Raw genomic sequence first — 57,671 nt, 5'->3', positions numbered from 1 at the left:
TGTTGGGTGCCACCAAAGACACTGGCCGACATGCTGATGCGTTGATTCAACTCGGCGGAGCGAATTTCATTCTTGGCCGCAACCAAAATAACGGACGCGTCCAAGGCCTTGGCCATTTCAATGTTCAGACGCGTCAGGTAATTCTCGTTAGGTAAGGGCACGAGACCCTCTACGATCACCAGGTCAGCATCCTGTGCCGAGGTTTGATAGATCTGGATGATCTCTTCCATCAACTGATCTTTGTTGCCGATGGCCAACTGCTGTTGTGCATAAGACAGCGCCAAAGGCTGAGCGGCTTGCAAACCTAATGTTTGTTGAATCAGGTGCGTGGAGCGTTCTATCCCGTCATCACCATAGATCTGTGCGATGGGCTTACAAAACGCAACGCGCACCCCCAGGCGATCCATGGCGCGAATCAAGCCCAAACATACGGACGTTAACCCTGTACCAGCACCCGTAGGCGCAAGAAAAAAAGCATTTTGCATACGGTACCCTTCGTCGGTCGTTATCGCGCTGCTAAGCGGCTCAGTGATCCCATGATGCCTGAACCAAACGCTGTGTGTCTTGTGCTATTAACCATTCTTCTCGGGTCGGAATCACCATAACGGCAGGTTCGCGGGTGGTACTCACTAATCCCATTTGATCACGGCCATGCGACAGGTTGGCGGTCACGTCAAGGTTTAGCCCCAACCACGACAAATGATGCACGACTTGCGTACGGATGTTTGCCGCATTTTCACCAATTCCGCCGGTGAACACGAGGGCATCAAGACCGCCCGTGGCAACAGTAAGGCTGGCAATGGCCTTCGCCAGCCGGTAACAAAACACATCAATGGCTAATTGAGCGCGGGCTCGTTGTGGTTCGGTGATCTCCGCTGATGTACTCTCTGCCGCTTCCATCAGGGTTCGCATGTCGTTTGACAGCCCGCTGATGCCCAACAAGCCGCTTTCCTTATTCAGTACATGCGTAATTTCACCAAGGGATAGGCCCGTGCGTTGTGCGAGGAAGTCATGCAGGCTGGGGTCAATATCCCCACATCGGGTGCCCATGACCAGCCCCTCCAGCGGGGTCATGCCCATGGTGGTATCGAGGCTTTGCCCATTTTTTACGGCGCATGCCGAGCATCCGTTACCTAAGTGTGCTGTTATGAGTCGATGACTCTCGGGGTCTAAATCGAGCCGCGCCACGGCTTCGGCACTGACGTAGCGGTGCGACGTGCCATGAAACCCATAGCGGCGGACCCCATGGTCTTTATAGTAGGCGTAAGGCAGTGCATAGGTGTAGGCTGCCGGTGGCAACGACTGATGAAACGCGGTGTCGAACACGGCAACTTGTGGTAAATCGGGAAATAAACGTTGTACAGCACGGATGCCTTCCGCATTGGCCGGATTGTGCAGCGGGGCCAAATGCGCCAATTGCTCAATGGTGTTCATGATGGTGTCGTTGATGCGCACCGACGCGCTGAAGGCTTCACCGCCATGTACCACCCGGTGCCCAACAGCATGCAGTTGGTTGGTATTCAGTCCTGCGTTGGTCATGGCGGCAATCAATTGACCGAAGGCTGCGGTATGATCGGCGCCGGCGATGTCGAGCGTTTGTTTGCCAGATTCGGGAGTGCGCCAGGTCAGTTGCGCTTGTGGCGTCAAGAGTCGTTCGGCAAGGGCCGTGAACACTTCTTGGTTTTGCTGTAGATCGAATACCGAACTTTTGAGCGACGAGCTGCCGGAATTAAGCACGAGGATTAAAGATGCCGTCATGATGCCGTCCTGGTTAAACTTCGTTGGTGCATGGTTGCATCGACGTGGTGTGTGCGACGCGTGTGCGGTAAGTGTAGCATTTCATGTAGGAAGAAGAATGTTGGGGAAAAGAATGACGTATCGATATCGCCGCTTTCTCGGTTGGAGCGTACTGCTGGTTTTAAGCAGCCTACAGGTGCAAGCGGAAGGGCCAGATTGGTACGGGGCTTTACAGCCCGGAGGATATCTCTGGGTAGTTACGCCTGACGACAGCACCTTGCGCGTAAACGGCGACTACGAGGAAGTAACACCACCACGAACCTTGGTGGCTTTCGGGCGCGATGAGTCGGGGCAGGTAACCTTGGAGCTAACCACGCCGGAAAAAGGCTACCAATTATGGGACCTCATGTTAGACCAACGAAACTACCGAGAACAGCGCGTCAACGGTGTGCCACCGAACACGGTATCCCCTAGCCCGGAAGAACAGGCCCGCATCGCCCGAGACAGTGAAGCTTTGCGCATGGCGCGCGCCAGCGTAACCCAGCGCGATATTGGTGCAAGTATGCCGTTTGCCTGGCCTTTGTACGGTCGGATGACGGGCGTCTATGGTAGTCGCCGCTGGTACAACGGCGAACCGGGCAGTATTCACTGGGGCATCGATATCGCCCGACCCACCGGCACGCCTGTATTTGCGCCTGCGGATGGCCGCATTACCTTGGCAGACGACCTGTTTTTATCCGGTAAAACCATTCTGCTAGACCACGGCCAGCAATTGACGTCATCGTTTTTGCATTTGTCTGAGTTGACAGTGCAAGAAGGTGATCGTATTCGGCAAGGCGATATGATCGGCAGGGTAGGCACGACAGGTCGCTCTACCGGGCCCCATTTGGACTGGCGAATGGACTGGCGAGGGGTACGCATTGATCCCGCTCTGTGGGTGCCCGACATGGAAGATGTGTGTACCTTTGAGGGGGATGGTGATGAGCTGGTGATAGTCCTGCATGGCTTGGGGCGCACCCCGTTTTCCATGAATGACATGGCGGATGCGTTGGTCGACGCTGGCTACAGTGTGTGCAACCAGGGGTATCCATCACGCGATGCCACGGTACAGATGTTGTCTTCTTATGTTGCGAGTGCGGTGCAAAAGGCACGCGCCGAAGGTAAGCAGACCGTACATTTTGTCACGCACAGCATGGGCGGTATTTTAGTGCGTTATTATCTCACGCACAGTAGCCATGAGTTGGATGGACGCGTGGTGATGTTGGCACCCCCGAACCAAGGCAGCGAAATTGTGGATACGCTGGAGCAATGGCCGGGTATTTTTGAGCAAATTCTCGGGCCAGCCGCCCGACAATTGAGTACCGATGCTGACAGCCTACCCAATCAACTGCCGCCACTGGACAAAGAAATCGGGGTGTTGGCCGGTGATCGCAGCTCTGATCCATGGTTCGATGGCCTTTTTCGGGACGATGCACACGATGGCAAAGTCAGCGTCGAAAGCACGCGTTTACTGCGCATGACCGACCACCGAGTAGTGCCAGCCGGGCATACCTTTATCATGAACAACAACCGGGTGCAGGAAGAAGTATTGTCCTTCCTGCGTTATGGCCATTTTTTAACGGACGAAATGGCCAGCGACTAAACCCTGCCCATGAATTTTTTCGAGTCCGTATTGACCTTAACGATGTCACCTTGGGCCACGTACTCCGGCACCTGAATCACTACACCACCGGCCAACGTAGCTGGTTTGGTGCGTGCGGTCGCGCTAGCCCCTTTCAGTGTCGGGGTTGTTTCAATGATTTCTTTTTCCACCGATTGCGGCAACTGAATGGCCACCAATTTATCGGTGACCAGCAGGCCGACCAAGCCTTCCATGCCGTCGTGCAACCACTCGGCGGTGTCACCCAATTCGGTTTCTGACAAGGTATGTTGGGCGTAGTCTTCATTGTCCATAAAGGTGTAGAAATCACCGTCTTTGTACACGAACTGCATATTGCGATGTTGGGTATCTACGTCGGGAAGAATGTCGTCGCCTTTGTAGGTGTGTTCCCACTTTTGCCCGGTAATCAGGTGATTAAAAATGACTTTATACAGGGTTGAGGCGCCACGCGCCGACGGCGCTTTGATATCGATGCTACGTACCTGATACTGCCCACCGTTCACCGCAACGACAAATCCTACTTTCAGTTCCGACGCTCTTGCCATACACCAAATTCCACAGGTTGAGATGGCGCGCAATATAGCGCAACGGTAGAAAAAAGCCATACTGCTTGCACCTTTATTCCAGCTCCGTACAATCAGCGCCCCGGTTGAATTTTTGTACAGGCACAGCACCATGACTCAGCAAGGTAAAGTCGGATTCGTTTCTCTCGGCTGCCCGAAAAACACGGTTGATTCAGAACGGATCATCACCCAATTGCGCAGCGAAGGATACGACCTAGTACCGAGCTACCACGATGCCGATGTGGTGATCGTGAACACCTGCGGGTTTATCGACAGTGCCGTGCAAGAGTCACTGGATGCGATTGGCGATGCCTTGAAAGAAAACGGCAAGGTGCTAGTCACCGGATGTTTGGGCGCGCGCGAAGATGAAATTCGCCAGGTTCACCCGAATGTTATGGCGGTTACCGGCCCACATGCTTATGAAACCGTGGTTAACCAAGTGCACGAGGTTATTCCACCCAAGCACGACCCCTTCACCAGCTTGGTGCCGCCTGCCGGTTATAAACTCACGCCGCGCCACTATTCGTATTTAAAAATTTCCGAAGGCTGCAACCACCGTTGCACCTTTTGTATTATTCCTTCCATGCGCGGTGATCTGGTCAGCCGTCCGATCGGTGATGTGCTCAATGAAGCTAAGCGACTGGTCGAAGCCGGGACCCAGGAATTGCTGGTGATATCGCAAGACACCTCGGCCTACGGCGTGGATGTAAAATACCGGACCGGTTTCTGGGACGGCCAGCCGGTCAAAGCACGCATGACCGAAATGTGCCGCGAATTGGGCAAATTGGGTGCCTGGGTGCGCCTGCATTATGTTTACCCCTACCCGCATGTGGATGAAATTATTCCCCTGATGGCCGATGGTTTGGTGTTGCCTTACCTCGACATTCCTTTTCAGCACGCCAGCCCGCGTATTTTGAAATTGATGAAGCGTCCGGCGCACAGCGAAAAAGTGTTAGAGCGCATCAAACGCTGGCGTGAACAAGTGCCCGAGTTGACCTTACGTTCAACCTTCATTGTCGGCTTCCCCGGTGAAACCGAAGAAGACTTCCAGATGCTGCTCGACTTCCTCGAAGAAGCACAGCTTGATCGGGTAGGCTGTTTCCAATATTCCCCCGTGACCGGCGCTACCGCCAATGAACTGCCTGACCCGGTGCCAGAGCACATTAAGCAAGAACGCTATGACCGTTTCATGCAGGTGCAACAACGTATCAGTGCGGCCCGCTTACAGTTGAAAGTGGGTAAAGAAATGGACGTGATCATCGACGAGGTGGTGGAAGAGGGCGCGGTAGGCCGCACGATGGGGGATGCCCCGGAGATCGACGGCCAAGTGTTCTTAGACAATCAAACCCACCTGAAGGTGGGAGAGATTGTGCGGGTGGTGATAGAGGAGGCGGATGAGTATGATCTATGGGCCCATCCCGTCTAAAAGCTACTCTTTCTCAATCTAGCGTTGTTAAAGAAGCCCTCAATTCACGCTCATTTACTGGGTGTAAACTCGGCTCATTTCAGTCTTCTTTGCCTAGCTAGATTTTCGCCTTAGTAGCTTTTAAAAATACGTCAATGCTTGTCGTTATCCAGGTTCCGCCACGGCTCACCCTTGGTGGCGGGACTGCGCTTCACCTGCAAATGCATTGCCGCTTTCGCCATCATATGCCCACTGACGGGCGCGGTAATAAACAAGAACATTGAAATCATCAGTTCGTGAATGCTCAGGGTGCCTTTGGTGACGCTGAAGTAAATCACCGAGCCAATTAATGTACCACCCACCCCAAGCGTTAACCCCATGGTCGGGGCATGCACGCGTGTATAGAAGTCGGGGAAACGTGCCAAACCAATGGAACCGGCGAGCGCAAACAGGGCCCCACCGATCAGAAAAAACGCAATAATAGCTTCAATCCACAAGGGCATGGAAAGTCTCCTTATTCAATGAGGTTGCCGCGCAGTATGTACTTACATACCGCAACGGTGCCGACAAAGCCCATCATGGCGATCAACAGGGCGGCTTCAAAAAACATCGTGGTGTTCAGCCACATACCAAACACGATGATCAGTGCAATGGCGTTCACGTACAGCGTGTCCAGCGTCAGGATACGATCGGGTAGGTCTGGGCCCTTCACCATGCGATACAGCGTCAGCAATGCAGAAATACTGTACAACACCAAGGTCACCATAATGGCAAACTGCAACATTAGAATATCTCCTTCAGCGGTGCTTCATAGCGCCCTTTAATATCGGCAATGGCCGCAGCGATATCGGGCACATGCAGGCCATGGACAAGAATTTTATCGCGGGCTGGCGAAACGTCGGCGGATACCGTACCCGGCGTTAACGTAATGGTGTTGGCCAAAACCGTAATGGCAATCGGGTTGGCGATGTCCAGCGGCACCTCAAAAAAAGCTGGCTGTAAGTTACGTACGGGCCCAAGCGTGAGGCGCAGCACCGCAATGTTGGACATCGTAATATCCCACAGCACCAAGAAGGCATAACGGATCAGCGGCACCCAGCCACGTATTTGAACCGGAAAGGCCCACAACCGTTGGGTCAACCACGGTAAAAACCACCCTAAGAACAGCCCCATCAATAGACTGCCCACAGACGGAGACTCGGCCAGAATCTGCCAAACCACCACCAACACCAAGCTCACCAGCGGGTGGGGTAGCCACTGCCGTGGTGGGAGCGGCTGTTGTCCATCTTCACGAATAGGCATATTAGAAACCTCCGCGCTGAGTCGAACCCAAGACTGCACGTACGTAGCTATCCACATCCATGACTTGGGCTGCGGTTGCGCTGACGTACTGGATAACAGGTTCACCGAATATCGATAAAGCCGGGCTGATCATCAATAGAACGCCCGCCACCAATAACTTCATTTTGTCGGCTTTTCGGCCACTATTGGGTTGTTCCGTGACACGCCAAAAAATGGTACTGCCCGCCCGCGAGAGTGAAATCAGCGCGACCAACCCGGCCGCGAGTAAAATCAACCACATCAGCGGGGCGAAACTTTGTCCAGCCGAACCTTGTAAGATCAGCGCCTTGCCGATAAAGCCGGAGAGCGGCGGTAACCCTGCCACACTGGCCGCTGAAAAGAAAAAGATGACGCCTAACAAACGGGGTTGCGCGACCACCGGAGCAGGTGACAAATCATCCAGCACCGCACCGCGTTGCCCGGCAATGATGTCGGCCAATAAGAACAAGGCAGCGGTAATGAACGTCGAGTGAATTAAGTAGAACAAACCACCGATCAATGTCGGTTCATGGTTGGACGCGACTACAATCAATAAGGTGCCGACGGACACAATCACCAAATAAGACACCACACGCTTCAAGGTGCGTGCACCAATGACCCCAATCGCACCAAATACCATGGTCAGTGCCGCAATCGGCCACAGCCACGCATCAATGCTACCGGCCACGGCGCCTGCGCCATCACCGAACAGAAGACCATGTACACGTAAGATGCTGTAGACACCCACTTTCGTCATAATGGCAAACAAGGATGCCACCGAAGGACTGGCCGAGCTGTAGGCATTGGGCAGCCAGAAATACAACGGCAGCATGGCGGCTTTCAGGCCAAACACAATCAGCAAAATCAGCCCGCCAGCGCGCGCCAACGGTAAGTCTGCCGCCGGTACATCACGCATCGCCAGTACCATATCGGCCATGTTCAGCGTACCTAAAACGCCATACAGGGTGCCGACGCCGATCAAAAACAAGGCAGACCCAGTGAGGTTTAAGATGACATAGTGCAAGGTGGCGCGCGTGCGGGCCGGGCCTGCGCCGTGCATCAACAAACCATATGACGAGATCAATAAAATCTCGAAAAATACGAACAGGTTGAAAATGTCGCCGGTTAAGAACGCCCCCTGAATGCCCATCAATTGAAAATGGAACAGCGGGTGAAAATTTCGGCCGGGCTTGTCATCGCCACGAATACCATAAAGCAGCGCCAGCATCGCCAGTACAGCGGTCATCATCAGCATCATGGCGGCTAAACGGTCCAACACCAGCACGATACCAAAGGGCGGTACCCAATTGCCGACGGCGTAGACTTGATAATCGCCAGTCGCTGCTTGCTGCAGCAGTACCCACATCATCGGCACGGCCAGTACCGCCGAGGTCACACTCACAATTCGCTTGGCATCACGACTGGCGCGGGCCATGAAAATGAGCAGAACGCCGGTCAGTAGTGGCCATATCACCGGGAGCGTTATCCAGTGTTGCATCATCGTCCTGGCTCCTGCTCTTCGTTGCCATCCACATGGTCATTGCCCATCTCGCCACGTGCACGCAGTGCCAACACCGTCACAAACGATGTCATAGCGAAGCCGATCACAATGGCCGTCAGTACCAGGGCTTGTGGAATGGGGTCCGTATAGGAGGCTTCTGCTTCAATGATGGCGGGAGCACCGGTGCGTAAACGGCCCATCGCGACCAAGAACAGGTTCACCGCATAAGACAGCATCATCAACCCGACGACCACCGGGAAGGTTCTGGCCCGCAGCAGCAGGTAAATTCCACAGCCGGTGAGTACGGCCACGACAAGTGCATAAAGAAGTTCCATGTCAGAGCTCCGAATCGTCACTGGAGAAAGGAGTAAGTTTGCCCAGGTTGGCGAGAATCAGCAGCGTTGCGCCAATCACCGCCAAATAAACACCCAAGTCAAACGCCATGGCGGACGCCAGTTCAATGTGGCCTATGAATGGGATATCGACATAGTCATGCCACGACGTGAGCAATGGCTTGCCGAAGACCCAGGCTCCCATGGCGGTGATGGCAGCGACCAACACACCCGAGGCCACCACAGGGTGGTAATTACCGGACATACGGCGGTTGGTCCACGCCAAACCATTGGTCAGATACTGCAACAGCAGCGCAATCGCGGTGATCAAGCCAGCAATAAAACCGCCGCCGGGCAGGTTGTGTCCGCGTAAGAAAATGTACACTGACACCATTAATGCCAGCGGCAATAACGGCATGTTCAATACGGTCAGTAACAGCGGGTGACGGTCCAGCGCAAAATGGCGCTGTGCTGTCATGGTCGGGTTGAACAGTTTCATGCCATCCAATAGACCGAAGATACCAATAGCCGCAATCGCCAACACCGTAATTTCACCGAAGGTATCAAAACCCCGGAAGTCCACCAGAATCACATTCACCACGTTGGCACCACCGCCACCGGGTACACTTTGCTGCAAATAGTATTCGCCAATACTCTCGCCGGGGCGGGTGAGAATGGCAAAGGTAATCACCCCAATCACCAACGCGCCCAACACCGCGATAAAACCATCACGCCAAATGCGGCGGTAGGAGGAATCAAACGGGCTCTTTTCGGGCAGCAAGAACAGAATCAGCATTAATAACACCAAGCTCACGACTTCTACCGACAGTTGTGTGAGTGCCAGATCGGGCGCTGAGAAGCGTGCAAACGCTAAAGCTACCCCCAAACCAACCACGCTAATAAACAGCAAGGCCGCTAAACGCTGGTGATGCCAAATGGTGGTGCAGAGCGCCGTGACGATCATCGCAATGGCGATTACCACCGATGGTATATCCAAGGGCTGCAGACTAAGCGAGCCTTGCCATTGTTCCAATGACCACAGGGCAGAACCCGCAGCAACGATGGTTAAGCTGATCAGCATAGCGAGATAGCTTTGCGGACGCCCGCTTTCCAGTAACTTGGTGATCTTACGGGCCGGCACTATGTAGCCGTTGTGCAAGATATACTCAAACACCAAGGGCGCACTGAGAGGGGGTAACTTATCCCACAAAGCGAACAACCGATGACGCAAGGTGTACACCACAATACCTAAGGCCATGGCGGTCACGGACATGATCAACGGCAAGTTGATACCGTGCCACAGCGACAGGGAATAATAGGGTAGCGGTGCTTGCGTAGCGGCACCCGCTGCTGCGTTCAAAATACTGCCGATGAACACCACAGGGAAAATGCCCACGGCTAAGCACAGGAACACCAGGAACAACACCGGCGCGCGCATAAAAAACGGCGCTTCATGCGGTTTTTTCGGCAGGTTTTCGGCTTTCGGGCCAAAGAACACACTGTGAATAAAGCGCACCGAATAGGCGACGGAGAAGATTTTCGCGAACACTGCGATCACCGGAATTAACCAGCTCCATCCGCCCAGCACACTTTGCTCTAGCGATTCTGCCAGGAACATCTCGGTACTTAAGAATCCGTTTAACAACGGGACCCCAGCCATCGCAGCGGTGGCGATTAACCCCAGCGCCGCCGTATAGGGCATATAGTGTCGCAGCCCCGATAGCAAGCGGATATCCCGCGTGCCGGTTTCATGATCCACAATGCCCGCCGCCATAAATAATGACGCCTTAAAGGTCGCGTGGTTCATCAAGTGAAATAACGCCGCCAATACGGCCAGGTGCGTATCCAAGCCAAACAGCAGCGTAATCAGGCCCAGGTGGCTGATGGTGGAGTAGGCCAGCAAGCCTTTTAAATCGTGCTTGAACAACGCGACCACCGCGCCCAATGTTAAGGTGGCCAAACCGGTGAGCGAGACAATGACAAACCACATCTCTGTACCGGATAGGGCGGGGTACAAACGTGCCAGCAAGAAAACACCCGCTTTCACCATGGTAGCCGAATGCAAATAGGCCGATACCGGCGTAGGGGCCGACATCGCGTGGGGTAACCAGAAGTGGAACGGAAATTGGGCCGATTTGGTGAACACACCCAGCAGCACCAGCAGAATGATGTAGGGATAATACGCATGGGCCCGAATTTGGTCGCCCGCCGCGAGCACATCGGTCAAATCAAACGAACCCACCACATGGCCGATCAACATCACACCGGCCAACAGCGCCAATCCGCCACCACCGGTGACCGTCAACGCCATACGCGCGCCGCGCCGCGCATCCGAGCGGTGGCCCCAAAAGCCAATCAGCAAGAACGAACTTAAACTGGTGAGCTCCCAAAACAGCACCAACAACAGCAGGTTATTGGCCGTGACCACACCCATCATGGCGCCCATGAACAGCAGTAAAATACCAAAGAACCGACCCATAGGGTCCTTCTCCGACAAATAGTACCGCCCATACAAAATCACCAATAAACCGATGGCTAAAATCAGCAGCGCGAACAGGAAAGACAAACCATCCAAACGGAAACTGATGTTCAAGCCCAGAGAAGGCAACCAGTTCCAATAGATGGTCTGCACTTCTCCCGCAAACACCGAAGGCGCTTCCCGGAACAGCAACACCAACGCAATGGCTGGCGCGACAGCGGTCGCCCATGCCGACGCATTGCGGCCGTAGCGAATGAACAGGGCGGGTAGAACCACCCCGATAAAGGGTAAAAAAACGATCAGAGCGAGCGTCATCGAACCTACATCCCTAATGCACGTTTCTGTTCGCCTGCCTCATGAAACAGGCGTGAAAGCGCCGGATTATAGACACAAAATTCACCAGATGCTGCACCAAAAATAAAAAAAGTTTAGGTATATATAAGAAGGAAGACTTTTGTGTCGTGTTTTTGAAATTTTGACAGTATTTCATTCGCCAGATCGTAGGGTTATTATGAAGACTAGATTAACTGCGGAGTTAGCATGTATTCGATTGATTGTCATACAGAGCAGGCAGTCCGCCGCTTCCTTGAATTGATCAGCAACCGATTCGAACTGGCTGGCGCAATTGTCTTTGGGAGCAGGGCACGCGGAACGCATCGATCAGACAGTGATGCAGACGTTGCTGTTCTATTGCGTGGCCCACATCAGCGTTTCTTGACCGCCAAACTGAATATGGCAGACATCGCTTTCGACGTATTGCTTGAAACAGATATTCTGATATCTCCGCTTCCTGTTTGGTTGGATGAGTGGGAGCATCCAGAAAACTATTCGAATCCAGACTTGTTGCGCACTATTGCCCGAGAGGGAGTCCGGTTGTGACTAATCGACAATTGACACCTGAAGCGCTTATGTTGAAAGCAGACACAGCCTGTTCGTCAGCACGCGCATTGCTTGAATTGGGTGATGTTGATGGTGCGGCCAACCGAGCTTATTACGCTATATTTGATGCGTCCCGTGCTGCTTTACTTGCGTCAGGTGCGCCCGTTGGGGCAGATATAGGCCGCACCCATAGTGGCTTGATTGGAGCTTTTGGGATCTTTCTGTTCAAGAATGGTCCGGTATCAAAAGAGGTTTGACGGCTTTAGAACCGTGCGCATGAAATCCGTTTAGTGGCAGACTACAACGGAGACTCTGTTGAACGTTCAGACGCAAAGCAAATGTTAGAGCAGGCTGAGCTTTTTGTATCTGCAATGCGAGCGGAATTCATGTCCTAAGTACTGCTGTGATCCGCACATATTGTAATCCGCGCTCTACAATCCGAATATCTTGAACCATATACTCGTCCACAGCTCCGTTCCAAAAGGCCGAATTATGAATCTAGGCACCGCCTACCACCTGAAAGTCACCCTCAAGCATACTGAACCCTTGGTTTGGCGACTGATTGCGGTAGACAGCCAAACCACGTTGGAGCGTTTGCATCATATTCTGCAAATTTCGTTGGGTTGGACAAATTCACATCTGCATTTGTTTGAGTCGTCTCAGGAGCGTCGCTTTGGCTGTTTGGCGCACGATGAAGATAACATGCTGGCGCTGGAAGATGAGCGGGCGTTCACCGTTGGTCAGTTGCTCTACGTTGAGAAGCAAACCCTGAAGTACGAATATGACTTTGGCGACGGTTGGGTGCATGAGGTTCGATTGGAGCGCATTTTGCCCGATGCCGACCTTTCTGTGTTACCGAGATGTCTAGAGGCGCATGCTCAGTGTCCGCCGGAAGATGTGGGTGGGTTAGACGGCTTCGAAGAATTCAAAGAAGCGATGGCTGACCCGGAACACGAAGAGCATGAAGATGTTATGTTGTGGAATGGTGGCCATTTTGATCCATTGGACGTAAGCCTGGAAGAAATCAACGACGATTTAGCCAACATTGAGGACATCATCGCGGAATGTGACAGGGATGATGATTTTCCCGATTTTGGCATGCCGGATTTTCAGGGCTTTAACCCACAGCAAATGCATGCGTTGTTGTACAGTACGTTTGATTGTCCGGAGGTCGTTCAATGGGCTGATTCAGCAGCGGAGGCAGAAAATAGCCCGGTTGTTCGCTTACTGTCGGTGCTGTTTGAGTCATTGAATGAAAAGGAAGTTACGCTGACCAAAAAGGGTAATTTGCCGGGCGCGATGGTGAAAGCTATGTTGGCTGCCGTGGTTGACTGCAATTTAGATATCTATCACTGGCGGCCGAATCAATCAGTGCGCGGTGAGGACGATGCCAGTGCGGTACACTTTACTCGGATTGTCGCCGAGGTTTCCGGATTGCTGCGGGTAGCAAAAGGTAAGCTCAATATCACGGCAAAGGCCCGCAAGCTGTTGAAGAGCAAAGGTTGGGGAGGTGTCCATGCGTTGATGTTGGAGGCGTTTTTCCAGCAATTCAATTGGGCCTATATTAGTGGGGGTTCGCCGATGATGGGGCTACGTACGACAGCCCCGTTCACCTTTTGGTTGCTGCATCGTCATGGCGAGCAATGGTTGAGCGATGGTCATTATGCCCGGATGCATCTGTCGGCTTTCCCGCAGTTGATGCAGGAGTCTGAGGTTGACTATTGCTCACCGGAGGACGATGTTATAAACGTTTATTGTCACCGGGTTGGCCTTGTTTTGCAGTTGTTGGGGCTTATTGACGTGCAGGAGGTTAGGCAGCCGGGTGCACCGGCCTATCCCATATCATTGCATTGGCGTGCATCGCCGTTGTTTGGGCGCGTTTTGCAGTGGCAGGTTTATTGATGGGGGGAGTCTGTGGATTGCGGCATCGAGCTCCTCAAACAGGATGACAACCCGAGTCCCGCTTTCTTTTACTCAGTGTTAAAGCTTGAGCAACTCTAGTTGTAGTTTGTATTTCTGTTTTTCATAGGGCTTACGGCGCATTCGGTTGCGGTAGGTGCTTTCCTGCCAGTCGGGTTGCTGTTCATCGTCGGAGTCTTTCATCGTGTCACCTTCTGCTGTGAACCTGTTTCTCATGGTACATGGTTTCTTATGAGGCAACACATGAACAAACGATAACCCAGCCAAGGCGGTAGATTTTCAGTGCCATGGCCGGGTTGATGCAAAATAACCCTACAGACTATTGGTCATGCAGTTTTCTGATGTGGCTAAGGCTTTTTAGTGTTTCTAGGCATGCCTGCGCAACCTCCGCTCCTTTGGCCAAAAAGTGATTGGCAAAGAACTGGAGGTGATCTTCATGTTCATGAAAGTTGTGGGGGGTAAGTACGGCCGAAAACACCGGAATATCGGTGGTGAGCTGTACCTTCATTAAACCGTCAATAACGGAAGACGCCACGTATTCGTGTCGGTAAATACCGCTGTTGACCACAAAGGCGCAGGCAATCACGGCTTTAAACCTTCCACTTTTGGCAAGCATTTTGGCGTGAAGGGGTATTTCAAACGCGCCGGGAACCTCAAAAAACTCAACATCATTCCCGTGCACACCGTTCTGATCAAAATGGCTTTTGATCGACTGAATGGCGTTGTGCACGATGGGTTTATGCCAACTCGCAGAAATAACCGCAATTTTTTGCGGTTCAACGGTGGAAGGCATTGGGTGGAGCGAAGCTTCAGTGTGCTGATTCATAGTTTTCTCTTTGAAGAAGTGACTGAATCAGAGCGAATGCACAAAAAACCCTTCACCTGGGGTGAAAGGTTATTGATGCACGGTCTCTTTCATCCGGACTATTACCGTCGGCTCTGGAATTCGACCAGATCTGCTGACCCCAAGCCAGGGCTTGGGCGCTCGTGGGCTTCTGCATAAGCAGCTACCACCGGTGGGGAATTGCACCCCGCCCTGAGAACGTTGCCGGAAAATCCGGCAAGCGCATTCTAAGTATTGAGGTGGGGTATCACAAGAACAAACATTACGGCGGCCGGGTTCCGCAGGTGTTATGGGATAATTTGCGGATCAAAACACTATCTCAGCAGTGAATGTCTAACATATTCAATAACATTCGGCATGCCATCAAGTACAGCTAGGGCATCTCCGAAGTCGTGATGCATTGACATTGGGGTTGGTACTGCCAAACAACGGATGCCAGCAGCATGTGCCGCTTTTAAGCCATGTTGCGTGTCTTCAATAGCTACACATTCTGATGCTTGCACACCAAGCTTTTTCATGGCGAGGAGGTAACAGTCAGGAGCGGGCTTACTCAAACTAACATCATCTCCTGAAACAACAGCAGAAAAGACGCTACCGAGATCATTCGCCCTGAGAGTTGCATCAACCCCTTCGAAGCCTGCGCCAGTAACGATGCCGAGTGTTAGTCCGCGTTCGCGAAAATCCATGATGGCATCAAGTGCGCCATTCATCAGTGGAAAGGAATTTCCACGCAAAAACTCTCTAGTAGCTGCATTCTTTTCTTCAGCGATTGCTTCGGGCGTAACATCGATCTGAAACCGACGTACAACATCAATCGCGTTAGCATTAGTTGGCACGCCTGCATAGTGCTCTTTATATTGCTGCTCAGTAAGTGAGATTCCATACCGTGATAATACTGTCACCCACAAATCAAAATGAATTGGTTCGGAATTGACCAATGTTCCATCGTGGTCAAAGAGTATTGCTCGAAGTGGCATGTTGCGGGTTTCCTTGAATTGGGGTCATTAAGCTAAAAATCATAATGTATTTTATTCGCTGCACAAATTCATTTTATTGACTAATAATTCAGCGCATTCTTAGGTCACACCTCGCGGTATTCGTAGCGGTGTGCAATACGTTCGCCATCCCAAATCAGGGTGTAATGGCCGCCTTGGGTGGCGGGGCCTAGAGCATCCGGGCGCAAGACGGCCAGTATCTCGGACTCAGAAAGATTGAAGGCATGTCTCAGGCTGCTTTTTGTTTCAAATGCGGCTGGAGGAGCATCTAAAGAGCTTCAGCGGCCGCTTTTTGCAGCATGTGGTACAGCTCGTCTTTTAGGTGAACGCGGCGCTGTTTGGCGTCTTCTTCCTCTACCGTTTTTACCGGGGTGACTTCGTTTTCCATGTTTTCAATCTGCCGCGTCAGTTCATGGTATTCATCAAAAAGCTTTCGGAAGTGGGCATTGTTCAGTTTTAAAGCGTGTATTTCATCTTTGAATTCGGGCAGGTCATTTCCGAGGGTGTGGTGTTCAACAGCCATGGTGTCTTCCTTTTTTCTACAGGATTAAGTTAGCAATTAAATTAAAGCTAATGCGCTCATGGTAGACCCATCCTAGACAGGCGGATATGACATAGATCAGGGTTTGATGTGCGAGGGCCGTTATACATGCTGGGTTGAATCTTGTTGATCGCAAACAAAAAGAAGCAGCCCTGAGGCTGCTTCTTTAAATTTGGAGCGGGATCAATTCGCCGGGAGCGAATTAACATGGCCACTAGGCCCCCGTAGGGTGGGTTCCATGGATGGAACCCATACATCGAGACGTAGGCTCGTTGACCGCAAACTACTGGCAACTGCTCCTGCGTTGCCAGCATACCGTCCATCCATGGACATAAAAAAAGCAGCCCTGAGGCTGCTTTTCATAATTTGGAGCGGGAAACGAGACTCGAACTCGCGACCCCGACCTTGGCAAGGTCGTGCTCTACCAACTGAGCTATTCCCGCAATGGCGTCCCCTAGGGGACTCGAACCCCTGTTACCGCCGTGAAAGGGCGGTGTCCTAGGCCACTAGACGAAGGGGACGCAAACCTTCGTGTGTAACTCCGTTTGGAGTGGCGCGTATATTACCAATCCTTTTTTTGAATGCAACACCTTTTTATTAAAAATCAACGAATTAGGGCAACTTACTGATGGGCTGGACGGTTCTTTCCAACCAGTATCGAGCTATAGGCCGTTCTATCATGGGCAACACATAGAGTGGAATTTGGCCTAAGGCAAAAAATGCCAGTACGTTAATGGATACCTGATCAGCCAGGGTGAGATAGAGTAAGCCTAAATTGGCTTGGCCGGATACCAAACCAATCGCTAGGGCAGTGGCGGGCTCTTCTCGAAAAAACAACAAACTGCTAAGTGCGTTCAAACCAAAAATGGTGAGAGTACTTACCAACAGCACACTGAGCGCAATCAACGGTTGTTGCATAGACCAAGCAAGAATGCCGTCCATCATGCCAATGATGAATATCGAGATAAAAATCACCGAAAGCCCATCAATTATGCTGGCATTGCGATCAATGCGAGCTTGCCCTAATGCTTTCTTTAGCACGGTCGCGCCTGCAAGAGCTATCGCGACGACGATGCCAAGGCGCTGCATTAAGTCAATGAAGGATAGGTCGATATTGATGTTCAATAAATATAAGGCAATAGGAGGGATGGTTAAGGGGCACAGAAGCAGTGTGACGAGAGTGGTGATTAAGGTGATCCGAGCATCCAATTTCATAAGCAACGCCAATGCGCCACAGGCAGTGACAGGGGGCGCGGCGGCGGCTAAGACAGCGCCATGCAATAAGTGCTCTGGTAAGTTGGCTGCGCGTCCCACTAGCCAAACCAGTATCGGAGCGGTAATCAACATCCAAACACTGACCCAAAACAAGAGTTGCCAACGTTTCAGTGCAGCCAATTGACCTTGCCATGCTACCCGAGCAATAGACAGCATAAGAGGAAAGACAACGGCGGGTAAAAGCAAGCTTTGGGCAACAGCAGCAAGTGCAGGAAACAAAATCCCGATGACCAAGCCCATAGGCATAACCCAAGTAGCGTGTCTGCCGAGCCAATGAAAGATGATCATCAAAATACTCCAGCGATACGCCAACGTTATGTGTTTATGGTATCAAGGTGCGGAGGATGTAGCAATTTACATGAAGGATGTTCTTCCGAGGCTATGGGCTGTGAGTTACTATCATTAGCCTCTTATGATGGTAAGGGCTGTCCTTATGTGGCCGCTGATTAATGCGTTAGGTCCGGTGTTTTTGGTTATTCTGCTTGGCGTTGCGCTGCGTCGTTTGGCGTTTCCCACCTTTGACTTCTGGCCGCAGTTGGAGCGTTTGGTCTACTTCGTGTTGTTCCCGGCGATGTTGGTGAGCGAGTTGGCTACCGCAGATTTTTCTGGCTTGTCGGTTACGCGCGTGCTGTTGGCGGTGGTGGGTATGCTGGCGGTAATGACCCTGGTTACCTTGGCATTAAAGCCGGTGGTCAGTAAGAACGGTGCCCAGTTTACGTCGGTCTTCCAAGGCGGCATGCGTTTTAACTCGTTCATTGTATTGGCGGTGGCGTCCGAACTGTTTGGTAGCTCGGGTTTGGCGTTGGCGGCGGTGATCATGGCGTTGATGATTCCGCTGTTGAATGTGTTGTGTGTTGCAGTGTTTGCGTTTTTTGCCGGTGATGAGCGTGCGAGCATTGGCTCTACCATCAAGGCGATTGGAAAGAATCCGCTGATTCTTGGGTGTGTGATCGGTATTACGTTGAATGTGACAGGTATTGGCCTGCCAGGCTGGAGTCGCCTCACCGCTGAAATTTTGGCTCGCTCGGCGTTACCGTTAGGCCTGTTGGCAGTCGGGGTAGCGTTGAATTTGGACGCCTTGCGGGCGGGTAAAATGCCGTTGGTTTACGCCAGTCTGTTGAAGTTTTTAGCCATGCCTGCGGTGGCCATTGGGTTCAGTTTATTGTTGGGTTTGAGTTTTCAGGAACAAAGTGTCTTGTTGCTGTTTGCGGCCATGCCTACGGCAACATCGGCTTATATTTTGGCGCGCCAACTGGGAGGCGACGCGCCGCTGATGGCTGCAATTATCACCGCGCAAACCTTGTTGGCGATGGTGGTTCTGCCCGTGGTGTTGTATTTCAATCAGGTGTTTTTTGGTTGATTCGGGCTAGGTAGCGCTCTTTAACCGGAGCAGACAGTCGCTCGGGATGTCGCGGCGTTACGCTGGCAAACCAGGTGTGAAACTGCGCAAAGTCTGCTTCTTGATTGTCGGTTGGCATAAACACCGCAGGATAGGTCACTTCTTTTTTCACGTAATCGGCGGTGGCCACCACAACGGGTACCTTGGCCTCTTTGGCGATGCGATAAAAGCCGGTTTTCCAAGCGGCGGCATTACTGCGCGTGCCTTCCGGGGTTACTACCAAGACCAGTTTGTCGCGCTGACGAAACTGTTCAACCGCCTGTTCGACCACGCTGCCGGCTTGACCCCGGTTGATGGGGATGGCGCCAAATCGACGCAATAATGCACCCATCGGCCAGAAAAACAACGAGTCTTTGATCATGATGGTGGCCGGTATGCCGATGGCGGAAGCGCCCATCAAACCGATGATGCCATCCCAATTCGATGTGTGCGGGCCACCGATGGCGACCGCTTTTTTCACATCAGGAAAAGGCGCAATGTTCCAACCAAGCCACCGAAGAAGTAGGCGACAAGTAGACTGTGTTAACGAGGTTGACGGGTGATTGTAGTGCGCCTGTTTATTGTTGTTCATGGCGGTCTCTCTGTTGATCCAAAACGGCATTATAGAAGCAAGCATACATCAGCATGGACGTGTTTAGATGGCAGTAGCGTAAGAATCGTAGGAAAACATGGGCTATTGAGGCTTTGAATAGGTCGACGTCTTGCCATCAACATAGTACCAGCGACCGTGTTCGCGTACAAAGCGCGAATGTTCTTCTAAGCAGTGGGTTGTGTTCCCTTCTTGAAAGTGCGCTTTGAAATGCACTGTCCCATCGTTGCCTTCCATGGTGGCGGTAAGTACATCCAACTTCAGCCATTGGGGATTGTCCGTCAGCGTTAGGTCTGCTGGTCGTGTGCTGGTGTGCCAGGTGGCTTGTAAATACTTTGTCAGACCCAGCGCATTGGCACTGTAACGTGAGCGCATAAGTGCCTCGGGGGTGGGTGCGGCGGTGCCCTTGTGGAACGGGCGGCAACAGCGTCGATAGGTATGGGTGCTACCGCAGGGGCATATTTGGATGTCCGTCATCGTCTTCAACAGCGCAGAAGTTGTGCCGCAGTATAACGCAGACTAATGCGCAAAAAAACGGCGCCCAAATACTTGGGCGCCGTAAGGGGATGCACTTGCATCAAGGAGTGGAGCGAAATCTAAATCTGTACGGTTCTGTCAATCAACCGAACTGGTTCATCGTGTTGTCCTTACCACCGGCCTTCAGCGCGGCTTCACCGGCGAAGAACTCTTTGTGGTCGTCCCCGATGTTCGAGCCCGCCATGTCTTGGTGTTTCACGGTAGCGATGCCTTGGCGTAGTTCTTCACGTTGTACACCCTTCACATAGGCCAGCATACCTTCGTCGCCGAAGTAGCCTTTAGCCAAGTTGTCGGTAGACAAGGCCGCTGTGTGGTACGTTGGCAAGGTGATCAGGTGGTGGAAGATACCCGCTTCACGCGCGGCATCACGCTGGAAGTTGGCGGTCCACTCGTCGGCGGTCTTACCCAACTCGGTGTCGTCGTATTTCACGTTCATCAGGTCGGCACGTTCGTAGGTAGACACGTCCTTACCTTCGGCTTGCATGGCATCAAACACCTGCTGGCGGAAGTTCAGTGTCCAGTTGAACGATGGGCTGTTGTTGTAAACCAGCTTGGCATCCGGAACGACTTCTTTAATGCGGTTCACCATGCCAGCGATCTGGCCAACGTGCGGTTTTTCTGTTTCGATCCACAGCAGGTCGGCACCGTTTTGCAGGCTGGCGATGCAGTCCATCACTACGCGGTCTTCACCTGAACCGGCTTTGAACTGGAACAGGCCAGAGGCCAAACGCTTAGGCTTGATCAGCTTGCCGTTTTGCTTGATCACCACGTCGCCGTTGTTGATGTCGGCAGCGCTAGAGATTTCTTCGCCATCGATGAAGCTGTTGTATTGGTCGCCCAAGTCGCCTGGCTCGTTGGTTACCGCGATTTGCTTGGTCAGGCCAGCACCTAAAGAGTCGGTACGGGCTACGATCACGCCGTCGTCCACACCCAGTTCCAAGAAAGCCAAACGTACTGCGTTGATCTTCGCCAAAAAGTCAGCGTGTGGCACAGTCACTTTGCCGTCTTGGTGGCCACACTGTTTCTCGTCCGATACCTGGTTCTCGATCTGAATACAGCACGCACCGGCTTCGATCATTTTCTTCGACAGCAGATAGGTCGCTTCCGCGTTACCGAATCCGGCGTCGATGTCCGCGATGATCGGCACAACATGCGTTTCATGGTTGTCGATTTGTTGCTCAATACTGCGTGCTTTCACTTGATCACCAGCGGCGTGGGCTTCTTCCAACTGACGGAACAGGTGATTCAGCTCCCATGCATCGGCTTGACGCAAGAAGGTGTAGAGTTCTTCAATCAAGGCTGGCACCGACGTTTTTTCATGCATGGACTGGTCTGGCAGTGGGCCAAACTCGGAACGTAAAGCCGCAACCATCCAGCCAGACAGGTACAGGTAACTGCGCTTGGTGGTTTTGAAGTGCTTTTTGATGGAAATCATTTTCTGTTGGCCGATGAAACCGTGCCAGCAACCTAAAGACTGGGTGTACTTTGAGGTGTCTTTGTCATAAGCCGCCATGTCTTCACGCATGATTTTGGCGGTGTACTTGGCAATGTCCAAACCGTTGTTGAACCGATTTTGAACACGCATACGCGCGGCATGCGCTGGGTTAATGGCGTTCCACGTTGGGTTCTTGCTCAATACGCTGGCAACAGCATCTATTTCGTTACGGTATGTCATGGTCGAGTACCTTTTTTATAAGCCGCGCTTGTTGGCGTCGGTGATTGATCAGTTCGGTATTCGTCGGTTTTGCTATGGTCATTGCGTTCCGTCGATGGAACATAATCTAGAGGTTGATCGTCCATTCAAGAAATTTATACGTTGGATTTTCGCCATTCATGGGGTGAATAAAGCGGAAAATCAGTCGGTTGCGAGGTGTAATCGTGTTTTATCGGAAATGCGCAGCACGAAAAATTTGATCGTTCGCAATTTTCTAATATTAAAGGCAGAATACGCCCTGGCGTGCGCTGTTTGCTGCTGTTATGAGGCGTTTCATGTTCAAACCGGTTCTTCCTAGTGAAATCACCCTGTCTTACCTGCCGTTTGTAAAGACTGCTTTGGTTGATTTTGGACGTACGGCCCGAGAGCCGGGGCTGTTGCAATCGGTTTTGTGGTTTTTGTTGGTGCTGAGTCTGTTCACGTTTGTGCCTGGGCTCCTGAATATGTCGGCACCCAGTGTGTCTGTGAACGCTTATTTGCCGTTGCATACGGCGCTGGAGTTTGCGGCCATTTCCATTGCAATCATTATCTTTACGGTGGGTTGGGCGCATACGCAGGTTGAACCGACTTTTCGCATGGTGGTTTTGGCCGCGGCGTTTTTCGCGGTCGCTTGGTTGGATTTTTCGCATACCCTGTCATACCCCGGCATGCCGGACTATTTCACGGCCAATTCACTTGAAAAAGCGATAAATTTCTGGCTCGCGGCCCGCTTTGTGCTGGCCATTGCCCTGTTGTTGATTGTACTTCCGGTCAGTGAGCGCGCGATGATGCGCCGTGTATTTTATGCGGCTACCGCTGTTGTTGTGCTGTATATCACCGGTATGCATCTGTGGTTTCTGGCTTTTGCGGAGTCTGTGCCACGCACCTTTATTCCCGGCACCGGGCTTACCGCGTTTAAAATCGGCGCAGAATACACTGTGATCGGGCTGCATTTACTGACGGCCTTGTTGGTGGTGTTGCGCTATCGCCTATTGCAGGGCTTTCAACCTGCGTTGTTACTGGGTGCCGTGGTGCAACTGTCGTTGAGTGAGTTCTTCTTTACGCTTTATGGTAACCCTTACGACCTGTATAACTTGGCCGGGCATATTCTGAAAGTAACCGGTTACGGTTTTCTGTTCCGAAGCTTCTTTTTTGAGGCGGTCACCGAGCCGTATCGTCGATTGTTACAAGCCCGCCGTACCTTGCTGGATACACTGGCCGACCAGCATTTGTCGGCTATTGCCTTTCATACTCGCGAGGCCATCATGATTACCGATGCGCAACGCAAGATCATTCGGGTGAACCCCGCGTTTACCGACATTACCGGTTATGCTGAATCGGACGTAATAGGCCAGAACCCTAAGATACTGAGCTCCGGGAGGCACGATGACGAATTTTATCGAGCCATGTGGCAGTGCATTAAAGAGCAGGGTACGTGGTCGGGTGATATCTGGAATAAACGCAAGTCGGGTGAAATATACGCTGAACATGCGGTCATTAATGCCGTATATGACCCCAGTGGCAATATTTCGCACTACATCGCCAGTTTCAGTGATGTGACGGAGCAGCTCAATGCCCAGGAACAAGCGCATCGGCTGGCGTATTTCGACTCTTTAACCGGGCTGGCTAACCGCCGGTTAATCATTGAGCATATTCGTGCTGCTCAAGCGGCGGGTGAACGCACTGGTGCCTATTCGGCGCTTTTGTTCATGGATTTGGACTACTTCAAACGTCTGAACGATACCTTAGGGCACTCCAAAGGCGATTTACTCTTACAACAGTTCGCCAGCCGGTTGCAGAACTATTTACGAGCGTCCGACACCCTGGCACGACCGGGCGGTGACGAGTTCATTTTGTTGGCGCGGAACCTCAATCAAGACAAACAGCAAGCCGCTATCCAGGTGGAAATTCTCGGCAATAAAATTCTCAACACCGTGCGTGAGCCCTTTGAACTGTCCGGACAAACCTACAGCATCACGGTGAGCATAGGCGTAATGCTGTTCGCCCGCGACCGGTTGTCCGTGGATGAGCTGTTCGCGTCAGCTGATCTGGCGATGTACCAATCGAAAGAGCTAGGCCGCAACCAACTGTATTTCTTTGAACCTGAAATGCAGGCCCGGTTGAACGAACGCACGGCCATTGAACAGGATTTGAACGAAGCGCTCGAACAGAACGCCGGGTTGCGCGTGTATTACCAACCCAAGGTTGATCTGCATGGCACGGTGAGGGGATATGAGGCACTGGTGCGTTGGCAGCATCCCAAACGGGGGTTTTTGAATCCCGGTGATTTTGTTGCGTTAGCCGAGTCAACCGGGCAGATCATTCACCTTGGACGTTGGGTGGCGCAAGAAGTCTTCCGTTTGCAGGCGGATAATAAGCGTGCTGGCATGCAGATGGTACCGATTGCCATTAATGTCAGCCCGCGTGAGTTCTTAGAACAGGACTACCTAAACTGGCTGGAAGAGCAGTTAAAGCTGTTCGACATAGAGCCGCAGTGGATTGAGCTGGAAATTACCGAATCGGCGGTACAGGGCAATTTTGCCTTGGTGCGTGAACGTCTGTATGTATTGCACAACATGGGCTTTCGACTGGCGATGGATGACTTTGGGACAGGCTATTCTTCACTGTCTTATTTGCAGCAATTGCCGCTGGACGTATTGAAAATCGACCAATCTTTCGTGGCGCACATGGTGGATCAGGCGACGGACCGAGCCATCATTACCGCCATACTGGCCATGGCCAAAGCCATGAATATGGTGGTGGTCGCGGAAGGGGTGGAAACCGCAGCCCAGTTTACCGCGTTGGCGGATCAGGGCTGTGATCTCTTTCAGGGTTATTATTGGAGCAAGCCTTTGCCTTGGTCAGAGCATTCTTCCGGCGTTCAACCATAAGCTAATTCGGGTAGAAACAAGGCGATTGATGGGAACATCACCAGCAATGCGGCGGCCAACAACAATAAGAACACAAAGGGCGGCGTGCCTTTGATCACTTCCCAATAGGGTCGTTTAAAGATCGCAATGGCGGTGAATATATCGCACCCAAACGGCGGTGTGGCAGAGCCAATGGCGACCTGCAAGGTGATCATGATGCCGACCAGAACGGGGTTGAGCCCGCTGGCTTCAATGGCGGGGGCGAAAATCGGCGTCAGCACCAAGATGACAACAATGGGATCGACGAACATACAGGCCACAAAAAACGCGATGGCGATGGAGATCAACACGCCATTAGGGCCCATGTCGGCAATGCCGATGGTTTCTAAAATCGCTTGTGGGATGCGCGCGAATGAAATAATCCACGAAAAGCTCGTGCCGACGGCGACCAAGATGAACACGACGGCGGTAATCAAACCAGTGGATTTGGCAATGCGGGCAATGTCGCTAGCTGACAGAGAACGGAAAATTCCGAATTCCAAAATCAAGGCGTAGAGCACGCAGGCGGCAGCGGCTTCCGTCGGGCTGAACACGCCGCCATAGATGCCGCCGACAATAATCACTGGAAAACCCATGGGCCATAAGGCTTTGAGCACCGCACTGCGCCGTTCGGCCCAGGATGCTTTCGGCTCGGTGGGGACGTTGTTCAGGTACGCATAGGCGATGCAATACACGGAAAAGAGCGCGAGAATCAGTAAGCCTGGGCCGATACCGGCCAGAAAGAGTTCCCGAATCGAGGTTCCGGAAATTACTCCGTAGATGATCATGCCGATGCTGGGGGGAATAAGAAACGCAATATCACTGGCGTTGATGATCAATGCCAAGGTGAAGGGGTCTTTGTATCCGGCTTTGAGCATTCGCGGCCGTAAGGGCGAGCCGATGGCAACGACCGTAGCCTGGGTGGACCCCGACACGGCACCAAATAATGTGCATGAGGCCGCTGTACTGACCGCTAAACCACCTTTGATGTGGCCGATGAAGGTCATGACCAGGTTGATCAAGCGTTGTGCGGACTGCCCTCGGGTCATAATGTCGGCCGCCAGGATGAACATGGGTACAGCGATCAGCGCGGTGGGTCGAATGCCTCCCAGCATTTGTTGCACCATAACGTTCATTTGGCCAAAGCCGTCAAAGGTCATGTAGAACCCTAATATGGCCGCCGCCGTCAGCGGTACCATCATCGGGAAGCCAAGCAGTAAAAGTCCGATCATGGTGATGATCATGAGCGTTGCCATGGGTACTTACTCCTGCTCTTTGATGGCCTGTTCAGGCTCGTCAAATCCGTCTTTGACCGACGTCGATAAATACACCTTTTTGGCGGTGAGATTCTTGATCGCGGTCAGTTCGTACTGGATGCCCGTAACCGCCAAGCCAATCGGCACCCACACGTACATGGTCCATAGCGGGTAGTTCAATGTTGGCAACACCCGACCAGTGCTGTAGATACTGAGAATGTAGGTGTAAGAGTAATAACACAGGAAAAACATGAAGGCCCCGGTCACCACGGCAATAAACGCCATCAAGTAACGTCGCGCTTGGGTAGGAACCAGGTCAAAAAACGCCGACATACGAATGTGTCGGCCATGCCGGGCGGCGTATCCGATGCCGGCAAAGGTGATCATAACGATCAGAATGCGATTCACTTCTTCTGAAAAGTGCAGGCTTTCGCCAAACACGAAACGCGCGACGACATTGCTCACGGTGTTTAACGCCATGAGTAGAACGCCAGAGGCGAGAATAAAAGATTCAATACGTGCGATGGCATTATCGAGCATACCGAGTACGCCGGGTAATGCGGACTGCCCAGCCAGAGGGTTGGTGTCTGACATGCAGGGATCTCCGAGTGATGAGCGCGGTTCAGAACAGGGGCGGTACTGCCCGCGCAGGCAGTACCGCGTACCGATCAGTTGGTGACTGCTTCCAAGTCGGCCTTAAATTGCTCCAATAACTCACGACCGGTTTCACCCGTCATGGAGAGGAACTCTTCTTCAACCTGTGGCGCACGGGCGCGGAAGGCCTCGATTTCGGCTTCCGTCAGGCGAGTTACCGTCACCTCATCGCTGGAATCCAAGATGGTTTGCAGAGCTTCTTCACTCAACCCTGGGACATACTCGTTGATGTAGTCGAAGGCGAACGCGGTTGCTTCTTGCACCAGTTCTTTGTCTTCAGCCGGGAGACCGTTGTAGAAGTCTTGGTTAGCCATCAGCGCTGTGGTAAACCAGCCGTGACCGGTAAAGACCAGGTTCGGTGATACCTCATACAAACCGCCAGACTCGATCCAGAAGATCGGGTTTTCCTGACCTTGCAGGATGTTGGTTTGCAAGCCACCGTAGACTTCACCCCACGGCAATGGTGTAGGCGTGGCGCCAAAAGCACGATAGGTTTCCGCCAACAAAGGGTTGGTCATGGTGCGAATGTTTTTGCCTTGGAAATCATCCGGCGAGCGAACGGGCTCGTCTACCGTGACCACCATTTCACCTTCGGGGTACATTTGCAGCAGTTCAAGCCCTTGTTCAGCGTACAGCTCAGGAAACATTTCATTGATGGCTTCACTGGTTTTGAAGAACTCGATGACCGTTTCTTCGTCGGTTGGCATCAAATAAGGAATGAAAAATATCTGCGCGGCAGGAATAACAGACCCGGTAAAGCCGGGTGACTGGTTTACGAAATTCAAGATGCCCATTTGGGTTTGTTCGAGAATGTCGTCCGACTCGCCCAGTTCACCAAAGCGGAATACTTGTACGGTGTGGTCTGAATTGTCTTCCACATATTCTTTGAATTTGTAGGCAAAGACATCTTGTACATCGCCTTCATACTCTTCATGTGCGTAGCGCCATGTGTCCGCTTGTGCGGTCGATGCTACGCCAATCGATAATGCTAACGCCGATACGCTGGCGGTTTTGAGCAGTGCTGTTAACGTCATTGTTTAGCCCTCTTTTGTTAGGCAGAAGCCTGTGGCTTCCAAAGCACTAGAAGTGATTTCTAGTAATGCAGTACCGAGCTTAAAACCTCGGATACCATGAGAATCAACCTCGTTGCGAGGTTGAACTAGCAGTCAAATTACGCTTACAGAATGGCAAAGCCTGACAACAAATTCAAGTTAGATGAAAGGAAATATGGTGCGAGCGGCCATGGGTGAATGGCCTTAAGGCAAGACAAATCATGGTATTGACCGGTTTCCCAAGCCCCATTATTGCGGCAAAAATAATTTCAATTAAATGGGTTTTTTAGGTCTAGTCAGGCAGCACTTGCGCCAGAATACGGGCCAACTCACCCGAGGCTCGAATCTCTGCTAAGCCGCGATTAAACGCCGCGATGATGGCTTCGCCGTCAGGATGCGCCTTGCCCACGGCAATGTGCAATGAGTTGGTACTGAGGCTGGCGTCGGTAAAGGCAATGCGGTCTAGGAATTCCGGGTTGATCGCACTGATCAGGTCGCGTGCGACGATTTCATCTTCCAGGGTGAGGTCGAGGCGGTTCCCCACCAACTTTCGAATGTTGGTGATCAGGTTCACTGCGGGTATGTGCCAAAAATTCTGTGCTTGATCGAATTCTTCCGGGTAGCCATAACCCAATACCGTACCCACATGTTTGTTGTTGAGGCTTTCCAAGCCGGTGAACTCGAAGGGGTCGTCAATGCGCTTGATAAATTTGACGTTATTGTCGACGTACGGTTGGCTGTAGTGCAGATATTCTGCCCGTTCGTCGGTATACCATGCGCCAATCAGCAAGTCATAGTTGGCATCGCGGACACCTAAAATAGCGCGCTGCCATGGCATCACTTCCCACTGTAATTCGTAGCCTTGGGTCGCTAATGCGGTGCGCACAATCTCGGTGGCAATGCCTTGGTTGGGCGCATCCGGGTCTACGAAGGGTGGCCAGGGGTCATTGGCGGCCACCAGTGTGCGAGCCGACACCGAAGCCGAGAAAAAAAGAGCTAAACATACAGCAAGGGCAGGTACGATTTTCAGCAAATTAGGACGGTGCATAGGACACTCCATTACGCTGTTCAGTCGTTTTACCTTAGCACTCTGAACAACGTATTGAAGGTCTTTGCTGCACATAACGGCGAAGTGCGTAGTTTCGGACAAACCGGCCACTGTTTTGGCTAAAAAATCGCCATTATGTTGACCGATTGCTCATAAATCACGGTGCCCTAGCGGCTTCTGACCATGCGTACATGATGCCGGTAGGTGTGCTGCCAAATCGGATGCTCATAGCCGAGCCGAAAATAGACACCGAATGTCTCCGTGTCATTTTCCGGGTTTACCGTGGCACTCCAGAACCATGAGGCGGGTGTGTTTGGAAACGCGGGGCGATGAATGGTTGGGGTTTCAAACTCCCCGGTGCAGTGCTCCACCTCAACAACGGCCAAGCGGCTATCCAGTGGCACACACCAAATGAGCGTACGAAGTTCTGCTAGTGTTGGCACCCTCCAATCCGTGAATCCAGCCAGGGGTTCGGTGGTATTCAACTGTTCAATGTATTCTTCAGCACCATGATACGTTAGACGACGTGGTGAGCCTGCACAGGTTTGTCCATCCCATTCTTGCCCTACCGAACAACGCGCCCATTCGAGTTGTGTGCGTGTGTCGACAATGGTGCCATGCTGGCGCGGTATGAAGCGGGAATCCAGTGGGCTATCGGCCTGATCATCCTGTTGTTGGCTCCGTGCTAAGTTAAGATATTCAAGTAATACATCCTCGACTGAAGCACCGGAAGTTGCGACCCATTCGGCGGCCATAGTGGCACCGACTTGGCGCAAGTGGTTGGTAATGGCGGGCGTGGGTTGTTGCACTGTCATGCCCTGCTCGGCCAGCGCGGCGGTGGTATTGGTCGCCTCCGTTCTCGCCATCTGCCACCCTCGCTGTTCTGCGCTTTCCGCAGCCGCGAGGATGGCTTGGCGATGCTCGTCCGGTAGGCTAAGAAACAGGCGTTTATTCATCATCACCATGTTCTTTGGTATCCATGCTTGGACATCGTAATAATAGTCAGCGAATTCCCAGGCACGGCTGCTAACGCCGGTCGCCGCGGAAGTGATCATGCTGTCGATACGGCCTTCGGCGAAGGCAGTCGGGATATCGCCAGCTTCAATGTTAACCCCACCCGCATTCAGCAGAGTGGCCAGTCGTTTAAGGGTGTTTGAGTAGGTGCGCATGTTCAAGTCCGCGAGTTCGTCGGGCTCTCGTAATGGGATGTTGGCGTACAGTCCCTGTGGCGGCCAAGGTACGGCAAATAACAGCAGCATGCCGTCGCGTTGATCAAGGCTGTTGCTGATCAGTGGTTTGCTGATCGCCCACAGTTGTTCGGCAGCGGCAAAATCACTCGCAATAAAGGGCAGATTGTCCAATTCATAAATGGGGTCGCTGGCCGTCATGGTCGCCATTAATACTTCACCCATGGCGACACGTCCCGTGCGCACAGCCCGGGGAATGGCACTGTGTTCAATCAAGCTGCCGCCTGCAGCAATATCGATTCGAATGGCTTGTCCGGTAGCGTTGGCTACGTCTTCGGCAAATAAGCGCAGATTTTGGGTGTGGTGCACACCATCTCCATAAGGCGAGGCAAGCGTCCATTGTTGAGATCTTAAGCTCTGGGCACTGAGACTTTGTGCGGTCAGCGAAATCATGATGAGGACGGCGAGGCGTAGCGTAAAGCTTCGGGCATGCCGGAGGAACAGCGCGATGGTATGGATGTGTGTTTTCATGGTTAAAACGCTCTCTGTTGCGAATTGACCCATTTAACGGGTTCTTAGTGGGCTGTCTTATTTTTGATCAGCTCACCCCTAAGTATGTACATCATTAATCAAACGTCAATGAAATGTTGACATATCGTTGTTGATTCGTAATATGGGTGTTGCCACGTAACAGTCTTGCTCAGAAACCTTGGTTCGTTGGCTGGGGAAATCTCGAGGGGATAGCGAGGCGAATGTTAGTGTTGCTTTTCTCAATGCTGTGTACTTTCCCGTGGACCCAGATGGGTTCCACGGGTTTTTTTTGCCCGTTATGTTGCGGCGAGTTCGTCTCCCCAAGGGGCTTGGTGCGCAACATCGTGGGCAATGCGGGCGATTTTTTCGGCCAGCCACGAGTCATAGCTGGCAGGCCAGGAGGCGGTAAAAATTAAGTTGGGTAGATGTAGGGGAAGATTGAGTTTAACCAACCGTCCGTCGGCTAACTCGTTGCGTACAATGATGGGTGGCATAACACCAATGCCCGAGTGTGCCATGGCTAAACGGGCGATGGTCCATATCGAGCTGGAACAGTGAATGCGCGGATTCTCAATGCCCCGTTCGGCCAGCATAAAGCGCAAATCTTTGTAAGGAATGGATTCGCGTGAGAAGCTTAATAGCACGCAATGTTCTAAATAGTCGTTTACATCTTCACGATACATGCCTTTGAAGTCCGGGTGCGCTATGAAGCGCATGGGATAGCGACACAGCAGCCGGTTCACAATATGGTCGTGGTTAATGGGGCCCATCAAGAAAGCCAAGTCCAGTTCATTGGTGGTGATTTTCTTTTCTAGGCCGGGGGAACCGTCCACTTCCATTTCAATGGTCATGGCCGGAAAACGGTCGGACAGCAGGGTTAACAAGTCAGGCAGCCAGCTTTGCGCTATGGTTTCCACCACACCCAATCGAAACACGCCTTGATAATCCGTCTGCGCACGAAAGTTGTCGATCGCATTTTGACGTTCTTGCAGCATCATTTCCGCTTGCCGAAACAACTCCCGGCCTTTGAGCGTCGGCAGTACCGGACGATGTTCGCGCAGCAGCACTTTTTCACCCAGAAAATCTTCGAGTCGGGCAATCCGCTCGGAGATCGAGGGTTGAGTAATGTGCAGATGTTCCGCTGCATGCTTAAAAGAGCCCAGTTTCACAATCCAAACAAAGGCTTCCAGTTCTCGAAAATCCATCACGGTTCGCGTACCAGTCTGAGGTAATGGGAATACCCGAATTTACCGATCGGGTATTGATGGCCGACGCTGAAATCGAGCGCCCATGCATAGCCATCATCGTCGATCAGCGTATCCTGTGTCCAATACCAGCGCGGCAAGGTATCGGGAAAAGTATCACGATACAGAGTAGGGCGATCCGTGAATTCTTCGCACAGGGTACTCATATTCGGCGTACGACGGTCGGCATGACAAATCTGAATTTCGGCCAGTTCGGTGCGAGTCGGTAAGCGCCATTGAGTGCCTTCTTGTTGATTCAGTTCGTTAATGATGCGCTGTGCACCAGACCACGAGTGCCGTTGTGCAGTACCTTCGCACGCCTCTCCGTTCGCTGTTTGCCCGAAGCTGCAGCGCTGCCAGATGAGGCCTGTTCTGGGGTCTATTGCATAGTTTGCATTCCGTATAAGAAAAGGGCTTTGAGCGACTGGGCGGGCATTGTTGGTGTCGTTGTGGCTCGGTGTCGCGTCTTCGAGTGCACGATAATAGTCTTCAAGCACCAATTGGCGTGTCAGGCCCGCTGTGGCTGCCCACTCTACGGCCATTTTTAGTCCGATCTGGCGCAATTCATGTTGCAGTTCAGGAGTGGGCTGCGCTATCTCCATGCCTTGTCCGGCCAGATGTGCCACCATTTCTTGCGTGCTGTCTTCGGCGCGTGCCCAGCCTTGTTGTTCAGCGTCTTCGGCGGCAGCTAAGATGGCGCTTTGGGTCGCAGCGGGCAAGCCGTCAAACCAACGCTTATTCATCATCACAATGTTCTTCGGCAGCCAGGACGGAATGGCGGTGTAATGTTGCGCAAAACGCCATGCTTGAGTGGCGACGCCGATGGTGGACGAAGTAATCATGGCGTCGATGGTGTTCTCTGCAAAGGCACTTGGGATTTCTTGGGTCGCCAGTGGGACGGGTAGAGTGTTCAGCTTAAGCGCCAAATCGGTTGTACTCAATGAATAGGAGCGCAGTCGTAGGCCTGACAAGTCACTCACCGTGTTAATGCGTTGGTTCGTGTAGAGTCCTTGTGGGGGCCAGGGTACAGCGTAGAGCAATACAATTCCTTGGTCGCTGAGACTGCGTTCAATGGCTGGTCGGGTTACCGTCCAGAGGATGCGTGCTGAGGTAAAGTCTGTGGCGAGAAAGGGCAAGTTATCGAGATCAAAAATGGGATCAATGTCGGCCAGGTTGCCCAAAAGTATTTCGCCAAAAAGCGCTCTTCCGGTTCGAACAGCGCGGTACATGTCGCTATTTCCGAATACCTCGGCACCTGTTTTAAGCTCGACATTGGCGTCAATACTCGGCGACATTTCCAGCAAGGATGCAAAGTAATCAAGTACGTCGGTGGTGTGCACATCGTTTGTGTACGGCGTATGAATTTCCCATGTTTCCGCAAAGGACGTTAAGGTAGTTAAACAATAGATTAGGACGAAATTCGGCAAGAATTTCATAGGGTGCTCCTAAGAATATTTTAATACGAAGACGCGCAAGACGATATTTTTACGTTGATTAATAGTCAACGATTCATTGGTGTAATGTATTTAAAGATGATTGTCTGCATGGTCTAACGCCTTGAAAGTTCAGCAAGAAACGTCATTTGTAAATATTTGTAGCCGAATAATGCGTCGGCATAAAAACCACGTGATTGGCTAAGTATCGGAAATTCCTATCCATATCCATCCAAATTACTGATTTGACTAATCTTAGCCCCAAACCTAATTTGACTGGCATGAAGTAAGTCACTGAGTATTTTTGAATGATCAATGCATCGATGTCACCCAAGGCGGCACGGGAATATATCCGGACCAATGCGCCGTTAGCGACCACCAGCGGTTTATGTCCTGGGTTTGCACAGGCGAATTTGATGATTATGGAAGAGCAATATGCTCATGCGTTTCTTAAATTCTGTGTTGCCAATCCCAAAGCCTGCCCGATATTGCATGTCAGCGAGCCGGGTGATCCATTTCCAACGGAACTGGGTGAACATATTGATGTCCGTACCGATGTGCCGGGATATCGCGTGTACAGACATGGCGCATTAGATACCGAAGTATTGGATATTTCTGCACTGTGGCAGGATAACTTTGTGTCCTTTTATATCGGCTGTTCTTTTTCGTTTGAAGAGTCGCTTGTGCAGCATGGAGTCGGTGTTCGACACATCGAAGCAGGCACGAACGTGCCCATGTACCGAACCAACATTCCACTTAAGTCCGTCGCGCCTTTTCATGGTGAACTGGTGGTGTCCATGCGTGCTATGCGGTCAAGCGATGCCATTAAAGCCGTACAAATAACAACAAATATGTCGAAGGTTCATGGTTCACCCGTGCACATTGGTGCTCCGGAACACATTGGCATAACTAACTTTGCCCAGCCCGAGTTTGGCGATCCACCCATTGTTCAGGACACCGACATCACGTCGTTTTGGGCCTGTGGTGTGACGTCACAACTGGCGGCTATGAACGCCAAATTACCGATAGCTATAACGCATAGCCCAGGAAAAATGCTCATCACTGATAGGCAAAACTGGGAGTTGGAGTACTCTTAATAGAATGCTTCAACAGAAAGTGATCCTCAATCGAGGTGATAACTACAATAACCATAGAGGTTGGAACATGAAAACTCTACACACGATGATCACCATGGCCGCTGTAGGCGGCTCACTCTTGATGGGCGCGCCCGCCATGGCACAGTCTGCTTCGCTGAGCGTAGTGGGCAGTTGGTCGGGTTTGGAACTGCACCGCCGGTTTGAAAATCCGTATTGGTCTGAAACCTTACCCGGAGCAGGTGCCGGTTTCGACGTCCAGTTAACGACGCATGATCAGATGGGCGTGCCGGGTGGAGACGTTTATAACTTACTGTCGGAAGGTTTGTTTGATGTGGCCATGACCGTGGCTGACTATGCGGTGGCTGACGCTCCAGAAATCGAAGCATTGGATATGCCGATGTTGTCGCTGACGGTGGCCGATGCCCGTCGTGTAGCGGAGGCCTATTTGCCAATCGCCGATATGGGCATGCAGCGCCGTTTTGACAGTAAAGTACTGGCGATTGTGCCTTATCCACAGCAGGTCGTATTCTGCCGTGATCCGGTGGAGAATCTGGAAGACTTGAATGGTCGGGCGATTCGGGCCAGCGGCCGGACGACACTGGAGTTCTTGGAAGCGGTCGGTGCCAAGGCACTGAATATCGCCTTTAACGAAGTACCCGGCGCCTTGGATCGTGGCGTGATTGATTGTGCGGTTACTGGCTCAATGTCAGGCTACAGCTCAGCTTGGTATGAAATGGCCAACTATCTCTACACCCTACCTGCCGGTGGTTGGGACTATGTACTGACCGCCATTTCGCTCGATAAATGGAATTCGCTTTCGGCGGCACAACAAGCCACCTTGGAACGCACCATGCAAGAAGATTTTATTGAAGAAGTATGGGCGAACGCTGAAGTGGATACCCAGCAAGGTGTGGCTTGCCTCACCGGAACAGGTACCTGTGAGCGTGGCGAAGCGCAAAATATGACGCTGGTATCGCCCAGTGAAGCCGATTTGGCAACCGCCCGCGATGTGCTGGAAAATACGGTACTGCCGAATTGGGCACGTCGAGTAGACGACAGCGTGGTGACGATGTGGAATGATCGCGTCGGTACCATTGTCGGCTTGACCGCCAGCAAATAATTACCATAACAAGAACAGAGAGGTCGCGTTATGTTGACTCTGGTTAATAACCTGCTTGAACAGGTGACACGCTTTACCAGGTCGGCTTCTCGCGTCATCGCATGGGTGCTAGGAGCGTTGCTCCTGGCCACCATTGCCATGATTACGTTAGAAGTGTTTACGAGAAAGCTCTTCGGTGTCTCCTTCCGATTCGTCCATGAATATTCGGGCTATTTGTTGGCCGTATTAACCTCTTGGGGTTTGGCCCATGCCTTATTTGAAAAGGCGCATATCAGAATAGATATTGGTTATCAAAAGAGTCCGGACTTTTTGAAACGCATAATGGATATGTTGGCCATTCTTACCCTGACCACGATGACGCTATTAATTACCTATTATGCTTATCCCGTTCTGGCACGTTCCTTACGTAATGGGTCATTGTCTAATACCGTTATGTCGACGCCGATGTGGATACCGCATGCTATATGGATAAGTGGTTATGTTTGGTTTTCGTTTGTTACGCTCTTATTAACGATTCGTGCTTTCTTCGCGATATTTGTGAACGATAAAGCAGCCTTTGAACGTTACTTCTGCCCGGAATCTGCAGAAGAAATTGAGTATTAACCGAGCAATAATAAGAGGCGTTCAACATGCTGTTATTTATGATCATCGGCATTCTGGTAATGCTGTTTCTTACCATTCCAGTGGCTGTGACCTTAGTGTTTCTGGCCTTTGGATTAGACATATTCTTTTCGCCGTTTCCTTTGGTCCGTGCCTTGGGCCAAAACATGTGGTCTTCGGCGAACTCGTTTTTGCTGTTATCCATTCCGTTATTTGTCTTAATGGGGCAAATGATTGTACGCAGCGGTATTGCCGCGCGCGCCTATGATGCGTTGGACTATTGGTTGTCCTGGTTACCCGGTGGGTTATTGCATTCGAATGTTGTGACATCGACGTTTTTCTCCGCCACATCCGGCTCATCGGTGGCGACAGCTGCAACCGTTTCTACGGTAGCCTTGCCACAACAACGGGCGTTGAAGTATGACCCTAAGTTGTTTCTCGGTACCATTGCTGCAGGCGGTACATTAGGCATTATTATTCCGCCGTCCATTAACTTGATTGTTTATGGCTTTTTAACCGAAACCTCCATACCTCAGTTATTTATGGCGGGGTTGATTCCCGGTTTATTGCTGGCCGGTTTGTTTGTTGTGGTGTCGGCCGTGCTGTGTTGGTGGAAGCCCGAGTTGGGTGGCCCTAGTCGGCCCGCAACTTGGAAAATGCGCTTTTCGAGCCTGATTCATTTGGTGCCGCTGTTGCTGTTATTTGCGGTGATTATTGGTTCTATTTATACCGGCTGGGCAACGCCTTCGGAGTCTGCGGCCATTGGTGTGACGGCTTCAATGATCATGGCGGCGGCGTACCGGAAGTTGACCTTGCGCAACATTCTTGATGCGTTGGACGGCACCATTAAAACCACGGCTATGATCATGTTGATCATCATGGCGGCGGCATTTTTAAACTTTGCCATGAGTGCGGCGGGCTTGTCGCAACAACTTACACAGTTCATCAATCAATATGACCTTTCTGCCACGCAGATGTTGTTGATGGTGTTGTTGATCTTGTTCATTTTGGGGTTCTTTATAGAAACACTGTCGTTGATGGTGATCACCATTCCAATACTGACGCCGATTGTGTTTGGTTTAGGCTATGATCCGGTATGGTTCGGTATCGTATTGATTATTTTTGTCGAGTTGGCGCTCATTACGCCGCCGGTGGGGCTCAATCTGTACATTGTGCAAGCCGCGCGTAAAGGTGAGCCGTTCAGCGACGTGATGATTGGGGTGATCCCTTACATATTCGTCATGTTAATCATGGCGGGCTTGCTGATTGCGTACCCTCAACTGGCCCTGTGGCTACCCAGCCAAGGATGACCTAAACGAATTCTGACGCCTCGCGTCAAAAACAGCTCTCTGTTTTCCCGCACATCGTTCATTCTTGTGCGGGTTTTTTTTGCCAGTATTTTGCGAAGTAAATGAAGAGACTAACTGGAGGTTTAAAAAGTCTCGGAGGCGAAAATCTGGCTAGGCAAAAATGGTCGAGAACGCGCAGTTTACTGAGTGTAAATGAGCATTTGAGACCATTTTTAACACCGCCAGATTGAGAAAAAGAGGCTTTTAACTAATCCCTAAGGCCAAAGTAATGTCTCCCCATCCATATCCCAGTCCGCCGCTTTAAAGAACCGGTTGAACACCTGACGCTCGCCCTGCGCGGTACTCAGATCAATGAATTCAAAATTCACTGGCGTTCCTGCGCCGCGTTGACTCAAACGACTGCAGCACAATGAGGTGACACACCCAATTTTGGGGTAACCACCAATGGTTTGCCGGTCGCGCAGCAACACAATCGGTTGGCCGTCCATCGGTACCTGCACGGCACCCATGGCAATGCCCTCAGAAATAACGCCGTCGATGGTGGGGATGATCGGTGGGCCTTCCAAGCGATAGCCCATGCGGTCGATGCGGTTACTGATTTGATAGTTTGAACTACCCAAACGCCGTCGATCCAAACCTGAGAAGGACCGATATTGGTAGCCGGGCACGATCTTCAGGGTCAAGGGGCTGTTGTAGTCGGGTACATAACGCGGCGCAAGCTGGCGCATACGGCGCGGGCTATGGCTAGCAAAGCTGAGTTGATCGCCGGCTTTCAGTTTGCCGCCATCGAAACCTCCCAGCTTTTCCCTTACTACCACGGAACGACTGCCAAAGAAGATGGGCGTTAACCAGCCGCCTGCTACCGCGAGGTAGGCGCGCAATCCTGAACGCGCAGTTTTGAACGCTAGTTGATCACCCGCTTGCAAACGATGGGTGGACCAATTGGCCGCAGCTAGACCATTGATGGAAAAGCCCATGTCGGCCCCGGCGATGGCTATCGTGGCGTCCGCCGTGAGGGTGGCCGTGAAATTGCCCATCAAAATTTCAACGCAAGTCGAATCTAACGGATTGTTCAGCAATTTATTAGCCCAGCGGAAGGCATGTTCGTCGGCGGCGCCACCTTCGGTGAGACCTGCGCGTTGCGAACCGGTTCTCCCGGCATCTTGCAGGGTGGCGAAAAAACCGGGGTTATCAACACGTAGCGCACTCATAGTTGACCTCCCAGAGCGAGAAATTCGTCTTTCTGAATGGGTTTAAAACGAACCTCGTCACCCACTTGTAACAGGGATGCCGTATGCGGGTCGCCTTTGGGATCAAAAAACTGCGTTGGGCTGCGGCCAATAATCTGCCAACCTCCCGGTGAGGTTAGCGGGTAGATCGCCGTTTGCGCATCAGCAATTCCGACACTGCCCTGTGCAACCGAAGATCGCGGGCTGTGATGACGTGGGGTAGCAATACGTGCGTCGACTTTGCCGAGAAAGGCAAAGCCGGGATTGAAGCCTACAGCAAAGACCCGATAGGTTTTGCTGCTGTGTATATGGATAACTTCTCCCACGCTGATGTTCTTTTCTTTCGCCAAATTTTCCAAGTCGTACCCCACACTGGGGTCGTACCATACGGGGATGTCGAAGGTTCGACCGTCGTCATGTTCCTGTACATGGTCGTCGAGCGTATCAGCCAATTTGCGCAGCAAGCTCAGCATCAGGCGGTAATCGGCACGATCAAGATCGTAGATCATCAATAACGTGGTGTAAGAGGGCACTAAATCCACGAGGTAGGGTGCCAGATGATGCTCAATCAGTTTTTCCATCGCGACGATGCGCGGCGTAATAGCTTCGCTGATGGTGTCGCCAAAGGTCAGAAGAATGGTATTTTCGGAGACCGCTTCAATCTTCATCCTTTATCTCCTAGTGCCTCTCGAATGCGGGCAACCGCAGCGACCGATTCGGCATTGTCGCCATGCACACACAAAGAGTCGGCGGGTAAATCCAACCATTGACCCGTGATGGAAGTAATGCCGCCTTTATGCGCAAAGGATTTGGCTTGCGCCACAATGATACTTGCATCGTGATGCACTGCACCAGGTTTGGCGCGTGAGACTAAACGGCCTGTATCGTCGTAGGCGCGATCAGCAAAGGCTTCCAGAATAAGGCGAAGTCCAATCTCGGCGGCCATGGCTTGATGCTCAGCATAGTCATTACTGATGGGTATCATGAGCGGCAGATTAGGGTCATAAGCATGCACAGCGGCCATGATGATGCGCAGTTGGTCGTTGTTCGCCATCATATCGTTGTTCATGGCGCCGTGTGGTTTTACATAGCTGACGTTCAATCCTAGAGGCCGACAGATGCCTTGCAGTGCACCGATTTGATACCAAACCATGGTCGAAAGCTCATCTTTGGTGCACTTCATGCTGCGTCGACCAAAACCCACGAGGTCCGGGTAAGCTGGATGCGCGCCTATTTTCACGCCGTATTGTTTCGCTAAGGTTAACGTTTTGTGCATGATGAGTGGGTCGGAAGCATGGAACCCACAGGCCACATTGGCCATGTCGATCAAGGGCATAACCTCTTGATCCAAGCCCATGGTCCAAGCGCCAAAGCTCTCTCCCAGATCACAATTCAACAACATCGCACGGCCCTCTTTGCTTGACAGTGTTTGATTTCTCTTTGTGTGCCATCTATACAAATATTGTAGGTTGGCTTGTGTTTTGCTTAGTATCAATTTGTCGTTAAAACGTTAACGTTTGATTGACAAATAAATTTTATACTATACTTTTATGGTGTGTAGACCAAGAAAAAGAAGTAATACACACCATAAAAAAAACAGAGAGGCTAGAAAAATGAAAACGACCATCCATGCAGTACTTGCTGCGTCCGTTATGGCTACCGCACTGACCACGACCGCTTCCGCGCAGACGCGTTGGGATCTGGCGACGGGTTATGGCGACGGCGTTCATCACACCATTAATATCAAGCAATTTGCTGAGGACATCAGCAATGCAACCAATGGCGCGTTGAGCATTACCGTGCACTCCGGCGCATCCTTGTTCCCACAGGGCGAAATTCACCGTGCGGTGCGTACTGGCCAGGCACAAGCGGGTGAGCTTTTCATGGCGAACATGGGTAATTCCAACCCAGTGTTTGAAATTGATAACATCCCGTTCCTAGCGAGCGACTGGGATTCTGCGCGGGCACTTTGGGAAGTTTCACGCCCTGCCGTAGAAGCGCATTTGGCTTCAGAAGGTATTAGGTTCTTGTTTGCCGTGCCTTGGCCAGCACAGGGTATCTACAGTCAAACACCGATCAATACTATTGAAGATATCAGCGGCTTGAGAATGCGCGCTTATTCTCCTATGACGACTGAGTTGTCAATGTTGTTGAATGCGTCACCGACGACAGTGCAAACGCCAGAGATTCCTACGGCATTCAGTACCGGTATGATCAACAGCATGGTGACGTCGCCGTCAACAGGTGTATCTAGCCAGGCATGGGATTTCGTCAATCACTACACCGATGTGCAAGCGTGGATTCCAAAGAATATGGTGTTCGTGAATGAGCGTGCATTCAACCGTTTGAGTGCTGACGTACAAGCCGCGGTTCTGGAAGCTGCCGCTGCTGCAGAAACTCGCGGTTGGGAAATGGCCATTGCTGAAGCAGAAACAGCGACCCAACGTCTAGCAGATGAGGGTATGCAGATTTCAACCCCGACCGCCGAATTGCGGTCTGCTTTGGAAGCCATTGGTCAAGAAATGGGCGGTACCTGGGCTGCAAAAGCCGGTGCAGAAGGCATCAGCATTCTGGAAGCGTATTACAGTCGATAAATGCGCCAAGCATCGGGCGACCTCTTAAGGGGTCGCCTATTTTGACTGTCAGGGTTGCACTTTGCGGCCCAGCGTATAAACGAAGGGGGTATTTATGCGCAAGTTTCTAGACAACCTATATCTAGGTTCAGGGCTCATAGCGGGGCTCTTTGTCGTCGCTATCGCCGTGCTGATCATGGCGCAGGTGATCGGACGCTGGTTTAACATCATCGTTCCCTCTACTGAGGATTTTTCCGGGTATTTTCTCGCCGCATCCAGTTTCTTAGGCTTGGCTTATACCTTAAAAGTGGGTGGGCACATTCGTGTCAATATCCTGATTCATAATTTCAGCCCTAAGGCCCGGAAAGTACAAGAAATCGCCGTTTTGGTAGTGGGGTTGGCCTTAGCGACGTTCATGTCGTATTGGCTGATCTTCATGGTCTGGGAGTCGTGGGTGTTTGATGAGAAGAGCCTTGGCTATGTCAGGGTCGATCTTTGGATTCCTCAGGTACCAGTTGCGGTCGGTGCGGTCATTTTCAATATTGCGGTGTTGGACGAGTTGGTCCACACGATTCGGAACGGCAAGCCTACTTATCAAGGCTTGGATGATGAGATGGAAGATCTGAATCAGTTGACGGATTCCGCCACCACCGTGGAGCAAAAGTAGTGGATACCATAACGATTGGAATTTTATTAGCGGCATTGATGCTTGGCCTGTTGGCGCTTGGGTTTTGGGTGTCGCTGTCCCTGATGTTGGTGGCCTTAGTGGGCATCATTCTTTATGGCTCGGATGTATACGGGCTGATTTTTGCGTCCAGTGCGTGGTCAAGTGCATCAAAGTGGTCACTGACGGCATTGCCCCTGTTTATATGGATGGGTGAGATACTGTTTCGAACCCGGCTTTCAGAAGATCTGTTCAAGGGCCTAACACCTTGGCTAAGCAAACTACCAGGCAGCCTGCTGCATGTGAATATCTTGAGTTGTGGTTTGTTTGCTGCGGTTTCAGGTTCCTCGGCTGCAACGGCCGCGACGATCGGTCGGATGACACTGCCGGAGTTGAAGCGTCGTGGTTACAGTGAACGGATGTCGATTGCTACCTTGGCAGGTTCAGGAACCCTTGGCTTGTTGATTCCACCGAGTATCATCCTGATCGTATACGGGGTGGCCGCAGAAGTGAGTATCGCGCGCTTATTTATAGCGGCAGCGATTCCTGGCTTGATGCTGCTGGGGCTGTTTATGTTGTATACGATAGCCTGGTCAATGATCAATAAAGATGCCCGAAAAATTAAGTCAGATGATCAGTTTACGTGGCGTGATCGGTTCGTTGCCTTACGTTATTTGTTGCCTATCCTGGGTTTAATTACTTTTGTGTTGGGTTCGATCTATGGTGGTTATGCCACGACGACGGAAGCGGCAGCGGTTGGGGTTTTTGGCTCGCTGATCTTGGCGGCGTTGTCCGGCAGTTTGAACAGAAAGGCGTTCCTAGATAGTTTAATGGGAGCCGTAAAAACCTCGTGTATGATCGCACTGATATTGATCGCGGCGCATTTCCTAACCGTTGCTATGGCGTTTTTGGGCATACCGCGGACACTGGTGTCGATGATTGATGGTTTGGGTTTGTCACCCATCATGCTGCTGGTGTATTTGACCATTCTGTTCATCATTCTTGGCTGTTTCTTGGATGGTATTTCAGTAGTTTTGCTCACCACGTCCATTATTCTACCGATGGTTTCGGCCGCGGGGATTGATCTGTTGTGGTTCGGTATATACATTGTGTTGGTTGTAGAGATGGCGCAGATAACCCCACCCGTTGGGTTCAACCTATTTGTGCTACAAGCTCTCACGGGAAAAAACATTCTTTATGTGGCCCGCGCAGCGTTACCGTTCTTCCTGATCATCGGCTTGGGTATCGTACTGATTACTGTGTTTCCGGAGATTGTGACGGCGCTGCCGGCCGAAATGAGCCGAAATTAGGAGATACGCGTTCATGCCTGATCAACTGCTTCCACCGGTCCCCATCGTTTCGTCATCGCATTTGGTGTCGGAGAAAGGGGCTTCACTCAGTGAATATGAGTTTGGCTTAATCATTGCTAATAACTCATTTAACCGGTGGATGATGCACTGTGCAAAATCCAGTGGTGCTTATGATATGGCGCCGCTGGACGTTCTCGTGGTGCACAACATTAATCACCGGGAACGCGCGAAGCGCATTGCGGATATTTGTTTTGTATTGAACGTGGAAGATACGCACACCATCACCTATTCTGTGAAGAAATTAGCGAAGCAGAATTTGGTGAAAGGCGTAAAGCAGGGTAAGGAAATTTTTTATTCCACCACGGAAGAAGGCGAGAAATTCTGCCTTCGGTACAAAGAAAACCGAGAGCGTTGTTTGGTCAGTTCCTTAAAGCAATTGGGTTTTGCCCCTGCTGAATTGTCTGAAATCGCCAGCACCTTGCGCGCGCTCTCGGGGTTGTACGATCAAGCGTCTCGGTCGGCTGCATCGTTGTAAAACGCCTCGCGTGCAGTCAAGCAGCCAAGACGTAAGATCGCCCATAAAGGTCTGTTGAGTCGGTTGGCACTGACGCAACACTAATAATGAGTAGATGCTTATGCGCTTGGCTAACTTGAGTTTTCGTGTTCGGTTAATTCTCCTTTTGGTGGCTGCTGTATGCGGTTTCGGCGTGTTGTCGAGTGTGGCCTATTCCGGGCTACGCTCCCTCGATAATACGCGACAGGAATTGCAAACGCTGACCAGTGTCAATAGCCATATTGATGCCCTTTCGATGGCATTGATGGGGTGGTCGGATGATCTCCGCAATGTAACGGACGAGTCGGTTAGCACCTTCATAAATCAAGTGTCGAGCCAAGGCGAAGTGTTTCGGGTCAACCTTGCAGCGGACCAAGCGCGTGTAACAGATGCTCAGGCACAAACGTTGTTGCAGGACACCGAGCGTTTGCTCGACAACTACCTCACACAACTCAATGCGCTGCTAACCGTGGAACAACGGGTTGGCTTTACCTCGTCTTCGGGGCAGCAAGGTACCATTGATACCTTGGGACAAGACTTGCTGCAACGTATATCTTTTCTGGCCATTGTGCGCCAATCCTTCGTAGCGGTGCGTGAGGCAGAGCGCAATTACATCTTCGAACCTACCGAAGGAAACCTAGCCACCTTTAATGAGCGGTTTGCGGATTTTGAACAACGCATCGATCAACTCAACTTGCGCGAGCGGTTTGGCGAATTCGTGTCGGCGTATCGCGTCGCTGTGACCGAGTACACCCGCTTGAGCGCGCAGGTGGTTTCGGCTCGGGACAGCTTTCGTTCTGCGTTAGCACAGTTTGGCGCTCAGCGTGATGTTACTTCCGAGCATATCCGTGCCTTGGTGGCGCAAGCGCAAGATGCGGCAAGTGCGAGTTCGCAACAGGCTCGTACTACGCTAATAGCGTTTAGCTTAGCCATTACCGCCTTGGTGATTGGCATGATGGTATGGATAGGTTGGAGCGTTGGATCTGTCTTGCAACACATCATGAGCGACTTGAATAAAGTCCGTGCGGGTGACTTAACCGCAAGGTTACCCGTAAACACCGCGCGCAATGATGAATTTGACGCTCTGAGCAGCAGCGTGAATGACATGACCACGGATTTAGGTGCCGTGGTCGGGGGCGTGGTAAAGGTGACGCGAGATGTGAACGCTATGGTGACCGAGTTGGATAATGCGGTATCGAATATGGCCCGCAGTAATCAATCGGTGACCGAGCAAACCAGTTCGCTGGCGGCATCTACCGAAGAAATTTCCATGACCATAGAGAGCATTGCGGGCAGTACCAATACATTGAGCGAACAGTCGCGTGAAACCTATGAGTCGGCGCGCCGTGGCGCCAACACCATCAATTCACTGTCGAACAGTCTGAAAGAGACCGTGGCCGTGGTAACTGATACCGGCAAACGGTTGGATGATTTGGGTGACCTGTCGCGGAATATCGATAATGTGGTGTTGATGATTAACGGTTTGGCGCAGCAAACCAATTTGCTGGCGCTCAACGCGGCGATCGAGGCGGCGCGTGCAGGTGAAGCCGGGCGGGGTTTCTCGGTGGTGGCGGATGAAGTGCGCAGCTTGGCGGAGCGTACGGTAAGTGCGACCGGCAAAATCGAGGAAGATGTCAGCAAAATTCAACAGTCGACCAAAGCGGCTATCGAAACCATGCAAGTCGGCTTGAAGCAGTTGGATGTTATTGAGCAATACAGTACTGAAGCAGAGGAAGCCATTCGCGATATTGAGGCGCATGCACAAACCAGTTCCGAGGCATCGACCGAGATGGCCAGCTCGGTGAATGAGGTCGCTGCCACAGCTCGCCACATGAGCCAGGAGATGGACAGCATTGCCCAGCAGTTGGATACTGATTCGAAATCCATTCAAACCATTGCGCAGAATACCCGTAAAATTCATGGTTTGGTGGCCGATTTGGATGCGAAAACGGGCAGTTTTACGGTTTCGTAATTCAGGGCTGGCTCTCGGTGCGGGCGCAGGGATCTGCCTCCGGCGCTCCACGGCAGGCCGGGAGTCGCGCCTTGAGGCAAATCCCTACGCCCACACCTACGCCAATTAAAACGGCTATCCCTAAAATGTATGGCCGATCAATCGACACTCCACCCAACAAAGTATGAATAATCTGATTCTTGAGCGTTGTTCAATTTTTATTCAACCCCTACGGTGGAGGCCAATCCCACCTTTCTTCCACCGCCACCGAAATTAAAAACCCCGCCCCCTTCAACCTTGTCTGAAATCGCCCATCATTTACCGTAGTCGTGCTGATAAAAACAACAAGATAAGTACGACATAGGTAAATCATGATGCTTAAGTTCAATCTCACCATCGCAGGCGCAGCCTTCGCTCTTTCCTTATCGGCCATGGCCGATCAAGCACAAACGGTGAACGCAATGGCACCGTTGGAAATCACCACGCAAAACCAATGGAATGCCTTTCAATGGCAATTAAATGAGGCCGCCGGTTATGGTCTTGACGGCATTTCCGTAGACGTTTGGTGGGGTAAAGTTGAAGGGGCCGGAGACAACCAGTTTGATTGGTCATACTATGACCAAAAGTTCGCCACCATTCTGAATGCGGGCCTGAAAATTGTGCCCATTATGTCGTTTCACCAGTGCGGTGGAAACGTCGGTGACGACTGCAACATCCCAATTCCCAGTTGGTTTTGGAGCCAAGCGGCGAATGCAAACCCCGGTATTAGTGAAAACGACCTACGTTACTACAGCGAGTTAGGAAATTATTCGTACGAAACGGTATCGCTGTGGGCGGACCAGTATGTCCTAAACCAATACGTTGAATTCATGGCTGCATTTGAAGCGCGCTATGCGCATCTGGCCGATGACATCATCGAGCTTAATATCAGCATGGGGCCAGCCGGTGAGTTGCGCTATCCCTCCTACAATCAGCACGATGGCTATGATTGGCGCGCTCAATACCCGAATCGCGGTACGTTGCAAGCCTACGGCACCTTAGCGGTGAATGATTTTCGCGATTGGGCGGAAGACCAATACAGCTCGTTGGCGGCGGTGAACAATGCTTGGGGTACAACACTCACGCAGTGGAGCCAGATCAACCCGCCCTCGAATGTGGACTTCTTCTTCAACAACCAAGACCACTTGTATACCCAATATGGTCGAGACTTTATTCGCTGGTATCACGAGTCTCTAACAGGGCATGGAACACGTATGATCAATGCGGCCATGGCCGGGTTTGATGGTGCAATGAACGACATTGAATTAGGCATGAAAATTCCTGGTTTGCATTGGCAAATTGGTAACCCCAGTGCCAGCGTGCGCCGGGTGCCGGAAATTACGGCCGGCTTGATTCCGACCGATGTTGATCTCACGAGTCCGGCAACCGGCCATGGCTACAACAGCATCATCAGCACGACACAAACAGGCAGCGACCAAAGTCGCAATGTGGTGTTGCATTTCACTGCATTGGAAATGAACAACCAGGACTATGATGGCGGTTCGTTGGCGTATTCACGCGCACAAGACTTGGTATTCTGGGTCGGTGATGCGGCCGGTGCTCTGGGTGTGGATCTGAAGGGTGAAAATGCCTTGGCTGGCGGCGTTCAAACCGATACGGGTTGGAACAACATTGAGAATGCTTTTACTTGGACCAGCTACAACGGATTGACCGTTCTGCGGGTGAGCAATGTCACGGAAAATACCACGGGCCGCAACCGGTACGCGCAGTTCATTCAAAACTTTAAAGCGCCTGCTTCGGGCAGTGGTGCATCCGTCACCTTCACCTGCCAAAACGGCTCAACGTATTGGGGACAGAGTGTCTATGTGGTGGGAAATATCCCTGAACTCGGAAGCTGGAATGTCGCGAATGGCGTGCTGCTCGGGGCTACCAACTACCCGACATGGCAATCTACTCTGAACGATCTCCCTACCAATACCGCCATTGAATGGAAGTGTGTGAAGCGCGAAAACGCTGATCCCTCGGCCGGCGTTCAGTGGCAAGGCGGGGCAAACAACGCCGTGCAAACCGGTGGTGTTGGATCATTGGTCAACAGTGCAGGGAGTTTCTAGGCGTTCTGATGTTGCTATCGTTGCCCATGGAAGGGCGTTTTTCTCTCCGGTCATGACCGCAATTTACCTGCCTGCTGTACATCACCCTATACACATTTCACATAGTCTATGCGTGTCCGGCATTGGCCGTGTCAAGTGAAAGTCGGCACACTGCGCAATTGGTGGCTGCGTGCGATGGCGATTTGTTGATTCTTTTCCTACTATCAGTGTAAGAAGCGTTAAACGCAGGTCTCCAGAGAAAAATATAACTATAAAGAGCAACCTGTTTGGCTAAGTTCTTGCTTGTAAAAAAGTAGCTGAGCGAACAAGACTCAGATTTGCCTCAGGTAGCATCACACAGCGCAGGTAGTAACACATGAGCATACAACGAAAATTACTCATCGTAATTTTAGCCCTATCACTGATGGCTGCCCTGGCCGCCAGTGTGATGATCAGTTCCACCAGTATTCGTGCCGGTCAGCAACTGCTTTCCGAACAGGCCGAATTGCGCTTGCAACTCGTTGGCGCTACACAATCGCAACGCTTGAGTGATTTCCTCAATACCCTACAACAACAGGTGGCGGGTTATGCCTCGAACTCGCAAGGCCGACGTGCCATGGCCGCCTTTGCTTCCAGTTACCGTGGTTATCAATTGAATGCGGTCGTTCGACAACGGCCTGATGTTGCGGCCGAGACCGCCGAGCTGGTGGATTATCTGAACAGCGGTTTTGCCGCTCGTTTACGGGAGTATTCACCGGAAACTGATTTCGATGCGGCGGCCTACTGGACGGAAATCGATCGAGCGCGCTTGGTGTTGCAATATTTCTATTTGACCCAAGGCGATGCCGATTGGATATCACGGGCCGACATTATTGATCCCGGTGATTCTTCGCGTTACACATTGGCGCACCGGGAATTTCACCCGGAAGCCAAAGCCATCGTAGACTTCTTTGGATTTGCCGATGCCTACCTGCTGAATACCGATGGCGATGTGGTGTACTCGGTGAATAAAATGCCGGATTTCGGCATCAACATGGCACACCCTATCGTGCAGGGCAGTGGGTTGGAGCAGGTGTTTAACCAAGCGTTAACGTTAGATGCAAGCAGCGCACCGGCCTTTGTCGATTTTGCGCCCTATACCCCCGGTTTTGGCTTGCCGAACGCCTTTATGGCGGTACCTATTTTCGATGCCGATACAGGCGATATGTTGGGTGTTTTTGCCGCACGTATTCAGGTGGAACAGTTGGAGTCGACCCTGTCCAATAATGGCGACCGAGCGTCGCTGGGATTGGGGGAGACCGGCGATACCTATTTGGTGAATCAAGACGGCCTATTGTTGTCGAGCAAGCGCGAATTCGATGAAGCACCGGAAACGGCGCTGACGCAACTGCAAGTGAACGCCGACTTGCAACAACAGATTCTTGCCCGCAACAGCATGTCCGGGTTGGTCAATTTGAATAGCTCCGGTATCGAACAGGCGATTGCGGGGAACAGTGGAATTGCTCTGTACAACAACCCCCTGGGTAACCAAGTCATTGGTTCGTTTGAGCCGCTGAGTTTTGGTGGCTCGCAGTGGGCATTGATCACCGAGCTAAACGCTACGGAAGCACTGGCCGCCGGTACGACTCTACGCAATGAAGTTATTGGCTACGCGGTGGGTATTGTGGTGTTGGTGTTGGTGTTGGCCTTCGTAGCCGCCCTGTGGATGGCGCGTTCGTTCAGTCGCCCGGTGGCAACGCTGCGTGGTGCAATTTTGGGCATTCAAGCCAATCATGACCTAACACAGCGCAGTCCGTTAAAGGGTAACGATGAATTTGGACAAATCTCGGCCGCGATTAACCGATTACTGGAAGACATTCAGCATTCCGTAAAACTGACCCGTGAAGCGGCCAGTACGGTCAGCAACGCCTGCGCCGGGATGACGGAAGGGTCGGAACAAACGCTTAAGCAATTGAACTTGCAAAACCAACGAAATCAAACGGCTGAAGATCTGTTAGCGGGTATGGTTGACAGTGCGCGCACCGTAACGGAGCAGGCTAAGAATACGGCGCAAGTCACCATGAACACGCGGGATGATATATCGTCCAGTACGCAAACCATTCAAGAAGTTATTACCGAAGTGCATCAGATGGCGCGCGGCGTGAGTGAATCCGCCAATACCATCAATACCCTAGCGAAGGACTTTGAACAAATTCGCCACGTACTGGATGTGATTTCAAACATAGCCGAACAAACCAATTTGCTGGCGCTGAACGCGGCCATAGAAGCGGCGCGGGCGGGGGATCATGGCCGTGGTTTCGCTGTAGTAGCCGATGAAGTGCGAAACCTGGCGCAGCGTTCGCGGGGTGCCACAGACGAAATTCAAACCATCATTGATGGCCTATTGACCAATACAGAGCGCGCACAGGCCATGATGTCAGCAGAACAAGAGCGCTCGGAAACCTTGGAGAGTACTGCACAAGCCTCGCAGCAAGCATTACAAACTATTGGCGGATCACTCGACGCCATTGTGCGGGCGAGTGAGGATATTTTGCAGGTATCCAATGAACAAAGTACGATGACCGGGAAGCTGGCAAACGTACTGGAACAATCTTTCGACAGTTCCCGTCATTCGCAAGAACAAGCCGAGAAGAATGCGGCGGAAAGCGAACGTTTACGCAGCACCGCACGCGAGTTGGAGCAAAATGCCACGCGTTGGAAAGTTGAGGATTAATGCTTCATGAGCATGAGTGACGTATTGACGCTGTTGGACAATGGCGTAATGGTTATCCGCTTTAATCGTCCGGATAAGAAAAACGCCATTACCGAAGCGATGTACGACATGCTTCGAGAGTCTTTAGAACAAGCAGAGACCGATGCAGAAATAAAAGCCGTGTTGTTCACGGGTGATGCTGCCTGTTTTACCGCAGGCAATGACCTGCGCGATTTTATGGCGCACCCGATGAAAGACCGAAACGCACCGGTTTTACGGTTCTTACGTACTGCTGCTGTTTTTCCAAAACCCATGGTGGCGGCGGTGAATGGAAGTGCGATTGGCATTGGCACCACACTGTTGTTGCACTGCGACTTAGTCGTAGCAGGCGAGCAGGCCGTGTTTCAAATGCCGTTTGTGAACTTGGGCTTAGTGCCTGAATTCGCATCGTCGCTGCTGTTACCACGCCAGGTCGGCCATGTTAAGGCCGCCGAATGGCTGCTGTTGGGTAATCGCTTCAGCGCACAAGAGGCACTGGCCGCTGGGTTGATCAATAAGGTCGTGGCGGACACTGACACCTTGGAGGCCGGTCGCAGTTGGGCACAGGAATTGGCGAAGCGCCCGCCAGAAGCCATGCAGGCCGCCAAGCGATTGATGAAAGGTGAGGGCTATGCCGAGGTGCTAAAGTCGATAGACGCCGAGGCGGAAATTTTTCAGGAACGCCTGCGCAGTAAAGAATTCGCCACCGCCGTCGCCTCATTTTTTCAGCGTTAGCGGTGGCTTGTGTTCCGCAATAGGCCCTAAGCGCCTTTTGCGTTGGCTTCTGCCACGGTTAACTCCTTGTCACTATTACCCAACGGGTGCCAACCTTTCAGGTGTTGCTCCAATAGGGCCGTCAGGGCATGAATGTGGTGCGGTTCTGCATTCAGCGCCGGAATATAGGCAAAGTTCTTCCCGCCGGCTTCCTCAAAGTAATGTTTGTTTTCTTCCGCTATTTCTTCAATGGTTTCTAAACAGTCGGCTGGAAACCCCGGGCAGAATACCTGAAGCGAGCCCACGCCTTCCGCCCCTAATTGCTTCATCGTGGCATCCGTATAAGGTTTAAGCCATTCCTGTTTACCGAATCGGGACTGAAACGTAGTTAGTACTTGCTCACGTGGAAGGCCAAGGCGTTCGGCCAGTAAACGCGACGTTTTGTAGCATTCACAATGGTAGGGGTCGCCTTCCAATAGGTTGCGTTTGGGTATGCCATGGTATGACAAAACCAGCTTTTCCGGGCTGCCGTTGATTTTTTGAAACGCTTCAATATGCTCTGCCATGGCTTCGATATAGGGCGGGAAATCATGGTAGTGATTAATAAAACGCAGTTCGGGAATCCAGCGCCGCTGCGCGAAATCGTGCGCAATGGCGTCGAAGGTTGAGGCGGTTGTTGTGGCTGAGTACTGAGGATACATGGGCAATACCAGCAAACGGCGTACACCTTGGTCTTGCATCTTTTGCAGTACATCGGTAATGGCCGGGTTGCCATAGCGCATGGCAAATTCCACCACCACATCATCACCATAACGGCCCTGCATGTACTGGCGAATGGCAGCGCATTGATCTGCCGTATGGTAAAGCAACGGTGAACCGCGCTCTGTCCAAACGGTACGATAGTTCTTCGCTGAACGTGCTGGCCGTAGCAACAGAATGATGCCGTTCAGAATGAACCACCAAATGGCCTTGGGGATTTCCACTACCCGGTGGTCAGACAAAAACTCGCGTAGGTAACGCCGCACTGCACCAGTTTCGGGCGCATCGGGCGTGCCTAAGTTGGTGATTAAAATACCGGTCTTATCCGGTTGGGCGTGCGAATAGTTACGGACTCCAGTAAAAGCCATACACAATCAGTCCTATCAGAAGAAAAATAACAAGCGACGATACGTTAAAACAGGCCAGGCAGATCCAATACCGCCGCAGCAATACTGAAATACAGAATGACCCCGGCCGCATCAATCAAGGTGGTTACCAGCGGAGCGCTCGCCGTTGCCGGGTCCCAACCGAGATGATTGAGAATAAAAGGTAAGCAAATACCGATCAGGCTACCCAACACCACCACACTGATCATGGCGGTACCCACAATAAACGCAATTTCTTCGCCCCCGCGCCAGAACCCAATGGGTGATACAGCCAGTGCCATGGTTAGCCCTAGTGCACCGGCCACAAGCAGCTCCCGGCCCAGCAAACGTGCCCAATCCGAAACACCTACATCGCCCGTAGCAATACCCCGCACCATCAGCGTGGATGCCTGCGCACCCGCATTACCGCCACTGCCAATCAATAGGGGGAGAAAAAACACCAAAGCAACATGCGCCGCAATGGTGGTTTCAAACAGCGCTATGCCCATGCCGGAGAAAATGTTGCCAAACACCAGCAAGACCAGCCAAACAATCCGCGTCCGATAGAGATCCCGCAAGCGCGCACGGCCAAAACCGTCATCCAAACGGCCCACTGAAGCCCCTTTGTGGATGTCTTCCGTGGCTTCTTGTTCTGCTACGTCCATCGCGTCATCGTAGGTCACAATGCCTACTAGCCGCGCGTCATTATCAATAATCGGCAACGCCAAGAGATCGTAACGTGAAATCAGTTTGGCGACTTCTTCCTGCGGGGTATCCACGGTAGCGCTGATCAGCTCCGTGGTCATCAGCGCGTCCATCCGCGCCGTGGTGCGCGCCAGAATCATTTCGCGCAGCGACGTCGCACCCATCAAACGACCCATATGGTCGATACTGTAGATGTCGTAAATGGTTTCCGCGTCGGGTGCGGTAGAACGCACAATATCAAAGGCTTGCGCAACGCTGGACTGGGCAGGCACAGCCACATAGTCGCTGGTCATAATAGACCCCGCGGTGCCTTCTTCATAACTGGACAGACGGCGCAAGTCCTCCCGCTCATTACGCGCTAGGCGACGCATCAAATCGGCTTTAAGTTCTTCTTCGAGCAGGTTGAACAAGTCGGCCCGTTCATCCGAGTTCATGTGGATGAACAGGTTAGCCAAGGTGGACTCATCCATGTGTTCGGCCAGTTCGCGCTGATCATTTTCGGAGAAATAACCAAAGGTTTCCGCGCGCTGTTTAATCGGCAAGCAAGACAACAACTTCAGGTTGATGTCGACCGGGTGTTCCTGAATGAATTCCGCGAGGTCAGCCGGTTGCATATCGGCAACGAGTTGCTCCATGGTCTGGAGGTCGTCCTTGGCTAAGGCTTCTCTGAGTTCTTCGGCAATGACCGTATATGCCATAGGCAAACCTCTACTGTTGACGCAACCAGAAAAACAAAAATAAGCGCGGGCGGGAGAATACGTCGGAATTTCCCTAATCGTTACCTGCGGTTACAAAGTATAACAGTTAAAGCCTAAACCATCTTGTGAACATTCCGCGACAGGCAAAGCAGACAGAATGAACTTTTTTACACGGGTGATATCCAAGCAGGTAATCAGTAGGCAAAGGGTAGAAGAATTGATGCGAAGAATAGTATGGCTAGGTGTCCTGCTCGGGGGGCTGTTCGGTGGTTCGGTGTCGGCCATGGAGCACAGAGCGTGGACAGAATTGTTGCAGCGCCATGTGCAGCCGTTCAATGAGGGACGAGCCACCGCCGTGGACTATGCGGGTTTCGCAGACCAGCGGGCCGAGCTTACGGACTATCTGGATGCACTGTCGGCGGTGACAGAGCCTGAGTTTGAGCAATGGTCGTCGGATACCCAGCTCGCTTTTTTGATCAACGCCTATAACGCGTGGACGGTGGAGTTGATACTCACCGCTTATCCTGACCTTGATTCTATTCGTGATCTGGGCTCACTCTTTCGTTCACCGTGGAAACGCGAATTCATTCCTCTTTTGGGTCAAGAGCGCAGTTTGGACGAAATAGAACATGAAATGATCCGTGGCTCGGGGCGCTATAACGAACCGCGTATCCATTTTGCGGTGAACTGCGCCAGTATCGGTTGCCCGGCTTTGCTGACCGAAGCTTTTGAAGCGGACACGCTAGAGCAACAGTTGGATCAGGCTACGCGGGCTTTTCTCAGCGATAGATCACGCAACCGCTGGGCGGGTGAAGGCGTTGAAGTGTCTTCGATATTTCGTTGGTATCGGGATGATTTCGCTTCCGGTTGGCAAGGCACTAACCGATTGGGCGAATTCTTAGCGTTATATGCCGACGAGCTGGGGGTGCCGGACAATCAACGGGAGCGCTTGGCGACTGAGCAGGTGCCTATTCGTTTTCTTGATTACGACTGGGCGCTCAACGATGTCAATAGCCGCAGTGTCGCCAATATGCCGAGGGAAAATTGATGGTAGGTGATCAACGGATAGGAAACGACATGAGCCTGCTGTGGCACGAAGCCGTCGGTGTCATGCAACGCTTGGAGAACTGGCTGGCGCATGTAAACCACACGGAGTACAGCGGCCATTGTGAATTGCTACCACATGGGCAAACGCCCGGCCGCCACGTGCGGCATATCCTGGATCACTATCTCGCCTTGTCTGTCGCCTTATCAAGTGGCACCGACATCGACTACGAACATCGTCAGCGTGACCCGCGTGTCGAGGTCGATTCATCGTATGCGTTGATGTTGTTGCAGTGCGTCCAGACTGAGCTAGCAACACATATAAAGCACGGTGACCGAGCGTTGATCCTCCACTACTGCACCGACGATGATAACGCACCGGTCACAACGACATTAGCCCGCGAGCTGGTATTTCTCACGCAACACAGCATTCATCACTTTGCTTTGGTGGAAATGCTGGTGGTGATACAGGGCGGCGCCATGCCACCGGGTTTCGGCGTTAACCCATCCACACGCCGCTATGAAACGTCGCAGGGTGTGGAGCAGTCATTATGTGCACCCTAAGTTGGCAACATCATCAGGGCACATTGAACATTGTGTTCAGCCGGGATGAACGGCGCAGTCGCATCGCAGCCGAGCCGCCGATGGTGTTCAATGAAGGCGGGCGCGAGATACTGGCTCCGCATGACCCTGAAGGTGATGGTTTCTGGCTAGCCACCAACGACCAAGGGCTAACGATTTGCTTGCTGAACGACTATGCCGCTGAACAACAACACCGAACTACCATGGCTACCCAGAGTCGTGGCCGCTTGGTGCGCTCCCTGAGTGCTTGTGCCACGCCGATGGCGGTGCGTTCGTTGTTGCAGAATACCGCTCCAATGGACTTCGCGCCTTGCGTTGTTTTTGTCTTTTGGCAAACCCAAGAACCGCTATGCTGGCGTTGGTCGGCACAGGCATGGTCAGAGACGGTAGCTCCCAGCTCACCGTTCAGTACTTCCTCATTACTGCCGCAGTGGATTCCCCTGCTGCGGCGGTATTTTTTCTCCCGCTGGGCAACCGAACTCCAAGGTTGGCGAATTTGGACGCCTGAACACCAGCTACAAGCGCATTGCCAACGCCACGGGTGGATGCCATGGGCATCGGTTGCGATGAACCGGCGCGACCGCGCCACCGTCAGCCTAACACGCATTCAGGTACAGCCGGGTTTAACGCGCATGGAATATTGGCCGGGTACACCTGTACCGGGAGCCGAGCCGACGAGCATACAGACGTTAAAAACCCATTGGCAGCCCCTGCCGCACAGTGCGCCCGTTGTACCACCCATTGCACCGCCGGTAGACGTTGAACGGTTGTTACAGGACAAAAATCCAACGCTTTGGCAGCGCTTGCGCGGTTGGCCGTTGCGGTTGTTATTGTGGATAACGCAAGTGCGCCAATTCAACCAAGCGTTAATGGCCCTTTCGGACACCAATGCGCGTCGTTTTCCCGCGCAAGTGTTGCAGCGTTTGGGCGTTAGCGCACAGGTGCTTAATGGCGCAACGCTACCCACGGTCGCAGCACGTCCGGTATTTGTGGCGAATCACCCAACCGGTGGCCTAGATGGCCTGATTCTGCTCGCGTGGTTGCAAAGTTACTATCCGGAGGTGAAGGTGGTGGTGACGGATTTGCTGACCTTGATTCCGCCCCTGCAACCCTTGGTCGTGCCGGTGGATCGATATCGTTCTTCGCGCCAGTCGGTGCGCAATCTGCATGCCGCCTTCGCCACCGACGCCGCCATTTTAGTGTTCCCGGCCGGGCGCACCGCGCGCAAACAACAGGGCCAACTGACCGACTTTGAATGGCACAGCATGCCTGTGACTCTGGCCCGACGCTATGGTCGCTCATTGGTGCCTATCCACCTAGAAGGCACGAATTCATGGTTGTTTCATGGCGTCGCGGCTTTGCGCCAGCGCTTCAATGCCGCGCTGAACCTTGAAATGGCCTTGCTGCCGCGCGAGCTGTTGAAACCCGCTACCCGCACCTTCGATGTGTGCGTGGGGGAAACCATCCGTGCCGAGGATCTCGAACAGCTCGCCCCGAACGATCAACAGCGCATGGCGATTGTCCGTGCACAATATGGGCGGCTGGCGCGTCCGCATCCGGCGCTCGCTCAGGCTACGTCCTCTCTTGTCTTGAAGGAGACTTCATCATGACACTCGCGCATCAATCGACTCTTGCTCAAGCAGACCCAATTGCCATCTCCGCCGTCATCAAGAACAGCGTGGCGCAAGAACTCGCCGCGTTGGCACCGCTGGCACAGTTTCGTGGCCTGAATATCTACAGTTTCACTGGCGACGAATGCCCAGCCGCGATGGAAGAAATAGGGCGATTGCGCGAAGCCGGTTTCCGCGCCGTCGGTGCCGGACGAGGCGAAGAGCTGGACCTCGACCACCGTGACTACGGCGAACAGTGCTATTCGCAGTTGGTGGCCTGGGACCCCGAATATCAAGAAATGGTCGCCATGTACCGCTATCAGTTGGGTGCTAAGGTGGCCGTGTTTGGTCCAGAGTGTTTGCGAACTTTTGGCTTGTTTGATTATTCTCTTTCGTTCCAACGCAACATCCTGCCCTATGCCATTGAACTGGGCCGCTCGGTGGTCAACCGCGCCGCCAAAAAGGGCGCGTTGGGCTTCTTTGCAACGTGGGTAGGCTTGGGCGCATTGCTGCGCAAACACCCTGAGGTGCAGTATTTCTTTGGCAATGTGTCGTTGTACCAAACCCTGAACTACACCGGCCGCGACCTATTAGTCAGTACCATGCAGGCACATTATGCTCCGCCGGAACCCTATTTAGTGGCGCGCCAAACCTGCCGATATGAACCCACGCACGCCGCGGCGGCCTTTGGCGAGAACAACAGCGCCGACGAGCGTATCCGCCAACTGCGTGATGCACTGTTGCCGCACGACATGAGCATCCCACCCGTGTTGCAGTCTTATATGTCCTTGTCGACCGGCATTTGGTGCGGCGAAACCGTATTCGATGCCGATTTTGGCAACGCTCTTGAACTGGGGATTATTGTGCCGGTAGCGGAAATCAATGCTAAGGTGAAAGCAAGGTTCATTGACGTTCAATAACGCCGGACAGGAAGTATTGTATGTTGCACAGTTTGCCCACCAAGCCCATGCTCATCAATGCCG

The 57,671-nt window shown here is 52.2% G+C and carries 53 protein-coding genes, 2 tRNA genes and 1 riboswitch (2 of these 56 running past the window's edge); of the genes, 24 read left to right on the top strand and 31 right to left on the bottom strand.

The features are described from left to right. On the bottom strand, positions 1-485 hold the beginning of the coding sequence (gene pta / locus ACFOSD_RS12350; protein ID WP_380696967.1) for a phosphate acetyltransferase. The gene continues 1,645 nt to the left of window position 1, outside the view; only the first 485 of its 2,130 coding nucleotides appear in the window; its start codon is at positions 483-485; the stop codon falls past the left edge of the window. 40 nt (positions 486-525) lie between these two features. Next, the gene (locus tag ACFOSD_RS12345) at positions 526-1,758 is read right to left on the bottom strand and encodes an acetate/propionate family kinase (RefSeq protein WP_380696965.1); all 1,233 of its coding nucleotides are present in this window, start codon (positions 1,756-1,758) and stop codon (positions 526-528) included. 112 nt (positions 1,759-1,870) lie between these two features. Here ACFOSD_RS12345 and ACFOSD_RS12340 point away from each other — a divergent pair, with 112 nt between their 5' ends. Continuing rightward, positions 1,871-3,379 carry an alpha/beta fold hydrolase gene (locus ACFOSD_RS12340; RefSeq protein WP_380696963.1) on the top strand — a complete coding sequence of 503 codons (1,509 nt, stop codon included), beginning with the start codon at positions 1,871-1,873 and terminating at the stop codon, positions 3,377-3,379. Here ACFOSD_RS12340 and efpL read toward each other — a convergent pair. After that, positions 3,376-3,942: an elongation factor P-like protein EfpL gene (efpL, locus tag ACFOSD_RS12335; protein WP_380696961.1), complete on the bottom strand. Its 567-nt coding sequence runs from the start codon at positions 3,940-3,942 to the stop codon at positions 3,376-3,378. The two genes, ACFOSD_RS12340 and efpL, sit on opposite strands and share 4 nt — an antisense overlap. A 130-nt stretch (positions 3,943-4,072) precedes the next feature. On the opposite strand from efpL, the gene rimO reads away from it, so the two are divergent. Further along, positions 4,073-5,386 (top strand): 30S ribosomal protein S12 methylthiotransferase RimO, encoded by a 1,314-nt coding sequence (rimO, locus tag ACFOSD_RS12330; RefSeq protein WP_380696959.1) that lies wholly within the window; start codon positions 4,073-4,075, stop codon positions 5,384-5,386. A gap of 131 nt (positions 5,387-5,517) precedes the next feature. Here rimO and ACFOSD_RS12325 read toward each other — a convergent pair whose 3' ends face one another. Genes ACFOSD_RS12325 through ACFOSD_RS12300 form a run of 6 tightly spaced genes read right to left on the bottom strand, consistent with a single transcriptional unit; the run spans position 5,518 to position 11,312 of the window. Continuing rightward, positions 5,518-5,868, bottom strand: coding sequence for a Na+/H+ antiporter subunit G (locus ACFOSD_RS12325; protein WP_380696957.1), 351 nt, complete (start codon positions 5,866-5,868; stop codon positions 5,518-5,520). A gap of 11 nt (positions 5,869-5,879) precedes the next feature. Further along, complete coding sequence (locus ACFOSD_RS12320; RefSeq protein WP_380696955.1) at positions 5,880-6,149, bottom strand: K+/H+ antiporter subunit F; 270 nt, start codon at positions 6,147-6,149, stop codon at positions 5,880-5,882. Beyond that, the gene (locus ACFOSD_RS12315) at positions 6,149-6,667 is read right to left on the bottom strand and encodes a Na+/H+ antiporter subunit E (RefSeq protein ID WP_380696953.1); all 519 of its coding nucleotides are present in this window, start codon (positions 6,665-6,667) and stop codon (positions 6,149-6,151) included. The genes ACFOSD_RS12320 and ACFOSD_RS12315 overlap by 1 nt, the downstream gene beginning before the upstream one ends. Before the next feature lies 1 nt (position 6,668). After that, positions 6,669-8,186 (bottom strand): monovalent cation/H+ antiporter subunit D, encoded by a 1,518-nt coding sequence (locus ACFOSD_RS12310; RefSeq protein WP_380696951.1) that lies wholly within the window; start codon positions 8,184-8,186, stop codon positions 6,669-6,671. Then, positions 8,183-8,521: a Na+/H+ antiporter subunit C gene (locus ACFOSD_RS12305; protein ID WP_380696949.1), complete on the bottom strand. Its 339-nt coding sequence runs from the start codon at positions 8,519-8,521 to the stop codon at positions 8,183-8,185. Before ACFOSD_RS12305 ends, ACFOSD_RS12310 begins: the two co-directional genes overlap by 4 nt. A 1-nt stretch (position 8,522) precedes the next feature. After that, the gene (locus ACFOSD_RS12300; RefSeq protein WP_380696947.1) at positions 8,523-11,312 is read right to left on the bottom strand and encodes a monovalent cation/H+ antiporter subunit A; all 2,790 of its coding nucleotides are present in this window, start codon (positions 11,310-11,312) and stop codon (positions 8,523-8,525) included. Positions 11,313-11,537: 225 nt separating this feature from the next. Here ACFOSD_RS12300 and ACFOSD_RS12295 point away from each other — a divergent pair, with 225 nt between their 5' ends. The 3 genes from ACFOSD_RS12295 (at position 11,538) to ACFOSD_RS12285 (ending at position 13,778) form a co-directional block, all read left to right on the top strand. Beyond that, positions 11,538-11,876 carry a nucleotidyltransferase domain-containing protein gene (locus ACFOSD_RS12295; RefSeq protein ID WP_380696945.1) on the top strand — a complete coding sequence of 113 codons (339 nt, stop codon included), beginning with the start codon at positions 11,538-11,540 and terminating at the stop codon, positions 11,874-11,876. After that, positions 11,873-12,133, top strand: a complete 261-nt coding sequence (locus tag ACFOSD_RS12290; RefSeq protein ID WP_380696943.1) for a HEPN domain-containing protein — start codon at positions 11,873-11,875, stop codon at positions 12,131-12,133. Before ACFOSD_RS12295 ends, ACFOSD_RS12290 begins: the two co-directional genes overlap by 4 nt. A 235-nt stretch (positions 12,134-12,368) precedes the next feature. Beyond that, complete coding sequence (locus tag ACFOSD_RS12285; RefSeq protein ID WP_380696941.1) at positions 12,369-13,778, top strand: plasmid pRiA4b ORF-3 family protein; 1,410 nt, start codon at positions 12,369-12,371, stop codon at positions 13,776-13,778. Positions 13,779-13,856: 78 nt separating this feature from the next. On the opposite strand, the gene ACFOSD_RS12280 is transcribed toward ACFOSD_RS12285, so the two are convergent. From ACFOSD_RS12280 to ACFOSD_RS12250, 7 genes are all read right to left on the bottom strand, one after another. Next, positions 13,857-13,979 carry a hypothetical protein gene (locus ACFOSD_RS12280; protein ID WP_380696939.1) on the bottom strand — a complete coding sequence of 41 codons (123 nt, stop codon included), beginning with the start codon at positions 13,977-13,979 and terminating at the stop codon, positions 13,857-13,859. A gap of 136 nt (positions 13,980-14,115) precedes the next feature. Then, positions 14,116-14,622 (bottom strand): 6,7-dimethyl-8-ribityllumazine synthase, encoded by a 507-nt coding sequence (locus ACFOSD_RS12275; RefSeq protein WP_380696937.1) that lies wholly within the window; start codon positions 14,620-14,622, stop codon positions 14,116-14,118. 77 nt (positions 14,623-14,699) lie between these two features. After that, positions 14,700-14,844, bottom strand: a riboswitch (FMN riboswitch). A gap of 110 nt (positions 14,845-14,954) precedes the next feature. Then, positions 14,955-15,617, bottom strand: coding sequence for an HAD family hydrolase (locus tag ACFOSD_RS12270; protein ID WP_380696935.1), 663 nt, complete (start codon positions 15,615-15,617; stop codon positions 14,955-14,957). A gap of 286 nt (positions 15,618-15,903) precedes the next feature. Further along, positions 15,904-16,158 (bottom strand): YdcH family protein, encoded by a 255-nt coding sequence (locus ACFOSD_RS12265; RefSeq protein ID WP_380696933.1) that lies wholly within the window; start codon positions 16,156-16,158, stop codon positions 15,904-15,906. 385 nt (positions 16,159-16,543) lie between these two features. After that, positions 16,544-16,619 (bottom strand) — tRNA-Gly (locus ACFOSD_RS12260). Positions 16,620-16,621: 2 nt separating this feature from the next. Further along, positions 16,622-16,697: transfer RNA gene (locus ACFOSD_RS12255), tRNA-Glu, on the bottom strand. Between the two features lie 91 nt (positions 16,698-16,788). Then, positions 16,789-17,739: a hypothetical protein gene (locus ACFOSD_RS12250; RefSeq protein WP_380696931.1), complete on the bottom strand. Its 951-nt coding sequence runs from the start codon at positions 17,737-17,739 to the stop codon at positions 16,789-16,791. A 145-nt stretch (positions 17,740-17,884) separates the two neighbouring features. On the opposite strand from ACFOSD_RS12250, the gene ACFOSD_RS12245 reads away from it, so the two are divergent. After that, positions 17,885-18,811: an AEC family transporter gene (locus tag ACFOSD_RS12245; protein ID WP_380696929.1), complete on the top strand. Its 927-nt coding sequence runs from the start codon at positions 17,885-17,887 to the stop codon at positions 18,809-18,811. On the opposite strand, the gene ACFOSD_RS12240 is transcribed toward ACFOSD_RS12245, so the two are convergent. The 3 genes from ACFOSD_RS12240 to ACFOSD_RS12230 form a co-directional block, all read right to left on the bottom strand. Continuing rightward, positions 18,789-19,421 carry a 1-acyl-sn-glycerol-3-phosphate acyltransferase gene (locus ACFOSD_RS12240; RefSeq protein WP_380696927.1) on the bottom strand — a complete coding sequence of 211 codons (633 nt, stop codon included), beginning with the start codon at positions 19,419-19,421 and terminating at the stop codon, positions 18,789-18,791. The two genes, ACFOSD_RS12245 and ACFOSD_RS12240, sit on opposite strands and share 23 nt — an antisense overlap. A 102-nt stretch (positions 19,422-19,523) precedes the next feature. Next, entirely contained in the window at positions 19,524-19,916 is a 393-nt protein-coding gene (locus tag ACFOSD_RS12235; RefSeq protein ID WP_380696925.1) for a YchJ family protein, read from the bottom strand. Between the two features lie 142 nt (positions 19,917-20,058). Further along, positions 20,059-21,651: an isocitrate lyase gene (locus tag ACFOSD_RS12230; RefSeq protein ID WP_380696923.1), complete on the bottom strand. Its 1,593-nt coding sequence runs from the start codon at positions 21,649-21,651 to the stop codon at positions 20,059-20,061. A 314-nt stretch (positions 21,652-21,965) separates the two neighbouring features. On the opposite strand from ACFOSD_RS12230, the gene ACFOSD_RS12225 reads away from it, so the two are divergent. Further along, a complete protein-coding gene (locus ACFOSD_RS12225) occupies positions 21,966-24,560 on the top strand; it encodes a bifunctional diguanylate cyclase/phosphodiesterase (RefSeq protein WP_380696921.1) in 2,595 nt (864 codons plus the stop codon). On the opposite strand, the gene ACFOSD_RS12220 is transcribed toward ACFOSD_RS12225, so the two are convergent. The 7 genes from ACFOSD_RS12220 to dctP (ACFOSD_RS12190) all read right to left on the bottom strand — a co-directional run bounded on the left by ACFOSD_RS12220 (position 24,551) and on the right by dctP (ACFOSD_RS12190) (position 32,986). Beyond that, a complete protein-coding gene (locus ACFOSD_RS12220; protein WP_380696919.1) occupies positions 24,551-25,834 on the bottom strand; it encodes a TRAP transporter large permease in 1,284 nt (427 codons plus the stop codon). The genes ACFOSD_RS12225 and ACFOSD_RS12220 overlap by 10 nt on opposite strands. A gap of 6 nt (positions 25,835-25,840) precedes the next feature. Further along, positions 25,841-26,428 (bottom strand): TRAP transporter small permease, encoded by a 588-nt coding sequence (locus ACFOSD_RS12215; protein WP_380696917.1) that lies wholly within the window; start codon positions 26,426-26,428, stop codon positions 25,841-25,843. 74 nt (positions 26,429-26,502) lie between these two features. Then, positions 26,503-27,522, bottom strand: coding sequence for a TRAP transporter substrate-binding protein DctP (gene dctP / locus ACFOSD_RS12210; protein WP_380696915.1), 1,020 nt, complete (start codon positions 27,520-27,522; stop codon positions 26,503-26,505). A 310-nt stretch (positions 27,523-27,832) separates the two neighbouring features. Then, a complete protein-coding gene (locus tag ACFOSD_RS12205) occupies positions 27,833-28,588 on the bottom strand; it encodes a substrate-binding periplasmic protein (RefSeq protein ID WP_380696913.1) in 756 nt (251 codons plus the stop codon). Positions 28,589-28,755: 167 nt separating this feature from the next. After that, positions 28,756-30,306, bottom strand: coding sequence for a TRAP transporter substrate-binding protein DctP (gene dctP / locus ACFOSD_RS12200; protein ID WP_380696911.1), 1,551 nt, complete (start codon positions 30,304-30,306; stop codon positions 28,756-28,758). Positions 30,307-30,602: 296 nt separating this feature from the next. Beyond that, a complete protein-coding gene (locus tag ACFOSD_RS12195; protein WP_380697279.1) occupies positions 30,603-31,511 on the bottom strand; it encodes a LysR family transcriptional regulator in 909 nt (302 codons plus the stop codon). Continuing rightward, positions 31,511-32,986 (bottom strand): TRAP transporter substrate-binding protein DctP, encoded by a 1,476-nt coding sequence (gene dctP / locus ACFOSD_RS12190; protein WP_380696909.1) that lies wholly within the window; start codon positions 32,984-32,986, stop codon positions 31,511-31,513. The genes ACFOSD_RS12195 and dctP (ACFOSD_RS12190) overlap by 1 nt, the downstream gene beginning before the upstream one ends. A 305-nt stretch (positions 32,987-33,291) precedes the next feature. Between dctP (ACFOSD_RS12190) and ACFOSD_RS12185 the strand changes: the two genes are divergently transcribed. From ACFOSD_RS12185 to ACFOSD_RS12170, 4 genes are all read left to right on the top strand, one after another. Further along, on the top strand, positions 33,292-34,080 hold the full coding sequence (locus tag ACFOSD_RS12185; protein ID WP_380696907.1) for a putative hydro-lyase: 789 nt from the start codon (positions 33,292-33,294) through the stop codon (positions 34,078-34,080). A gap of 67 nt (positions 34,081-34,147) precedes the next feature. Beyond that, on the top strand, positions 34,148-35,200 hold the full coding sequence (locus tag ACFOSD_RS12180) for a TRAP transporter substrate-binding protein (RefSeq protein WP_380696905.1): 1,053 nt from the start codon (positions 34,148-34,150) through the stop codon (positions 35,198-35,200). 30 nt (positions 35,201-35,230) lie between these two features. Next, positions 35,231-35,803 carry a TRAP transporter small permease subunit gene (locus ACFOSD_RS12175; RefSeq protein ID WP_380696903.1) on the top strand — a complete coding sequence of 191 codons (573 nt, stop codon included), beginning with the start codon at positions 35,231-35,233 and terminating at the stop codon, positions 35,801-35,803. Between the two features lie 26 nt (positions 35,804-35,829). Next, positions 35,830-37,110 carry a TRAP transporter large permease gene (locus ACFOSD_RS12170; protein ID WP_380696901.1) on the top strand — a complete coding sequence of 427 codons (1,281 nt, stop codon included), beginning with the start codon at positions 35,830-35,832 and terminating at the stop codon, positions 37,108-37,110. Between the two features lie 254 nt (positions 37,111-37,364). Here the strand turns inward: ACFOSD_RS12170 and ACFOSD_RS12165 are convergent, their stop codons facing one another. From ACFOSD_RS12165 to ACFOSD_RS12155, 3 genes are read right to left on the bottom strand one after another with little or no spacing between them, the layout of a single operon-like run. Further along, positions 37,365-38,321: a 5-oxoprolinase subunit C family protein gene (locus tag ACFOSD_RS12165; protein WP_380696899.1), complete on the bottom strand. Its 957-nt coding sequence runs from the start codon at positions 38,319-38,321 to the stop codon at positions 37,365-37,367. Further along, positions 38,318-39,007: a 5-oxoprolinase subunit PxpB gene (pxpB, locus tag ACFOSD_RS12160; protein WP_380696897.1), complete on the bottom strand. Its 690-nt coding sequence runs from the start codon at positions 39,005-39,007 to the stop codon at positions 38,318-38,320. Before pxpB ends, ACFOSD_RS12165 begins: the two co-directional genes overlap by 4 nt. Then, positions 39,004-39,741, bottom strand: coding sequence for a 5-oxoprolinase subunit PxpA (locus ACFOSD_RS12155; RefSeq protein WP_380696895.1), 738 nt, complete (start codon positions 39,739-39,741; stop codon positions 39,004-39,006). The genes pxpB and ACFOSD_RS12155 overlap by 4 nt, the downstream gene beginning before the upstream one ends. A gap of 211 nt (positions 39,742-39,952) precedes the next feature. Between ACFOSD_RS12155 and ACFOSD_RS12150 the strand changes: the two genes are divergently transcribed. The 8 genes from ACFOSD_RS12150 (at position 39,953) to ACFOSD_RS12115 (ending at position 50,946) form a co-directional block, all read left to right on the top strand. Continuing rightward, positions 39,953-40,933, top strand: coding sequence for a TRAP transporter substrate-binding protein (locus tag ACFOSD_RS12150; RefSeq protein WP_380696893.1), 981 nt, complete (start codon positions 39,953-39,955; stop codon positions 40,931-40,933). 94 nt (positions 40,934-41,027) lie between these two features. Then, positions 41,028-41,579: a TRAP transporter small permease gene (locus tag ACFOSD_RS12145; protein WP_380696891.1), complete on the top strand. Its 552-nt coding sequence runs from the start codon at positions 41,028-41,030 to the stop codon at positions 41,577-41,579. Further along, a complete protein-coding gene (locus ACFOSD_RS12140; RefSeq protein ID WP_380696889.1) occupies positions 41,579-42,886 on the top strand; it encodes a TRAP transporter large permease in 1,308 nt (435 codons plus the stop codon). Before ACFOSD_RS12145 ends, ACFOSD_RS12140 begins: the two co-directional genes overlap by 1 nt. Positions 42,887-42,899: 13 nt before the next feature. After that, entirely contained in the window at positions 42,900-43,421 is a 522-nt protein-coding gene (locus ACFOSD_RS12135) for a winged helix DNA-binding protein (protein ID WP_380696887.1), read from the top strand. A gap of 100 nt (positions 43,422-43,521) precedes the next feature. Continuing rightward, entirely contained in the window at positions 43,522-45,411 is a 1,890-nt protein-coding gene (locus ACFOSD_RS12130) for a methyl-accepting chemotaxis protein (protein ID WP_380696885.1), read from the top strand. A gap of 350 nt (positions 45,412-45,761) precedes the next feature. After that, a complete protein-coding gene (locus ACFOSD_RS12125) occupies positions 45,762-47,501 on the top strand; it encodes a family 14 glycosylhydrolase (protein WP_380696883.1) in 1,740 nt (579 codons plus the stop codon). A gap of 355 nt (positions 47,502-47,856) precedes the next feature. Next, on the top strand, positions 47,857-50,193 hold the full coding sequence (locus ACFOSD_RS12120; protein ID WP_380696881.1) for a methyl-accepting chemotaxis protein: 2,337 nt from the start codon (positions 47,857-47,859) through the stop codon (positions 50,191-50,193). A gap of 6 nt (positions 50,194-50,199) precedes the next feature. Continuing rightward, positions 50,200-50,946: an enoyl-CoA hydratase gene (locus ACFOSD_RS12115; RefSeq protein ID WP_380696879.1), complete on the top strand. Its 747-nt coding sequence runs from the start codon at positions 50,200-50,202 to the stop codon at positions 50,944-50,946. A gap of 26 nt (positions 50,947-50,972) precedes the next feature. On the opposite strand, the gene hemH is transcribed toward ACFOSD_RS12115, so the two are convergent. Beyond that, entirely contained in the window at positions 50,973-52,052 is a 1,080-nt protein-coding gene (hemH, locus tag ACFOSD_RS12110) for a ferrochelatase (RefSeq protein WP_380696877.1), read from the bottom strand. 44 nt (positions 52,053-52,096) lie between these two features. Then, positions 52,097-53,452, bottom strand: coding sequence for a magnesium transporter (gene mgtE / locus ACFOSD_RS12105; protein WP_380696875.1), 1,356 nt, complete (start codon positions 53,450-53,452; stop codon positions 52,097-52,099). 220 nt (positions 53,453-53,672) lie between these two features. Between mgtE and ACFOSD_RS12100 the strand changes: the two genes are divergently transcribed. The 5 genes in view from ACFOSD_RS12100 to nrtS are tightly spaced (at most 29 nt apart) and all read left to right on the top strand, a layout consistent with a single transcriptional unit that may run on beyond the window. Next, complete coding sequence (locus tag ACFOSD_RS12100; RefSeq protein ID WP_380696873.1) at positions 53,673-54,500, top strand: DUF547 domain-containing protein; 828 nt, start codon at positions 53,673-53,675, stop codon at positions 54,498-54,500. Between the two features lie 29 nt (positions 54,501-54,529). Further along, positions 54,530-55,060, top strand: a complete 531-nt coding sequence (locus tag ACFOSD_RS12095; RefSeq protein ID WP_380696871.1) for a hypothetical protein — start codon at positions 54,530-54,532, stop codon at positions 55,058-55,060. Beyond that, positions 55,048-56,688 carry an NRDE family protein gene (locus ACFOSD_RS12090; RefSeq protein ID WP_380696869.1) on the top strand — a complete coding sequence of 547 codons (1,641 nt, stop codon included), beginning with the start codon at positions 55,048-55,050 and terminating at the stop codon, positions 56,686-56,688. The genes ACFOSD_RS12095 and ACFOSD_RS12090 overlap by 13 nt, the downstream gene beginning before the upstream one ends. Beyond that, positions 56,685-57,608, top strand: a complete 924-nt coding sequence (locus tag ACFOSD_RS12085) for a GNAT family N-acyltransferase (RefSeq protein WP_380696867.1) — start codon at positions 56,685-56,687, stop codon at positions 57,606-57,608. Before ACFOSD_RS12090 ends, ACFOSD_RS12085 begins: the two co-directional genes overlap by 4 nt. Positions 57,609-57,628: 20 nt before the next feature. Continuing rightward, positions 57,629-57,671, top strand: the 5' portion of a protein-coding gene (gene nrtS / locus ACFOSD_RS12080; protein WP_380696865.1) for a nitrate/nitrite transporter NrtS. The gene runs 1,769 nt beyond the window's last position; 43 of the gene's 1,812 nt are visible here — the first part of the coding sequence; its start codon is at positions 57,629-57,631; the stop codon falls past the right edge of the window.

The organism is Salinispirillum marinum (genome assembly GCF_042650105.1).
GTDB classification, from domain to species: domain Bacteria; phylum Pseudomonadota; class Gammaproteobacteria; order Pseudomonadales; family Natronospirillaceae; genus Salinispirillum; species Salinispirillum marinum.
This window is presented reverse-complemented; position numbering and strand designations above follow the sequence as displayed.

Coding starts and splice junctions, on each gene's coding strand:
- ACFOSD_RS12120 (WP_380696881.1), top strand. CDS start 47,857: ATGAGCATACAACGAAAATTACTCATCGTAATTTTAGCCCTATCACTG.
- dctP (WP_380696915.1), bottom strand. CDS start 27,522: ATGACGTTAACAGCACTGCTCAAAACCGCCAGCGTATCGGCGTTAGCA.
- ACFOSD_RS12305 (WP_380696949.1), bottom strand. CDS start 8,521: ATGGAACTTCTTTATGCACTTGTCGTGGCCGTACTCACCGGCTGTGGA.
- ACFOSD_RS12225 (WP_380696921.1), top strand. CDS start 21,966: ATGTTCAAACCGGTTCTTCCTAGTGAAATCACCCTGTCTTACCTGCCG.
- ACFOSD_RS12250 (WP_380696931.1), bottom strand. CDS start 17,739: ATGATCATCTTTCATTGGCTCGGCAGACACGCTACTTGGGTTATGCCT.
- ACFOSD_RS12315 (WP_380696953.1), bottom strand. CDS start 6,667: ATGCCTATTCGTGAAGATGGACAACAGCCGCTCCCACCACGGCAGTGG.
- dctP (WP_380696911.1), bottom strand. CDS start 30,306: ATGAAAACACACATCCATACCATCGCGCTGTTCCTCCGGCATGCCCGA.
- ACFOSD_RS12150 (WP_380696893.1), top strand. CDS start 39,953: ATGAAAACGACCATCCATGCAGTACTTGCTGCGTCCGTTATGGCTACC.
- ACFOSD_RS12100 (WP_380696873.1), top strand. CDS start 53,673: ATGCGAAGAATAGTATGGCTAGGTGTCCTGCTCGGGGGGCTGTTCGGT.
- hemH (WP_380696877.1), bottom strand. CDS start 52,052: ATGGCTTTTACTGGAGTCCGTAACTATTCGCACGCCCAACCGGATAAG.
- ACFOSD_RS12295 (WP_380696945.1), top strand. CDS start 11,538: ATGTATTCGATTGATTGTCATACAGAGCAGGCAGTCCGCCGCTTCCTT.
- ACFOSD_RS12155 (WP_380696895.1), bottom strand. CDS start 39,741: ATGTTGTTGAATTGTGATCTGGGAGAGAGCTTTGGCGCTTGGACCATG.
- ACFOSD_RS12175 (WP_380696903.1), top strand. CDS start 35,231: ATGTTGACTCTGGTTAATAACCTGCTTGAACAGGTGACACGCTTTACC.
- ACFOSD_RS12085 (WP_380696867.1), top strand. CDS start 56,685: ATGACACTCGCGCATCAATCGACTCTTGCTCAAGCAGACCCAATTGCC.
- ACFOSD_RS12195 (WP_380697279.1), bottom strand. CDS start 31,511: ATGGATTTTCGAGAACTGGAAGCCTTTGTTTGGATTGTGAAACTGGGC.
- ACFOSD_RS12270 (WP_380696935.1), bottom strand. CDS start 15,617: ATGCCACTTCGAGCAATACTCTTTGACCACGATGGAACATTGGTCAAT.
- ACFOSD_RS12095 (WP_380696871.1), top strand. CDS start 54,530: ATGAGCCTGCTGTGGCACGAAGCCGTCGGTGTCATGCAACGCTTGGAG.
- ACFOSD_RS12245 (WP_380696929.1), top strand. CDS start 17,885: ATGTGGCCGCTGATTAATGCGTTAGGTCCGGTGTTTTTGGTTATTCTG.
- ACFOSD_RS12240 (WP_380696927.1), bottom strand. CDS start 19,421: ATGAACAACAATAAACAGGCGCACTACAATCACCCGTCAACCTCGTTA.
- ACFOSD_RS12205 (WP_380696913.1), bottom strand. CDS start 28,588: ATGCACCGTCCTAATTTGCTGAAAATCGTACCTGCCCTTGCTGTATGT.
- ACFOSD_RS12135 (WP_380696887.1), top strand. CDS start 42,900: ATGCCTGATCAACTGCTTCCACCGGTCCCCATCGTTTCGTCATCGCAT.
- ACFOSD_RS12185 (WP_380696907.1), top strand. CDS start 33,292: ATGATCAATGCATCGATGTCACCCAAGGCGGCACGGGAATATATCCGG.
- ACFOSD_RS12170 (WP_380696901.1), top strand. CDS start 35,830: ATGCTGTTATTTATGATCATCGGCATTCTGGTAATGCTGTTTCTTACC.
- ACFOSD_RS12325 (WP_380696957.1), bottom strand. CDS start 5,868: ATGCCCTTGTGGATTGAAGCTATTATTGCGTTTTTTCTGATCGGTGGG.
- ACFOSD_RS12340 (WP_380696963.1), top strand. CDS start 1,871: ATGACGTATCGATATCGCCGCTTTCTCGGTTGGAGCGTACTGCTGGTT.
- mgtE (WP_380696875.1), bottom strand. CDS start 53,452: ATGGCATATACGGTCATTGCCGAAGAACTCAGAGAAGCCTTAGCCAAG.
- dctP (WP_380696909.1), bottom strand. CDS start 32,986: ATGAAATTCTTGCCGAATTTCGTCCTAATCTATTGTTTAACTACCTTA.
- ACFOSD_RS12300 (WP_380696947.1), bottom strand. CDS start 11,312: ATGACGCTCGCTCTGATCGTTTTTTTACCCTTTATCGGGGTGGTTCTA.
- ACFOSD_RS12285 (WP_380696941.1), top strand. CDS start 12,369: ATGAATCTAGGCACCGCCTACCACCTGAAAGTCACCCTCAAGCATACT.
- rimO (WP_380696959.1), top strand. CDS start 4,073: ATGACTCAGCAAGGTAAAGTCGGATTCGTTTCTCTCGGCTGCCCGAAA.
- ACFOSD_RS12090 (WP_380696869.1), top strand. CDS start 55,048: ATGTGCACCCTAAGTTGGCAACATCATCAGGGCACATTGAACATTGTG.
- ACFOSD_RS12280 (WP_380696939.1), bottom strand. CDS start 13,979: ATGAAAGACTCCGACGATGAACAGCAACCCGACTGGCAGGAAAGCACC.
- ACFOSD_RS12115 (WP_380696879.1), top strand. CDS start 50,200: ATGAGCATGAGTGACGTATTGACGCTGTTGGACAATGGCGTAATGGTT.
- ACFOSD_RS12215 (WP_380696917.1), bottom strand. CDS start 26,428: ATGTCAGACACCAACCCTCTGGCTGGGCAGTCCGCATTACCCGGCGTA.
- ACFOSD_RS12130 (WP_380696885.1), top strand. CDS start 43,522: ATGCGCTTGGCTAACTTGAGTTTTCGTGTTCGGTTAATTCTCCTTTTG.
- ACFOSD_RS12275 (WP_380696937.1), bottom strand. CDS start 14,622: ATGAATCAGCACACTGAAGCTTCGCTCCACCCAATGCCTTCCACCGTT.
- ACFOSD_RS12265 (WP_380696933.1), bottom strand. CDS start 16,158: ATGGCTGTTGAACACCACACCCTCGGAAATGACCTGCCCGAATTCAAA.
- ACFOSD_RS12145 (WP_380696891.1), top strand. CDS start 41,028: ATGCGCAAGTTTCTAGACAACCTATATCTAGGTTCAGGGCTCATAGCG.
- ACFOSD_RS12165 (WP_380696899.1), bottom strand. CDS start 38,321: ATGAGTGCGCTACGTGTTGATAACCCCGGTTTTTTCGCCACCCTGCAA.
- ACFOSD_RS12180 (WP_380696905.1), top strand. CDS start 34,148: ATGAAAACTCTACACACGATGATCACCATGGCCGCTGTAGGCGGCTCA.
- ACFOSD_RS12345 (WP_380696965.1), bottom strand. CDS start 1,758: ATGACGGCATCTTTAATCCTCGTGCTTAATTCCGGCAGCTCGTCGCTC.
- ACFOSD_RS12125 (WP_380696883.1), top strand. CDS start 45,762: ATGATGCTTAAGTTCAATCTCACCATCGCAGGCGCAGCCTTCGCTCTT.
- ACFOSD_RS12220 (WP_380696919.1), bottom strand. CDS start 25,834: ATGGCAACGCTCATGATCATCACCATGATCGGACTTTTACTGCTTGGC.
- ACFOSD_RS12235 (WP_380696925.1), bottom strand. CDS start 19,916: ATGACGGACATCCAAATATGCCCCTGCGGTAGCACCCATACCTATCGA.
- ACFOSD_RS12230 (WP_380696923.1), bottom strand. CDS start 21,651: ATGACATACCGTAACGAAATAGATGCTGTTGCCAGCGTATTGAGCAAG.
- efpL (WP_380696961.1), bottom strand. CDS start 3,942: ATGGCAAGAGCGTCGGAACTGAAAGTAGGATTTGTCGTTGCGGTGAAC.
- ACFOSD_RS12320 (WP_380696955.1), bottom strand. CDS start 6,149: ATGTTGCAGTTTGCCATTATGGTGACCTTGGTGTTGTACAGTATTTCT.
- ACFOSD_RS12310 (WP_380696951.1), bottom strand. CDS start 8,186: ATGATGCAACACTGGATAACGCTCCCGGTGATATGGCCACTACTGACC.
- pxpB (WP_380696897.1), bottom strand. CDS start 39,007: ATGAAGATTGAAGCGGTCTCCGAAAATACCATTCTTCTGACCTTTGGC.